Source organism: Candidatus Brocadiia bacterium (assembly GCA_041658285.1).
Classification (GTDB): Bacteria; Planctomycetota; MHYJ01; order JACQXL01; family JACQXL01; genus JBBAAP01.
In genome coordinates, this window is record JBBAAP010000004.1 from 115,344 (window position 1) to 163,815 (window position 48,472).

Annotated in this window: 47 protein-coding genes, 4 tRNA genes and 1 other RNA gene (1 of these 52 running past the window's edge); 26 read left to right on the top strand and 26 right to left on the bottom strand. The window is 46.9% G+C overall.

Features of this window, described 5'->3' with window-relative positions:
- From WC980_06090 to WC980_06115, 6 genes are all read right to left on the bottom strand, one after another.
- Positions 1–20, bottom strand: the 5' end (the start) of a protein-coding gene (locus WC980_06090; GenBank protein ID MFA5794622.1) for a hypothetical protein. The gene continues 385 nt to the left of window position 1, outside the view; only the first 20 of its 405 coding nucleotides appear in the window; it begins with the start codon at positions 18–20; the stop codon falls past the left edge of the window.
- A complete protein-coding gene (locus WC980_06095) occupies positions 17–265 on the bottom strand; it encodes a hypothetical protein (GenBank protein ID MFA5794623.1) in 249 nt (82 codons plus the stop codon). The genes WC980_06090 and WC980_06095 overlap by 4 nt, the downstream gene beginning before the upstream one ends.
- Positions 266–270: 5 nt before the next feature.
- Complete coding sequence (locus WC980_06100; GenBank protein ID MFA5794624.1) at positions 271–906, bottom strand: RNA polymerase sigma factor; 636 nt, start codon at positions 904–906, stop codon at positions 271–273.
- Between the two features lie 62 nt (positions 907–968).
- The gene (locus WC980_06105; protein ID MFA5794625.1) at positions 969–1,154 is read right to left on the bottom strand and encodes a hypothetical protein; all 186 of its coding nucleotides are present in this window, start codon (positions 1,152–1,154) and stop codon (positions 969–971) included.
- Complete coding sequence (gene mobB, locus WC980_06110) at positions 1,151–1,666, bottom strand: molybdopterin-guanine dinucleotide biosynthesis protein B (protein MFA5794626.1); 516 nt, start codon at positions 1,664–1,666, stop codon at positions 1,151–1,153. Before mobB ends, WC980_06105 begins: the two co-directional genes overlap by 4 nt.
- Before the next feature lie 35 nt (positions 1,667–1,701).
- Positions 1,702–1,775 (bottom strand) — tRNA-Arg (locus WC980_06115).
- Positions 1,776–1,918: 143 nt separating this feature from the next.
- Here WC980_06115 and WC980_06120 point away from each other — a divergent pair.
- From WC980_06120 to WC980_06150, 7 genes are all read left to right on the top strand, one after another.
- Positions 1,919–1,995, top strand: a tRNA-His gene (locus WC980_06120).
- 8 nt (positions 1,996–2,003) lie between these two features.
- The gene (locus WC980_06125) at positions 2,004–2,837 is read left to right on the top strand and encodes an MBL fold metallo-hydrolase (protein ID MFA5794627.1); all 834 of its coding nucleotides are present in this window, start codon (positions 2,004–2,006) and stop codon (positions 2,835–2,837) included.
- Positions 2,838–2,863: 26 nt separating this feature from the next.
- The gene (locus WC980_06130; GenBank protein MFA5794628.1) at positions 2,864–3,466 is read left to right on the top strand and encodes a LemA family protein; all 603 of its coding nucleotides are present in this window, start codon (positions 2,864–2,866) and stop codon (positions 3,464–3,466) included.
- A complete protein-coding gene (locus WC980_06135; GenBank protein ID MFA5794629.1) occupies positions 3,463–4,188 on the top strand; it encodes a TPM domain-containing protein in 726 nt (241 codons plus the stop codon). The genes WC980_06130 and WC980_06135 overlap by 4 nt, the downstream gene beginning before the upstream one ends.
- Positions 4,189–4,194: 6 nt before the next feature.
- Positions 4,195–4,815, top strand: a complete 621-nt coding sequence (locus WC980_06140) for a hypothetical protein (GenBank protein MFA5794630.1) — start codon at positions 4,195–4,197, stop codon at positions 4,813–4,815.
- A 93-nt stretch (positions 4,816–4,908) separates the two neighbouring features.
- Positions 4,909–5,349 (top strand): PilZ domain-containing protein, encoded by a 441-nt coding sequence (locus WC980_06145; GenBank protein ID MFA5794631.1) that lies wholly within the window; start codon positions 4,909–4,911, stop codon positions 5,347–5,349.
- 75 nt (positions 5,350–5,424) lie between these two features.
- Positions 5,425–8,796: a tetratricopeptide repeat protein gene (locus WC980_06150; GenBank protein ID MFA5794632.1), complete on the top strand. Its 3,372-nt coding sequence runs from the start codon at positions 5,425–5,427 to the stop codon at positions 8,794–8,796.
- A 39-nt stretch (positions 8,797–8,835) separates the two neighbouring features.
- Here the strand turns inward: WC980_06150 and WC980_06155 are convergent, their stop codons facing one another.
- The 3 genes from WC980_06155 to WC980_06165 all read right to left on the bottom strand — a co-directional run bounded on the left by WC980_06155 (position 8,836) and on the right by WC980_06165 (position 12,099).
- Positions 8,836–9,369 carry a DOMON domain-containing protein gene (locus tag WC980_06155; protein MFA5794633.1) on the bottom strand — a complete coding sequence of 178 codons (534 nt, stop codon included), beginning with the start codon at positions 9,367–9,369 and terminating at the stop codon, positions 8,836–8,838.
- Between the two features lie 11 nt (positions 9,370–9,380).
- The gene (locus tag WC980_06160; protein ID MFA5794634.1) at positions 9,381–11,456 is read right to left on the bottom strand and encodes a tetratricopeptide repeat protein; all 2,076 of its coding nucleotides are present in this window, start codon (positions 11,454–11,456) and stop codon (positions 9,381–9,383) included.
- Between the two features lie 82 nt (positions 11,457–11,538).
- On the bottom strand, positions 11,539–12,099 hold the full coding sequence (locus tag WC980_06165) for a hypothetical protein (GenBank protein ID MFA5794635.1): 561 nt from the start codon (positions 12,097–12,099) through the stop codon (positions 11,539–11,541).
- Between the two features lie 97 nt (positions 12,100–12,196).
- On the opposite strand from WC980_06165, the gene WC980_06170 reads away from it, so the two are divergent.
- The 10 genes from WC980_06170 to WC980_06215 all read left to right on the top strand — a co-directional run bounded on the left by WC980_06170 (position 12,197) and on the right by WC980_06215 (position 22,510).
- Positions 12,197–13,540, top strand: a complete 1,344-nt coding sequence (locus tag WC980_06170; GenBank protein MFA5794636.1) for a hypothetical protein — start codon at positions 12,197–12,199, stop codon at positions 13,538–13,540.
- A gap of 60 nt (positions 13,541–13,600) precedes the next feature.
- On the top strand, positions 13,601–13,819 hold the full coding sequence (locus tag WC980_06175; GenBank protein MFA5794637.1) for a hypothetical protein: 219 nt from the start codon (positions 13,601–13,603) through the stop codon (positions 13,817–13,819).
- 107 nt (positions 13,820–13,926) lie between these two features.
- Positions 13,927–14,721 carry a hypothetical protein gene (locus tag WC980_06180; GenBank protein MFA5794638.1) on the top strand — a complete coding sequence of 265 codons (795 nt, stop codon included), beginning with the start codon at positions 13,927–13,929 and terminating at the stop codon, positions 14,719–14,721.
- A gap of 86 nt (positions 14,722–14,807) precedes the next feature.
- A complete protein-coding gene (locus tag WC980_06185) occupies positions 14,808–15,179 on the top strand; it encodes a hypothetical protein (protein ID MFA5794639.1) in 372 nt (123 codons plus the stop codon).
- A 167-nt stretch (positions 15,180–15,346) separates the two neighbouring features.
- The gene (locus WC980_06190) at positions 15,347–15,916 is read left to right on the top strand and encodes a hypothetical protein (GenBank protein MFA5794640.1); all 570 of its coding nucleotides are present in this window, start codon (positions 15,347–15,349) and stop codon (positions 15,914–15,916) included.
- Positions 15,917–16,043: 127 nt separating this feature from the next.
- On the top strand, positions 16,044–17,993 hold the full coding sequence (locus WC980_06195) for a hypothetical protein (GenBank protein ID MFA5794641.1): 1,950 nt from the start codon (positions 16,044–16,046) through the stop codon (positions 17,991–17,993).
- 930 nt (positions 17,994–18,923) lie between these two features.
- On the top strand, positions 18,924–19,706 hold the full coding sequence (locus WC980_06200; protein ID MFA5794642.1) for a hypothetical protein: 783 nt from the start codon (positions 18,924–18,926) through the stop codon (positions 19,704–19,706).
- Between the two features lie 300 nt (positions 19,707–20,006).
- Entirely contained in the window at positions 20,007–20,396 is a 390-nt protein-coding gene (locus WC980_06205) for a LysR family transcriptional regulator (GenBank protein ID MFA5794643.1), read from the top strand.
- Between the two features lie 98 nt (positions 20,397–20,494).
- Positions 20,495–21,670, top strand: coding sequence for a hypothetical protein (locus WC980_06210; GenBank protein ID MFA5794644.1), 1,176 nt, complete (start codon positions 20,495–20,497; stop codon positions 21,668–21,670).
- 12 nt (positions 21,671–21,682) lie between these two features.
- The gene (locus WC980_06215) at positions 21,683–22,510 is read left to right on the top strand and encodes a substrate-binding domain-containing protein (protein ID MFA5794645.1); all 828 of its coding nucleotides are present in this window, start codon (positions 21,683–21,685) and stop codon (positions 22,508–22,510) included.
- Between the two features lie 23 nt (positions 22,511–22,533).
- On the opposite strand, the gene WC980_06220 is transcribed toward WC980_06215, so the two are convergent.
- The 9 genes from WC980_06220 to WC980_06260 form a co-directional block, all read right to left on the bottom strand.
- Positions 22,534–24,156: a DHA2 family efflux MFS transporter permease subunit gene (locus WC980_06220; protein ID MFA5794646.1), complete on the bottom strand. Its 1,623-nt coding sequence runs from the start codon at positions 24,154–24,156 to the stop codon at positions 22,534–22,536.
- 4 nt (positions 24,157–24,160) lie between these two features.
- Entirely contained in the window at positions 24,161–25,105 is a 945-nt protein-coding gene (locus WC980_06225; GenBank protein MFA5794647.1) for an HlyD family secretion protein, read from the bottom strand.
- Between the two features lie 253 nt (positions 25,106–25,358).
- Positions 25,359–25,430, bottom strand: a tRNA-Cys gene (locus WC980_06230).
- A gap of 255 nt (positions 25,431–25,685) precedes the next feature.
- Entirely contained in the window at positions 25,686–26,771 is a 1,086-nt protein-coding gene (locus WC980_06235; GenBank protein ID MFA5794648.1) for a CofH family radical SAM protein, read from the bottom strand.
- Positions 26,772–26,790: 19 nt separating this feature from the next.
- Positions 26,791–27,588 (bottom strand): PHP domain-containing protein, encoded by a 798-nt coding sequence (locus tag WC980_06240; protein MFA5794649.1) that lies wholly within the window; start codon positions 27,586–27,588, stop codon positions 26,791–26,793.
- A 96-nt stretch (positions 27,589–27,684) separates the two neighbouring features.
- The gene (locus WC980_06245) at positions 27,685–28,590 is read right to left on the bottom strand and encodes a hypothetical protein (protein MFA5794650.1); all 906 of its coding nucleotides are present in this window, start codon (positions 28,588–28,590) and stop codon (positions 27,685–27,687) included.
- Between the two features lie 84 nt (positions 28,591–28,674).
- Positions 28,675–30,630, bottom strand: coding sequence for a DEAD/DEAH box helicase (locus WC980_06250; protein ID MFA5794651.1), 1,956 nt, complete (start codon positions 30,628–30,630; stop codon positions 28,675–28,677).
- A 19-nt stretch (positions 30,631–30,649) separates the two neighbouring features.
- Positions 30,650–31,510, bottom strand: coding sequence for a hypothetical protein (locus WC980_06255; protein MFA5794652.1), 861 nt, complete (start codon positions 31,508–31,510; stop codon positions 30,650–30,652).
- 51 nt (positions 31,511–31,561) lie between these two features.
- Entirely contained in the window at positions 31,562–32,893 is a 1,332-nt protein-coding gene (locus WC980_06260; protein ID MFA5794653.1) for an endonuclease Q family protein, read from the bottom strand.
- A 260-nt stretch (positions 32,894–33,153) separates the two neighbouring features.
- Here WC980_06260 and WC980_06265 point away from each other — a divergent pair, with 260 nt between their 5' ends.
- From WC980_06265 to WC980_06300, 8 genes are all read left to right on the top strand, one after another.
- Entirely contained in the window at positions 33,154–34,224 is a 1,071-nt protein-coding gene (locus WC980_06265; GenBank protein ID MFA5794654.1) for a type IV pilus twitching motility protein PilT, read from the top strand.
- Positions 34,221–34,985 carry a metallophosphoesterase gene (locus tag WC980_06270; protein MFA5794655.1) on the top strand — a complete coding sequence of 255 codons (765 nt, stop codon included), beginning with the start codon at positions 34,221–34,223 and terminating at the stop codon, positions 34,983–34,985. The genes WC980_06265 and WC980_06270 overlap by 4 nt, the downstream gene beginning before the upstream one ends.
- An 8-nt stretch (positions 34,986–34,993) precedes the next feature.
- A complete protein-coding gene (gene raiA, locus WC980_06275; GenBank protein MFA5794656.1) occupies positions 34,994–35,362 on the top strand; it encodes a ribosome-associated translation inhibitor RaiA in 369 nt (122 codons plus the stop codon).
- A gap of 28 nt (positions 35,363–35,390) precedes the next feature.
- On the top strand, positions 35,391–35,861 hold the full coding sequence (locus tag WC980_06280; protein ID MFA5794657.1) for a PTS sugar transporter subunit IIA: 471 nt from the start codon (positions 35,391–35,393) through the stop codon (positions 35,859–35,861).
- A 1-nt stretch (position 35,862) separates the two neighbouring features.
- On the top strand, positions 35,863–36,126 hold the full coding sequence (locus WC980_06285) for an HPr family phosphocarrier protein (GenBank protein ID MFA5794658.1): 264 nt from the start codon (positions 35,863–35,865) through the stop codon (positions 36,124–36,126).
- A gap of 2 nt (positions 36,127–36,128) precedes the next feature.
- Positions 36,129–37,880: a phosphoenolpyruvate--protein phosphotransferase gene (gene ptsP / locus WC980_06290; GenBank protein MFA5794659.1), complete on the top strand. Its 1,752-nt coding sequence runs from the start codon at positions 36,129–36,131 to the stop codon at positions 37,878–37,880.
- A 12-nt stretch (positions 37,881–37,892) separates the two neighbouring features.
- Positions 37,893–39,290, top strand: coding sequence for a hypothetical protein (locus WC980_06295; protein ID MFA5794660.1), 1,398 nt, complete (start codon positions 37,893–37,895; stop codon positions 39,288–39,290).
- 63 nt (positions 39,291–39,353) lie between these two features.
- On the top strand, positions 39,354–39,869 hold the full coding sequence (locus WC980_06300) for a hypothetical protein (GenBank protein MFA5794661.1): 516 nt from the start codon (positions 39,354–39,356) through the stop codon (positions 39,867–39,869).
- 177 nt (positions 39,870–40,046) lie between these two features.
- Here WC980_06300 and WC980_06305 read toward each other — a convergent pair whose 3' ends face one another.
- The 4 genes from WC980_06305 to WC980_06320 form a co-directional block, all read right to left on the bottom strand.
- Positions 40,047–40,466 carry a DUF4139 domain-containing protein gene (locus WC980_06305; GenBank protein ID MFA5794662.1) on the bottom strand — a complete coding sequence of 140 codons (420 nt, stop codon included), beginning with the start codon at positions 40,464–40,466 and terminating at the stop codon, positions 40,047–40,049.
- 6 nt (positions 40,467–40,472) lie between these two features.
- Positions 40,473–40,772 carry a hypothetical protein gene (locus WC980_06310; GenBank protein ID MFA5794663.1) on the bottom strand — a complete coding sequence of 100 codons (300 nt, stop codon included), beginning with the start codon at positions 40,770–40,772 and terminating at the stop codon, positions 40,473–40,475.
- Between the two features lie 172 nt (positions 40,773–40,944).
- Entirely contained in the window at positions 40,945–41,355 is a 411-nt protein-coding gene (locus WC980_06315) for a hypothetical protein (protein MFA5794664.1), read from the bottom strand.
- Positions 41,356–41,514: 159 nt separating this feature from the next.
- Entirely contained in the window at positions 41,515–41,796 is a 282-nt protein-coding gene (locus WC980_06320) for a hypothetical protein (protein MFA5794665.1), read from the bottom strand.
- 192 nt (positions 41,797–41,988) lie between these two features.
- On the opposite strand from WC980_06320, the gene WC980_06325 reads away from it, so the two are divergent.
- Positions 41,989–42,648 (top strand): hypothetical protein, encoded by a 660-nt coding sequence (locus tag WC980_06325; protein ID MFA5794666.1) that lies wholly within the window; start codon positions 41,989–41,991, stop codon positions 42,646–42,648.
- A 41-nt stretch (positions 42,649–42,689) separates the two neighbouring features.
- Here WC980_06325 and ffs read toward each other — a convergent pair.
- The 4 genes from ffs to purL form a co-directional block, all read right to left on the bottom strand.
- Positions 42,690–42,956, bottom strand: an RNA gene (ffs, locus tag WC980_06330) — signal recognition particle sRNA large type.
- On the bottom strand, positions 42,948–45,128 hold the full coding sequence (locus WC980_06335; GenBank protein ID MFA5794667.1) for a cation-translocating P-type ATPase: 2,181 nt from the start codon (positions 45,126–45,128) through the stop codon (positions 42,948–42,950). The genes ffs and WC980_06335 overlap by 9 nt, the downstream gene beginning before the upstream one ends.
- Positions 45,129–45,156: 28 nt before the next feature.
- Positions 45,157–45,243 (bottom strand) — tRNA-Ser (locus WC980_06340).
- 13 nt (positions 45,244–45,256) lie between these two features.
- Positions 45,257–48,163: a phosphoribosylformylglycinamidine synthase subunit PurL gene (gene purL / locus WC980_06345; protein MFA5794668.1), complete on the bottom strand. Its 2,907-nt coding sequence runs from the start codon at positions 48,161–48,163 to the stop codon at positions 45,257–45,259.
- Between the last annotated feature and the right edge of the window lie 309 nt (positions 48,164–48,472).

Genomic DNA, 48,472 nt, shown 5'->3' on the forward strand with positions numbered 1-48,472 from the left:
TCAGATTCTTGATTACTCATAATAGCACGCTCCTTATCGATTCCAGGAACTCGACTAACGGGTCCTGGGAAACAAGATATACCTGCACGAATATAATGAAAGTACTGACTGTAGCCAATCCGGCCGCGGCCAGCCACCAGAAACTTACGGCCGGTTCACTGCGGAAGATAAGCTTCTGCATTACCTGATGTGTTACATCAACGGCCGGAATCGGTTCCTTGCGGGCCAGCGCCGCCAGATTCTCAATGACCTTTAACTCTTTCATAATATTCATCCTCTCGCTGATGTTTTCTCGACAAGTTCCTTAAGCTTATTGCGGGCCCGGTGCGACCTGACCTTGGTCATTATCAGGCTCCAGCCGGTCAGTTCGGCGGCTTCCGCCATCGAACATCCTTCAAAGTATATAAGCGTCAGGACCAGCCTATCCTTGGGCGGCAGCCCGGACAGCAGGCTATGCAATAACTCGCCGGCCTGGCTGGGTTCTTTGACGACATCATTAGACATAATCTCGCCGACCCGGTCTAAAGACACCTCTTTCGATGTCCGGGCCGTTTTATTCCAGTGCCGGTATCCGGTCCTGACGGCAATCTTTATCAGCCAGGGCAGGAAGGGCGACCCTTGCCTGAAACTGCCTAAAGATTTATAGGCTTCGACAAAAACCTCCTGAACCAATATCTCCAGCTGTTGTTTGTCCCGGGTGAACCGCCACATCTTGGCCGTTATTTTATCCTGGTATCGTTTTACCAGCCCGCCAAAGGCATTTCTGTTCCCGCTCATAATGGCCGTGATATCGCTGTTATCCGCCCAGCTTAAGGATTCGTCAGCGGTATAATCAACCTGAGCCAAGGCGGCCAACCATCTGTCAATGTATGTGGACCCGTTTAATTTAAACTCAGCGGTTATCATCAGTCAGCTTTCTTATCTCTATATTGGTGCGGGGCGGTTAAAAGGTTACAGGGAAATATAATTTATCTTGATGTCGGCGTTTTTATCTTTATGTCTACTTCCTCAGGGTTGGCCGGGACATCCTTCAACGACTTGAGCATCCCCAAAACGCTATAACCTATCATTTCCTGGATAAAGCCTTTCATCGGGATAGTTTGCCCGTTTACCTTGACCTGGACAATGACCGGTTGTTTCTCATCGGCTGTCATAAGAACCTCTTTTCTATAAAATCAGTGATTTTCTTGATATCGTCTAATCCGAACACAGGCACTTGGTTTGATGCCATCACGACATCGGTTATCAAGGCGACCAGTCCCCGGGACGGAGAACTGACCGGACGTCTGGATATTGCCTTGCGGACGACCTCCAGCTTAGGCATTTTTTCCCGCTTGAATCCCTCGGTTATTATCAGGTCGATGGATTGGCGGCTCCGGGGCGGGAAGGCCAGTTCCAATGCCGCCTTGAACGACAGCGGTTTGTCCAGTTTCCTGACAATGGCCATCTTGTCCGGTCCCAGTACCACTGCCGTATTGCTGCCGGCCGCCGAATGTCGGTAAGAATCTTTGCCCGGATGGTCTATCTCGAAGCCGTGGTTATAATGCTTGATGGTGGCAATCCGGTATCCGCGCCGGGTCAGCTGGCGGATAACCTTTTCCAGCAGGGTGGTCTTGCCGACTCCGGAACGGCCGACTATTGAGATTATTTGAGGGATTCGTTTCATCTGCCTAATCCGCTAAATCTGCGGTTAATTATAAATACGCCCGGCAGGACTTGAACCTGCAACCTACTGGTTCGAAGCCAGCCACTCTATCCAGTTGAGCTACGGGCGCAGTGAATCATGACTAAAAGAGTATGAATTACAGGCGTTTTGTCAACGGAAATAGTTTGTTTTACGTGTTGGTGGTGATAAACTTCTTGACAGGTTCCACTTAGTTTAGTAATTGGTCATTGGAAATTAGGCATTAAGGAAATGGTGGGTGTAGCTCAATTGGTTAGAGCTTCAGACTGTGGCTCTGAAGGTTGCGGGTTCGAGCCCCGTCACTCACCCCATTTACAATATGCAATTAGGTAACTTCGAACTATATCCCGTCTCGGACGGATTCTTCAAGCTCGATGGCGGCGCCATGTTCGGCGTCGTGCCTAAGGTGCTCTGGGAAAAGCGCATGCCGCCGGACCAGGACAACCGCATCCAGATGGGTCTGTTCTGCCTGCTCATCAAGGCTGCCGGAAAGAATATCCTGGTCAATACCGGCATCGGCACCAAGTACTCGCCGCGCTACCACGAGATATTCCGCATCCAGCATCCGCCGAACTTGATTGACAGCCTGGCCGAGCATAAGGTCAAGCCGGAAGACATAGATTTCGTCATCAATACCCATCTGCATTTTGACCACGCCGGTAATAACACCAAGAAGGTGGGTGATAACGCCTATGAGCCTACTTTTCCCAACGCCAGATACGTCATCCAGAAGGCTGAATGGGAAAAGGCCACTAATCCCAACGAGCGCACCCGGGCCAGCTATATGCAGGAAAACATCCGCCCGCTTATGGATGCCAAACGGCTGGATTTAAAAGACGGCTCCGGCGAGGTAATGCCGGGAGTAATGGTTTATGTCACTGGAGGCCATACCCGCGGGCACCAGATAGTCCTTATTGAATCACAGGGCCAGAAGGCTGTCTACTGGAGCGATTTAATTCCGACTGTGGCGCATATGGACCTGCCTTATATTATGGGCTATGACCTTTTTCCCGAAGAAACACTTAACCATAAGCGGATACTCCTGGAGCAGGCCATAAAAGAGCGCTGGTTATGCTTCTGGGAACACGACCCCAAAATAACCTGCGGCTATATCGAACGGACCGAGAAGGGGTTGATAGTAAAACCTGTTTAACTAAACTTAAAAGAAAGGAACTTATTATGAGCGGAACATCTAAACTTGTGCTTATTTCTCTTGCGGGCTTGGCTGTTGTCTTTATTATCATTGGGGTCGTTGCTTATATTTCAATATACAATGGCATTATTTCCTCTGACGAGAACTGCAACGCTGCCTGGTCTCAGGTTTTAAACCAATACCAGCGCCGGTCAGACTTGATACCTAACCTGGTCGATACGGTCCAAGCCTACGCGGCCCATGAAAAAGAGGTTCTTGTCGGCGTGACTGAGGCTCGCAGTAAGATTACCAGTTTTAAGATAGATGATTCAGTATTAAAAGACCCGTCCAAACTAGAACAATTCCAGAAACTTCAGGGCGAATTATCCGGCGCGCTTTCCCGGCTGATGGTGGTCGTTGAGAAATATCCGGATATCAAAGCCAATCAGAACTTCCTGGCGCTCCAGGCGCAATTGGAAGGCACCGAGAACCGCATTGCTGTCGAACGGATGCGCTTTATCGATTCAGTCAATACCTATAATAAGAAAGTCAGGACATTCCCGGGTAATCTTTTTGGATACCAGACCCGGCCTAACTTTACGGCCGAAGCCGGAGCCGAAAAGGCGCCTAAAGACATCTTTAAGAAATGAAACGGCTTTTAGCCATTTGCATATTTCTCCTGCTGGGCAGTCTTTCCCTTTACGGGCTTGACGTACCGTCGGCCAAGGGCTATGTCAGCGATTACGCCGGGCTGCTTTCGCCTTCGCAAACCCAATCTCTTGATAGCATGTTGCGTACCCATGAGCAACAGACCAGTAATCAAGTCGTCGTTCTTATTGTTAAGTCATTAGAAGGAGAGCCTATAGAACGTTTTGGCATTAAGGTAGCCGAGAAATGGAAGGCCGGACAAAAGGGTAAGGATAATGGCGTGATATTCATCATTGCCAAGGATGACCGCCAGATCCGTATAGAAGTTGGATATGGGCTGGAAGGTGTGCTTACCGATTTAGAATGCGCCTTAATCATTGATAATGTAGTTAAACCCAGGTTTAGGGAAGGTAATTATTATCAGGGCATAGATGAAGCTATAGAGACGATATTTGAATCTATTAAAAGTGAATATGCTCCAGCGGCTAAAACTTCCAGATCCGCTTTATATATTTTTGGATGTTTTATTCTTGCTGTGGTTTGGCTAATTGTGATTTTGAAATTTATTGCTTTTCTGTATAGAAGAGATCCTTGGATAATTTCTGATATTTTATCGGATACCTCAAGCGGTGGAAGTTTTGGCGGTAGTTTTGGCGGTGGAGGAGGTGGATTCAGCGGAGGGGGTGGCAGTTTTGGCGGAGGCGGCGCTTCCGGGAGTTGGTAATTATATATGAAATTATTTATAGATTCGGAAAAAAAGCAGGTAATTCAGGCCATTAAAGAGGCGGAAAATGTTACTTCCTGCGAATTTGTGGTGGCCGAGGTGACTACTTGTGATGATTATAATACCTCTCGTTTTGCCTGGGGTATTTTGTTCCTGTTTATTGCTTATATTGTTTCCTACTACTTCACGCCGCTTGATGGCATTTGGTTAATAGTCTCTCAGTTCGTTGGGTTTACCATTGGTTTCTTTGTCGTTGGTGATATACCGATACTTAAGCGCCTGTTCATTCCGACCATTAAAATGGAGTCGGAAGCACAGCGCCGGGCTTTATATGAGTTCTCACATCAGGGATTGCATAATACGCGTCTGAGGAACGGTATCCTGGTAATGCTGGCCGTATTCGAGCGGCGGGTGGTTATCCTGGCCGATAGCGCCGTTAACGCCAAGGCCAAGCCGGAATATTGGGCCAATATCCGTGACCGGATTATAGTGGGTATAAAAAATAACGCTGCCGGTTCATCGGTAGCTGAAGTTATTAAATCAATGACTCAGGACTTTAAAGCTGATTTTCCATATAGTCCGGACGATAAGAACGAACTTCCGGACGGCATAGTCACGGACAAATAGTCATATCCTAAATAACTCCGGCAAATCCCCGATTTTATTGACAATCCTTTATCAGTCAGTAATATCTCCAAGGGGGGAGGGGAAATCATTCCGATGGTAAACGAGAAACGACGTCACAAGCGATACTGGGTTAAGGGGTTAAAAAGCCGCCTGCGCGAACGTTATTTCCTGGGCCTATTAAGCAAACCCACCGAAGAGGAATATCCTTGTCTGGATATCTCGGAGAGCGGCCTGCAATTCGTCAGCACCAAGGCCTTTAAGCCCGAAGATGAGCTTCTATTGGATATTTTTACCTCGCTGAGCGAGAAAAAACCAGTTCAGGCAAAGATTGCCATAGCCTGGGTCAAGCGTTCCACTCAACTGGGCATCTGCCTGGTCGGCGCCAGATTCGTATCCGTTCCCAGGGCCGGCCGAGCTGAGCTCAAGCATATGATAGAGCGGGGCGGGTTGGACGGGGAGCATATCTCTATGCAAGTCAGGCTCAAGGCTGTCGGCAAGGCGCATCTGGTTGAAAGCCTGAGCACGCGGATGTAAGATCAACCGTCTGCCGCCGCAAATTTACAGCCAAAATTTATTGCATTTTCAGGATTTTTATATATACTGATGCCGATGCCAGAAGAATTCAAGATACCACAATTCAAGGACAGGGAAGATTTCCAAAACTGGTGGCAGAATCCTGACACGGAGCAATATTTCCAGAAGTATCCGGACCAGCTTTCAGGTCTGTTCGTAAATGATTTAGTCAAGCCGTATGTGGGCATAATCCTGGGTATGTCCGACCAAGACGCCAAACCGGCTCAACAACCCAAACAGTTCGGAAAATACCAGTTGGTCAAGAAACTCGGCCAGGGCGGGATGGGGCTTGTTTACCTGGCTGTTGACCAGAACCTCAACCGGCAGGTGGCGCTTAAGGTCATAACTTCTAACGACAAGGAAATGCTCGATCGCTTCCAGCGCGAGGCCAAGGCTGTGGCTATGCTCAAGCATCCCAACATCGTCCAGATTTACGAAGCCGGCCATGTTGACAAACAGCATTATTTCACTATGGATTATATCGAAGGCGTTTCCCTGGACGATATCAGCCAGTCCAAAACGCCGGAGTTATTCCCGCGCTTGGCCCGGATTATTTTCCAGGTGGCGCAGGCGCTTTATTACGCCCATTCCCAGGGCATTATCCACCGCGATATCAAGCCGGCCAATATTCTGGTTGACAAGTCCGGCAAGGCTTACATAACCGATTTCGGTTTGGCCAAACAACTCACCGGCGAGGGCCGCGCCTTGACCATGAGCGGCACGGTGGTCGGCACGCCAGAATACATGTCGCCCGAGCAGGCCCAGGGCAAGAAAGACCAGATGGACCAGCTCAGTGATATATTCTCTCTCGGCTCGACTCTTTACTACTGCATGACCGGGCGGCCGCCGCACCAGAGCCAGGAATTGTTTGAAGTGCTCTCCAAGGTCATCAACGAAGAACCGACCATGCCCAGCCGGATTGTCCAGTCCGTGCCCAAGGAACTGGAAACCATCTGCCTCAAATGCATGGAAAAAGACCGCGCCAAACGCTACCAAAACGCGGCCGAGCTGGCCGGCGACCTGAAGCGCTATCTCGAAGGCGCGCCCATCGTGGCCAAGCGTACCTCATCGGCCAGCCGGCTCTGGCGCCGGATGCGCCAGAACAAGACTGCCTCTATCGGCGTTACCAGTGCCGCCGTCATTACCCTGGCTGCAGTCGGTTGGTGGCTCTATGGCTCGGCCCAGACCGGACGCAAGGTGGTTGAATACAACCAACAGGCCCATCGCCTGTTCGAGGAGCATAAATACGAGGAATCACTGTCTATGTGCGAAAAGGTGCTGGGGCTGTCGCCGGCGGATTTCGAAGCCTACGACCTGAAAGACAAATGCCTGGCCCAGATAAAAACCCGCCAGGCCGAAAGCAAGATGACCAAGGCCCAACTCGAACAGCGTTCCAAAGCCAAGGTCTATTACGACCGGATGATCGGCACGACTGACCTTGAGTCTAGGATAAAACTGGCCGACGAAGCCATCCGGATAGACCCGACCTTTGGCGATGTCTACCAGCTCGTCGGCTATGCCTACAAGGAAAAAGGTGATAACGACAAGGCCTATGAATATTTTAATAAAGCCATTATCGCCACGCCGGGTTTGGCCTACGCCCATTACGAGCGCGGCTGGATTACCAACTACATCTACGGCAAGCCCAATGAATCGATTGACGACTTCACTAAGGTCATCGAATACGACCCCAACAGCCATCTGGGCTGGCTGGCCAAGGGCAATATCGAGAGCGGGCAGAATAAGCACGAACAGGCTCTGGCCAGTTATAACAAGGCGATAGAGCTCAAGCCCGACTATGACCTGGCCTATTACCAGCGCGGCTGGACATATTTTTACCTGGGCGATTTGAAACAGCTCATTAAGGACCACAGCCAGGCCTTTAAGCTTAATAAAAAACTGGCTGTTACTTATCCGCCCCAACTGCCGTTGCTTAAGTCTGCAGAGTACTACACCGAACTCATCCGTCTTAATCCCGATGTGCCTATACTTCACAGCCACCTCGGGTTTGCTTACAGCGTCCAGAATAAGGCAGACCAAGCCATCGCCGCCTTTAACGAGGGTGTTAAGCGTAATGCTATGGATTACGTGGCTTGGGCTATGTTGGCCGACAATTATATGGAAAAAGCCATGCAGATTCTTTATACTGAGCCGGCAAAGCGCAGCCCCAAACAGGAAAGCAGCTGCCGCGAATACATAGATAATGCGATTAGCGCCTGCACCGAAGCTATCAAGCTCAATCCTGAGGCTGTCAAGGCATACATCCATCGGGCCAATGCCCTTGGCGTCAAGGCCAATAACCTTGCCGATAGCCCGGACCAAGTGCGGATTCTTCGGATTCAGGCACTGGACGACCTTAACAAGGCCCTCGCGCTCGAGCCGCGCAATAAAAAGGCGCACGAGTACCGCGGCCAGCTGTGCATGGAAATGGGCCAATATGAGCAGGCCATCGATGATTTTACTGCCGGCATCAGGTTGGGTCTGGGCCAGGAGGTAATCGATGCCTATAATCGCCGCGGCATCGCCCGTCTCAAGGCGAAGGATTATGCCGGAGCCAAGCGCGACTTCGACGAGGCCATCCGGCTGATGCCCAATATGGACGCGGCTTATATGAACCGGAGCATCCTTTTCCTTGAGCAGGGCAAGATGGATGAAGCCATCGCCGACATCAGCTCGGCTATAGTTGCCAACCCAAAGAACCCGGCATACTTTTTCAGACGAGCCGGTTTTTATAAGGACAAACATATGATTGACAAGGCCATCGCCGATTTTACCGAGGCCCTAAAATTGGCGCCGGGTAATATCGCCTATCTCAACCAGCGCGGGGTGGCCTACGGCGAAAATAATATGTTCGAACCGGCCATCGCTGATTTTACCGAGGCCATCCGGATTGAACCGTACGATGCCGGTTACTACGCTAACCGGGCTCATACCTACGTTCTTAAAGGAGATGGTGAAAAGGCCTGGGCCGACATCGTCCAGGCGCTCAAGTTTGATCCCAAATTAGTCAGCGCCTATTACGTCCGGGCCATGATTCACCACAATCGGGCCGATTATAAATCCGCCGTGGCCGACTACACCAGGGTCCTGGAGTTGGACGAAAAGTCATACGCCAGCCGGGTTTACGAAGGGCGGGCCTCGTCCCATTTCTACCTGAAGGACTACGATAAGGCCATCGCCGACTATACCAAGGCCTACGAAAACGGCGCCAGCGCATCGGTGCTGTTGACGCGGGCCGATGCCTATGCCCAGAAGGCCTACCGCGAAAAGAGCCTGCCGGCCCGCAAGGAAATCTTAAAGAAGGCCATTGCCGATGTTGAGGAGTTTATCCGGCTCAGTCCTAAAGAGGACAGGGCTCTTATCTTCCTGAAAAGGGATATGGAAAGATGGAAACAACAGGTTAAGTAACCTGCCGGCAGGGCAGCGCCATTAAAATAACCGACACACCTACGGAATCTTTATCGTCGCTACCGCCTTGTGGGTGTGGAAGGCGCTGAAATCGTCCGAGTTGCCTGAAGCCAGTAGGACTTTATAGCTGTTGCCGGATACCAGCTTCTTATCCTGGGCGTCGGCGGAATCCAGCGGGATGGTGAAGCTTATTTCAGTTACGCCGTTCGCCTCGGTGCCGCTTTTATTGGTGACGTTATCAACCGTGTCTGGGGCGTGCGAACCAAACCCGGTGCCGAAGTCGTCGCGGATGATCGCATTGCCGTCCTTGACATAGCCGATGATGATGTTGGCGTCCTTCATCCCGGCGCCGGGGTCGAACCCGACCGCCACCCATCCGCTGGTCGCGGCGCTGAGCTTGACCGATAAGTTGGTGCCGGCCAGGCTCCATTCCATGGTCACTCCGGCCGCGGTCACCTTATTCTCAGCCTGAACCGGCGGGCTCGTCGGCTGGGTTTGGGCTTTGCGCTCCTCGCAGGCCGTTAATCCAAACACTATGGCGCATAATAATGTGACTGATAATATCTTTTTCATATTCTATCTCCTTATTTCAAAGCCTTGAGGGTAATATTGGAGAATGATGCCTTGAAATTTATGGAGCTCAAGCCAAGAATCGTGTATTGGTGTTGGGGCTGTATTGACCGGCTTAATTGGCCGTTAACAAACAGTTTATATTGTCCATTCTCCCGGGCCATCGATATTTTATAAGAGCCGGAATTACCCAGCATCTTGGCCAGGTCTATGGCGGCGTATTTTTTGCCGTCACTCTCATGGATAAGGCCGAGCACGCCTTGTTCGTTTTCCGATGCCTTGCCTTCGATGGTCACATCAAACGAAAAGGCGAAGTTATTCGGAAGCTCGCTTCCCTGCCAGAAGACCCCACTGGTTATTGTTGGGTTTTCCGGACGAACCACCAGCTTGCCGCCCTCGGCTTTCCAGTATATCTCGTTATTATCGCCGGCCACCTTCCAACCGGTCAAATCCTTGCCGTTAAATAACCGGAGCGCCTCGGAAGTTGATTCCCTGGCCGCGGCCGGCTGGGCTCCGGAACTTCCAGCCAGTTCCTGGATGGTAAAACTGGCGATGTAAAACCTGATATTCTTGGTGCCGATTCCGATGATTGGCTGGTCACCCGGGTTAAGATATCTTGTAGTGGGGGACTTAATGCCGTTGGTAGAACCCTGATAGCTGTTGCCCTGCTTGATCACCTCGATATAATTCCAGCCTTTGTTCAGCCGCCCGTTTGTTGACATGAAAGCCTGAAACGCTCCCTTGCTCGGGTTATAAGCTACGAGCAGTCCAATGGAGCCCTCCTCGTCGAAAAGGAAATCTTCAACGAATAGTTTTATAGAGGCAATATAGCTGTCGAATATCTGTCCGTCGTACTGCATCGTAGCTGGGATATTCTTTTCTTCCGGGTTGAATATCATCTTACCGTCCTTGGCGCTCCACCATTTGCCCGGATATTCGCCACGGCCGAGCCAGTTATCCAGGCTCACTCCGTTAAAAAGCTTGATAACCCGTCCGGCATTGCGGCCGCTTTCCACTGAAGCAACCACCTTCCGGTCCAGTTTGGAATAAAGCTCATCGGCCTTCCTGTTTATCGGGTCGATCACATCTATCTGCTTTAGAATGACGCAGGCAAACCGCTGGTATTTTCTGTTGAAGCAGTCCGTGGCCAAAGCCATCAGGCTGTTGGCATAATCGTTTTTCACTTTGGACATCTGCCGGCTTCGCTCGTCCAGCCGTTCCACGGCCTTATATGCCTTATTGCAAGTGTCGCTTTCCTCCTTGGAAAGATTGTCCTTCTTCTGGATATGCTTCAAACAGAGCCGGTAATTCCGGATGGCCGATGATTTGTCCTTCTGTTTCTCATGGCATTCACCCAGGGCGAACAGGGCCTGGGAAAATTCCCGGCGGTAAGACACCGCCTTATTCAGTTTGTCAATCGCTTCGTCATACTTGTTTTGTTTGATGGCGGTCAGGCCTGACTGGTAGTAGACATCTGATAGTTCCGAATTAGCCTCGTACGGCTCTGCGGAATCAAGATTGCTTTGGCCCTCTCTTGCCTGCCGAAGGCCGTCAGCCGCATCGGTATTATCCGTATCGATTCTTTCTATCAGCGAGAACAACTCCTCGGCCAGGAAGTAATCGGAATCGGCCAAAGACTGATTGCCTAAATCAGCCACCTTGGCGATGAAATCCTTTTTTACGGATGTTATTTTATCCTCGAGCAGCCTGAATTTCTCGGACTTGCGTTTTATCTCCTCTGATAATTTGGCCAGCTCGTCAGAGGTCGACTCGGACTTGCCGATGATGTCCAGGCATTTTTTATGGTTCTCGTAGCCCAGTTCCTCATCCCTGAGCAGTATGTAAGTATCGCCCAGTTTGGCATACGCCTCGGCGAAATCGGGGTTATATTCGACGGCTTTGACCAGTAATTTCCGGGCCTCTTCGTACTGCTTGCTTTTGAGCGAATCCAGGGCGATGTTATAAAGCTCCCGGGCCGCTTCTATCTTCTGCTGTGACGGCTTGGGGTCTTCCGGCTCCGATAGGGCAGGAAATGCCGTCAACAGCAAGAAAATGCTTAATAAGGTCAACGTGCAAATTTTATGTACCATACTGCTTTTAAATAATCTATTGCAGATATTTACCATTAGAGGATTAATTGTCAAGAATAACGATTGCCAATCACGACTAATGTTACCACGGGCGGTGGAATCTAATCCAGCCGACCTTGATGACGTCATTCCGTTCCAGCGCCAGCATGGTGTCGTTATCCAGCCATTTGATGAAATGCCCATGCTCGTCCTCAAAGGTCTTGCGCACATAGATTTGCCGCTCGACCAAAGGAAAGTAGCGATACTTTATCCGGACAAGAATATAGCCGTTGCCTCCGGTGTAAGCACCAACCGGGCGGAAATAGACGCTGGCTGTGGTCACTCCGTCCGGGGAAACTGCCTGCTCAACAAACTGCTCGCCGGCCACTTCGGATGCATAGAATAGGGTAAACGGGAATAATAATAGGTATGGGAATATGAATATAAATATAGGAATACAGACTAAACTGTATAACCAACGTTTCTTTGAACTGAGCTGTTTATTCAGGAGAAGTCTTATTATAAGGTAGACGCTGGAGCCACAGGCCACCAGAAAAAGTATAATATCAAGCTTGGTGCCGGGCAACGACCAATCCGAGCACAGGCCCAGCCAGAGCATCAGGCCCAACACCAGATTAACCCAAACCAGTATTAAGATAGGCATTTACTATATTATCGACCTATTTCAGATATTATCAAATAAATATGCTTCAGCGGTTATTTTGCTTGACAATAATGCAGTTTAAGCTATGTATGTTTCTATGAAAACGCTAAATTCAGGCGTTTATTTTATTACCCGCCGGGTCGTTAAAATCACCCTGATTCTATTAATACCAATTCTGGCTTTCGGCTTTGACTGGGAAACCGGCAGCAGCGAAAATAAAAGTGCGCTTTCCTCGCCGCTCTCAGCGCATTCTTTTGCCATAAAGACCGATGGTACGCTCTGGGCCTGGGGCGATAACCGGTCAGGTCAGTTGGGTGACGGCACAACTATAAGCAAGAATATCCCGACGCAGATCGGTACAAACACCAACTGGCAAACTATTGCGCTCGGTTTTAACTATACGATTGCCATAAAGACCGATGGGACCCTTTGGTCCTGGGGTGGCAATTATTACGGTCAATTAGGCGACGGCACAACTACAGATAAAAATATCCCGACGCAGATTGGTATAGATACCAACTGGCAAACTGTTGCGGCTGGTTTTGGTTATACTATTGCCCTGAAAACCGACGGAACACTCTGGTCCTGGGGCAGGAACGATTTCAGCCAGTTGGGCGACGGGACAGGCGAACAAAATAGGTATGCACCTCCTCAATATGTTTATACTGCACAACCAACTCGAATCGGAATAGATAACAACTGGCAAGCCATTGCCGCAGGTCACAGCCACTCTTTTGCTCTTAAGTCAGACGGGACTCTCTGGGCCTGGGGCGTTAACTGGGATGGTCAATTAGGCGATGGCACAAGTATATGTAAAAATATCCCAACTCAGATTAGCACGGACACTGACTGGCAGGCTATTGCCGCAGGAAACAGCCATTCCATTGCCCTTAAGACCGATGGTACCATCTGGACCTGGGGGTATGATTCATCCGGTCAATTAGGCGATGGAACTTCAGAGCGCTGGGTTTCCGGAAGAAGAAGGGTCGGAGGTGGCTGCTGGGGCGGCGAAAGCTATGAAACATCGTCATCTTCTATTTATGAGAATAATGATAAATATAGTCCTGTAAGAATAGGAGCGGATGTTAATGGGTTTGTAGTAACCGGAACGAATATTTCACGTATTGTCGGCGGTAATGCGAGCACCTTTTCCTTAAAGAGCGATGGAACTCTTTGGGGATGGGGTGGTAACTCGTCCGGTCAATTAGGCGACGGCACAACTATAGATAAAAATATCCCGACCCGGATTGGAACAGACATCAACTGGCAGGCCATTGCCACAGGGAATAGCCACTCTCTTGGTCTCAAGAACGACGGAACTCTCTGGGCCTGGGGCAGGAACTATTACGGCGAGTTGGGCGATGGGACAACTACAGACAGGAGCCTGCCGATACAGATAGGCACGGATACGAACTGGTCCAAGATTTATGCCAGCCCTTAGTCACGCGATTTAACAACATAGGTAAGTGCTAATAAAGTAAGCGAAGAAAAGAAGGCTACTATGAAAAGCACAGAACCGGGATTTTGGGGATATTTCTGGGCATACCTGCTGATATGCGCCGGCACGGTCGTCATCCTGTCTGAAATAGTGGAGTGGGCCTGGTTCGGCACTAATAAGAAACTCTCTTTAGGCGGCGGGTTGATAGCCATCTGGCTGGGCATAATGTTTCTGTCATTAATGAAGAAATCCAAGCAGGAGCCGCCTAAACCGGTGGTATAACCCGTTAGGTTTGTCCAATTCCTATAATTCTTAAATCAAGTAAAATAAATCTGGGCTCAAATGAGTTATATAGTATATCGCAATATTAGAAAGAGTTAGGAGTAAATATGAAAAAGCTGACACTGAAACTGACCACAGCGGTATTGGGATTATCACTGATATCCGGGTTGGCCGGCATAGCCCGGGCTGAGAATGAAAAGAAGGCGGATAAACCGCCTGCCGCCGCTGCCGAGCCCAAAAAGGCGACGATTAATCTCCAAGACCCCGAACAGAAGAAAACGCAGTCCCACGAGGGCGCCGGCAACAAATGCAAGTTCCTGGACTGCCATAACCCCAAATGCTCTCACGACTGGTCGAAATACGAACTGAACCTTACCCCGGAGCAGACGACTCAAATCAAGGCGCTCAAGGAAAGAATCAACAAGACCACGGTTGGGATGAACTGGTGCACCCGTGATGCAGCCCGGCACCGCCTGGCCGAACTGCGCAAGGACAAGAAGGCCGGCAAAACAGCCATCGACCAGGCCAAGGCCGAGCTGAAAAGAATCGTGGACGGCATCGCGGCCGGCCATAAGGAATACCGCGAATCCTTCCTTAATCAGATATTGACGGGCGACCAGCGCCAGAAGTTCCTGGACCGCGAAGCAGCCCTCAAGGAACACCAGAAGATGTGCCAGCCCAAGCACAATCCCAATTGCCAATATTACCGCAAGAAGAACATCAACAACGAGGGCGATTACATCAAATACTGCGAAGATGACGCCCACCTTACCCAGGGGATTTTCGAGTGCCCCGGATATAAGGATGCCAAGCGGGAAGAGCACAAGGCCAAAAGCGGCGTCAACCAGACCGAAAAAGGCGCCAAGGATAAGCCCGCACCCAAGGCTGATACTAAGAAATAACCATATTATACTTGGATGAGACTGGCAAGAGATTGATAATACAATTAGACGCGTATTTTAGCTAGTCCTGAAACTCTATTTTCAATATGGCTGTTTGGCGCAAGAAATATCTTGAACTCTTTCCCGACCTCCCAAAAGACTTCCAGGAGGATGGTATTTATATAGCACTTCATGAACTTGTGAAGAAGGCTAAAATAGCTTATGATGTATCTGATAATGAGACGCTTAGTCGCATCTTTGGTTTTGCCGAATGGTGCCTTAAGCAAAATACCGGGGAGTTGAATAACGCCGCCTGCGTTTCGTTTTATGAACATTTGGGCGAAGCGACTGATAAACTGGTAAAGTTTTCTCCATGGATTTCACCGGAGGCATTAGAATTAGCTTCGGGCATATTGAAATGGGCGTTTAGCGAGGATGATTTTTTAGAACTCAAGCATGCTGTGGAGAAAAAGCGTTGATTTAGGGTATTGTTAAATAAATATAATTACCTACCAGTCCATATACTCCATATCAAATAGTGTGTTAGGCTTGACAGGGGCAAATGGCCCTGCTATAAGAATTAAACATGGACTGGGATGAGACAGTTACAAGTCTCTTCTAGTCACTGTTAAGTAAAGGTGAGATTATGAGTACTGCTGAGAATTTCAGGGAAAGCGCCTTGGAGGCATTCGGATTCCTGGTCAAGGAGTTCGGCTTTAAGTGCACCCAAAAAGGCCCCCAACGGGTCAGGTACGAGTCCAAATCGGTTTTTGCCGTTGTTTCCCAGGACCCGCAGTCGTATAAAATAGAATTCATAATCGGCCGGCTTCCGGATACGGCCGAATCCCTCAACTACACCATAGTCGATATAATCAATTCGGCCGGCGCCGCCAAGGAGGCCGGAAACACCTCGTTCCAGTCGAGCGATGAGAAAACGGCCCGCAGGATGATTCTTGAGCTGGCCGGCCTGGTAAAAAAATACGCCCCGGCGTTCCTGGCCGGCGATGACGCGGCTTTCAAACGCCTGGAAGATATGGCTACCCGGGAAGAGCAAAAGAAGGTGCGGCAGTATGATTTGGCTATGGCCCGCAAGAACGCCGAGTTCGCCTGGCAGAAGCAGAACTTCCAAAAAGTGGTCGAATTCCTTGAGCCCGTAAAATGCGACCTGCTCCCGGCCGAACTCAAGCGGTTGGAATACTGCCAGCGGATGCGTTAGCGGTTCGGGAATAATGCCTGCTTACGGGAGCACCCCAGCGCCGTCCCGCACTTACCTTACCATATACTCTCCGTATCTAATGGGGCATTAGGCTTGACAGGGCTGAATAAATAGTTAGTATGTTGTTATGAGTAAAAAGGCAATTGGGCTTGTTATTGTCGTTATTCTATTAATCGCATCTCTTGGGTACCTGTTATTCGGTTCCATTTTCTTAAGGCAAATCATAAATATGAATATAGCCGAAAAGCATTTGCCTGTCATAAAAAGTGCGCTGGAAACTAACCAATCATTCAGGGATATACGATTAAAAGTTGGCAAGAAATTTTCCGGGTGCATTAGTGTGATAGGCACCGTGCCGTTTCGCCAGGATATCAATGAGTTAAAGGATGTTATACACAACACTCGCCCACCGGTAGCAATTGATTATATTGTCTTTTCTAACGATAATACTGATTGGACCGACCTGTCAGATGGTCTTAAATGTTTAGTTGCGCTAGAGAAAAACTTATTCGCTCTAAACGAGGATATTCAAATAAATGTATTTATCAGGAATAGCACAGATAAAGTGATTACCTTTGGAGGACGCTATTACGGTGATAATGAACCAGCCTTTCGGTCTGGCATTGATCCGATGCTTAAAGATTCGAATAACATTGAGATAAAATCTATTGTTAATTTGAGGTTTATAGATAGCAGTGCGGGAAGAGAAATAAAACCGGGCGAGTCAGATTACTTCTCATTCGATTTAACGGATTGTTACCGGATTGACAGGCTCGGGGATTACTCATTCCACCTGGCATTTACCAAGAAACACTCGGGCTTCGCGGATGGGCAGTCAAATATCATTGAGTTTGAAATTGTAGATAAAACTAGGGTTGTTAAAATTGATTATTTAGGAAATCATGATATGGCATGGGGAACAGACGCCTCGCCCATTATGGCAGAATCAAGCTCGGGTAAAATCTATGCGATATGGCGAGGTATGACCAAAAATCGGGCCAATTCCGCTGATATAATGAGTGTGATTCCTCGCTCGCTTCTTTTAAACCAAAGTAACTCGGGCAAAGATTGGACATCCATTCCCGGAATAAACGTTTGCGATAGCGGGCAATGGTCCGCACCCCAACTCCTTGTTGCCGGGGATGAAGAATGCGACCCCTTTTTCGCTTGGTGCCAAGGCGAAGATTTGAATCTTTTAGTTGAGATGTCGGATGATTTGTGGCACCACTTATTTTACAATTCCGCCAGTAAAACATGGTCGCATTTATCTATCATGAACGATCCGCCTGATTCAGCAGGGCCCCATAGCGATTTTAAAATTCATGACGGCAAGGTTCATGTTTCAGCAGTCACAAATAACAGCATCCGGTACGAATGTTATGATGGGAAGAATTGGGGTAACTCTATTTTATTACAGCTTGGTGTGGTGCTCCCGCGCAGCCGTATGGCCATAACAGAAAAAGGTGACGTCCACATCATCGGAAAAGGTTTTAAAGAAGGTGGTATGACTCACTGGGTGATTTCCGGCGGGAAGATAATCAAAAGCATTATTTGCAGTCCGGAAAAACCAATTTTGGATGACTGCTTTGATATTGTTGTGGATGGACAAGACACGCCATTACTGGTATACCAGGCCGATTTGCCTGAAAATCATCCGGACAGGAATAAACTTCACTTGTCAAAATGGAACGGAACGGAATGGTTACCTCCTGTTTGTTTCGGTTATGGCAAGGAAAGACTGCTAGGGGCTATACGTCTGGCGAAATATGGCAGGAAAGTTATTATGCTCTGGAATCATAATCGCGAGATTACCTATAATGTAGGTCAGAATGAGATGTGTTGGTCAGGACCAATGACCAGCTTTAAGGTTTTATCGAATGATGGCATCTGGTCGTTTCCTCAACCCGTAGGGCAGAAGAAACCCCCGCCAAAAATACCTGTCTGGTTATGGGATGAAGGAGATTTTATTGATAGTCCAGGTGCTGCAATTTATGTGGATACCAAGGGGTTGGTGCATATGGCATGGCAGGAAAATACCGAAATTTATCACGCAATTGTAACTGATTTATCCAGATAATTTTTGGGAGTGCTAGTTTGCAGTTACCTCTGACCTAACCCCCTAATACCTTCCTATCCCTAACCCATTATCTGTTCAGGTCATCTCCCAGACCTTGGTATCTTATCCCTATGCCGGGTAGGGCTCAGAGGGGTGCAGGGTGCTCTTGCCCGGGTATATGGATGGCCGCAATAGGGCTGTAGTCTGGCAGTAGTATCAGTCAGTTAATGCACCAATACCAAGACAAGCAGGGCAGTGGTGACCTGGAATACCTATTATACAGGCATTCCGGCGTGGCATATCTATCTCATATCACCAATATATCATACAGCCTGAGTACATACCTGCCTAAGATACCTTATACTAGGCATATTCTACGGTCATATCGCCATAGAGTGCAGTATTACCAAGCCTAATCTGTTATATGTTTGTAATATGCTATTTTACTGCATATCCCAGGCTATACTATACCCTATAGTAGGGGATACCCTACCCCCTACCACCCTTTGCCATATTGCATACCAGACTATATTATACCCTATAGACACTGATATGATATTGTATAATGGTATGTAATCTATAGTCTAATATCTTATACTATACATCATAGTATCTGGTATATTACTTGATAATACCACATACAGTATATCAGGGTAGTCTATACACTTACTGATATGATATCGTGATATACAGTCCGCTATCAGACTATATACTGGATACTATCCGCTCACATATCTGATAGTATCCGATATCGCATACCATAATATGGGGTATACATAAGTATGGGGGGTATGATTTAGTAACACTATGGATGCGTAAATAACTGTATTTACTTGACTGGATTAGAGGTCTATGATATAGGTTTTTAGTAGAGTATACAAAGAGTAAAAGAATATGGTTAGCCTCCGTGAGCTCTGTGGCTCCGTGGCAAGCTGAAAGGTTGGGTTCTATATGCCTATTAAGAGTAAGGTAGAGATACCGGTAGCCCCCGTAGTTACGCCGCATCCGGATATGAGCCAGAAATGGGAGCAGAACAGCAAGTCCGGCGCCCAGACGGCTAATGCCCGGCGCAAGTGGCGCATCAAGAACGACGGCGATTACGGCCAGCTGGTGGCCACGGTCGCCGCCGATAAGTATAAAGAACGGGTCAAATTTTCTTCGGCCGGCGGCTCGGACCGTGATGAGAATGACATCTACACCATGCACCGCCGGAAATTGCTCAAGTCTTACAATAAATACTCGAAAGGCCTGGATTTCGCCTATGCCGAAGATGGCAAGCGGTTCAAAGAGGCCATCGAAAACAAGAAAGGCAACTGGGAAGAGGCCATCGGCGGGACGCTTCGATTTACCGGCTCTCGTGCCCGGGGCAAGCAGGTGGTTTCGGTGGTGGGCGACTGGCTGACCGGAGAGCAGTATGTGGTCGGGGCATTGCCCGAAGGCGCTCAGATACTGGGTGGGGGTCCGTATGACATCGCGCCATCGCGGCTCAAGGCCACCTTCAGGGCGTCGCTTACCCAATTATTGACCCAGACCGGTATCCTTATTTCAGAGTCTGAACATAACCCGGCGTCGATGCTTAAGCACAACTCGCGCATAAAGGACTTCCTGTCCCGGATGTCCGACCCGGCCCGGGCCGCCAACTGGTCCATAGACCGGTTGCCGGACAAGTCATATTGCGTCTGGTTCCTCAAAGAAGGGCAGTTGCATCTGGGCATACAGGTTTATAGTGAGTAATCGCGAATCTACCTTTGGGCCGTAAAATAACCACGAAGGCACGAAAGGGAAAAAGAGTTTGTGGGGTTTGAGGGTCCATAGGGTTTAACCAACCGGACTCCTCAGACTCCATGGACTCAATGGACTATTTAGACTTGTCCTCCACCGCCACGCCCAGCGCTTCCAATGTCGTTCGGACTTTGTATTTTACAAGTCATTACACTATTTCTTGACGCGTTCTTTTCTATATGTATGTTTGTGCATATTGACCTCGGTTAGAGATATTGCCAACCGGAGTCTGTTTATGAAAGGGAGTTTATTATGACTATTAGTAACAAGATTAAAGTTTCCGTGGAACTCAGGCCTTTCCATAAGGTCTGGCTTCAGAAAGGGGGTGAATACGCCTTCGGCGGCGGTATCGCCGAAATATTAGCGGCTATCCGCAAGACCGGCTCCATCAAGGCCGCGGCTGAGTCTCTGGACGAATCCTATCGCTATGTCTGGGGCAGAATCCAGAAGACCGAGGAAATACTGGGAGTTAAGCTTATCGAAACCACGGTAGGCGGGCAGGGTTCTCAGCGCACCCAGCTGACCGACTTTGCCCAACGAATCCTCGACCCGTTCCTGCGTTTCGAAGCCAATACCCGTAAACAGATTGAACGGGAGTTCAACAGGATGATGAAACTGATTAATACTTATCAGTTAAAATAGAGTAACTTATTTGATAAGTATAGTCGGCTGTGCTCCTGAGGCGCATCCGCTATGGCGGACAACTTCACAGGCAGCCGAACTAGAAAGGTGAGAGTATCATGGCCAGGTTGTTAACAGGCGCCTTTGCGCTAATATGTTTGGCATCAGTAATAATTTCAACGGCCTCAGCCGAGGAAACCACGGTCAAGGTCGACTTCAAGGGATCGAAGCTTTCCGGCGGTTATATCGATTCGGAAAGCGCCGGTACTAATCCGAACGGTTCTTATGTCATGCCCGAGGGCAAGCTCCGGATTAACGGCACCCTGACCCCGGATATCAAGGTCATCACCCGGATGACGCTCAATAACCCCAATGTGCTGGCTATGGATTATTTATATGTGGATTACACCAATTTCCTGTCATCCATCGTCGCGCCATCATTGAAGGGCAGCGCTTTTGACCCCATGCTCCGGGTCGGTTTGTTTAAAGTGGACATCGGCGAGGAAACCTGGGGCAATAACTTGGTAGATGCGGCCACGGGACAGCCTTCGGCCACCAACACCGGCGCTTATGACGAAGGTTTCCAGCTTTCGCAGGTCCTGCCCAAGGACAAGCTGGGCATCCCGGTTAAATGGGCGGTTAGCTTCACTAACGGCAATTCCGGCTCGGGCGTGGATACCACTCCGGCCAAGGCGCTGTGCATCAAGGTGGCGGCTAACCCGATTAACGAGCTCTATGCTTCACTGAGCCATTATAATTCCGGCGACCTGGGCACGGCCGCCGCGGCTATGAGCTTCGCCGGACTTTCAGCCCGGCCGACCAACTCCACCCAATGGACCCGGACCATCACCGAACTTGACCTGCGTTATGATATTCAGCCCGGCAAGGAGAAACGTCTCGAGCCGGGTATGCCGGTCATGTCGGACAGCAAGGCGTTTTTCCGCCTGGCCTATGGTCAGTTCAAGGACGACGGCAAGGATACGGTCACGCCGATAGTATCGGTTACCGACCGCGAGGGCAGTTATTACTTCGTCGAGGGCACCTATAACCCGATACCCAAGGTCTATCTGGCGGCCCGTTACAGCAATGTTGGGTTTGACAAGAGCACCGTCTATGCTACGTTGAACAGTTGCAACTGTAACAGCTATACCCGGACCACCGTCTGCGTCGGATACCGTTTGACAGATAACACTCATATCAAGCTGGATTATACCACCAACGCCGAAGATGTGGCATCCGGCACGGCCGCGTATAAGAATAATCAGTTTGGATTATTAGTAACTACAACATTTTAGAAGGAGCGATAAATGAGATACCTAAAGATATTGGGATTGATATTGGTTTTGGGATTAATTGTTGTGGGCGGTTGTGGCAAGGCCGAAGCGCCTAAGGCGCCGGTTATTCTGGCCACTACAACCAGCTTCCAGGATTCTGGACTGTTGGATGTGCTGGTCCAGAAGTTCAAGAAGCAGACCGGCTATGAGCTCAAGCCCATCTCGGTCGGCTCGGGCGAGGCAGTGGCCATGGGCAAGCGGGGCGAGGCCGACGTGATGGTGGTCCATTCGCCCAAGGACGAAGAGGCATTTATGGCCGAAGGCTTCGGCAAGTCGCGCCAGCCGCTGATGTATAACGATTACGTGCTGGTCGGCCCGGAAACCGACCCGGCCAAGTGCAAGGCGGTTAAGACCGCGGCAGAGGCGTTCATGGCCATTTCCAATACCAATTCGGCCTTTATCTCCCGCGGTGACAAGTCGGGCACGCACAAGAAGGAACAGGCTATCTGGGCTAAAGCAACTATTAAACCGGCCGGCGCCTGGTATGTTGAGGCCGGACAGGGCATGGGCGAGGTGCTCAATATGGCCAACAACAAGGCGGCCTACGCGCTGACCGACCGGGGCACCTATCTGGCGCACCGGGCCAATGCATCCTTGAAGATTATGGTTGAAGGCGACCCGATACTGCTCAATCCCTATTCGGTCATTATTCCCAGCCCGGCCAAGTTTCCCAAGATGAACCTGGTAGGCGGAGAGAAATTCGCCGAGTTCCTGCTGTCGGAATCGACCCAGAAGCTGATTTCCGAGTTCGGCAAGGACAAGTACGGTCAACCGCTGTTCTATATCTATCCGAAGAAATAGGCGAGGATGCCGACAGGGGTAGCTCATTCCTCAATAGCTATGTGGGCGCCGGGCTTTTTGGCCCGTTTCTTGACCCGGATGAGGAACACCGGGATGAGGCTGATTATCATTATCACGCCGGCTATCAGGAAGATGTCGTCAACCGAGGCGACGAAGGCCTGCTTGCCGATGTGCGATATAATCAATCCCTTGCCTCGTGATACGGCCTGCGAGGCGCCGCTGCCGACGTGCTGGGCCAGGCCTTGCAGCGCCCGGGAGACGTTCTGGAAGGTGGGCGAGTACTGGTCGACCGCCTGTCCGTAGATGTTCATATGGAATATCTGGCGCCGGATGAGCATGGTGCTGAAGAATGCCACGCCGAAACTGCCGCCGATCTGGCGGATAACGTTGAACAATCCCGCGGCCTGGGCCATCTTGTTCTCGGGCATGTCCGAAACGGCGATGGCGCTGAGCGATATAAAGAGCAATCCCATGGATAGGCCCCGGAGATAGAGCGGCATCATTATCTGGTAGTTCTCGGAATAGAGCGAGAGCGAGGCGTTGAGATACAGGCTGAAGGCCATTACCAGGATGGCGAAGATGGAAACTATTTTGGGATTATACCTGTCAGCCAGCATGCCGGCCACCGGAGACAGCATTCCCTGCAATATGCCCACCGGCACGAAGACCAGCCCGGCCTGCAGGGCGGTATAGCCGATCATGCTTTGGAGATAGACCGGCAGGAGGAAGGTGCTGCCGAACATGCCCAGCCCGAAGATGAACAGTACGATGGAGGTGACCGTATAGTTGAAGTTCTTAAACAGGCTCAGGTCTATGAGCGGGTCTGTCACGGTCAGTTCAGTATACAGGAATATGGTGAAGCCGATAATAGCGATGGCGGTGCAGGTGATGATGAAATTCGAGGTCCAGCCGCCGGTGTTCCAGGCGGCGTTGCCTTCGGCCAGCGCCAGGAGTAGGGCACACAGAAAAACCGTCATGGAGATGAAGCCGACCAGGTCGAATGATCTTATCTTCGAGGTCTTGAACTCGTGCTGGAAGATCCAGACTCCTAACAGGGCTACCAGGCCGACCGGCACGTTGATGTAGAAAATAGATTGCCAGCTATAGGTATCGGTCAGGTAACCGCCGACGGCCGGGCCGAATGAGACCGATGCGGCCGCGGCGATGCCCCAGAATCCCAGAGCCATACCGCGCTTCTCGGGCGGGAATTCGCGAGTGACGATGGCCATGCCCACCGGCATTAACATACCAGTGCCCATGCCCTGGATGACCCGGAAGAATATCAGGGCGTTGATGTCCCAGGACAGGGCGCACAGCAGCGAGCCCAGGGTGAATGTGAACAGTGCCAGGAAATAGGTGCGCTTGTAGCCGAAATGGTCCGCTATCCAGCCGGATGACGGCATCATCACGGCCATCACCAGCATGTATGAGGTCAACACCCATTCGGCTTTTTCCACCGGGATGCCGAATGATGCCATAATCTTATTCAAAGCCACATTGACAATGGTGGCGTCCAGCACGGCCATAAAGGTGCCGATCATGACCGTGGCCATTACCCACCATTTGTAAGAGGGGTGCTTCCGGTCGATTGAGGCGAACTGCGTGGACAGTCTGTCCCGGATAGACGCTGATGTCGGCATTGCCATATATTTATTTGGTCTTTATGTTGATTGTCACCGAAAGCCCGGGCAGGAGCGTGTTATCCTTGTTGTCAATGGATATCTTGATAGGTACGCGCTGGGTAACTTTGGTGAAGTTGCCAGCGGCGTTGCTGGGCGGAATCATCGCGAACTGTGCGGCCGTGTTGGAACCGAGCTGGATGATTTTGCCCTGGTATTTCTTGCCCGGACGGGAATCGACTGAGATTTCAACGGCGTCGTTGAGCTTTATATGGGACAGTTTGGTTTCCTCGATATTGGCCGTGACCCAGATATTGGCGGGGTCATAGATGGAGAATATCGGCTGTCCGGGCGAGACGACGTTGCCGGCGAGTACCCACTTTTTGGCGACGATGCCGTTTATGGGCGATACGATAGTGGTGCGGCTGAGCTTGGTTTCAAGAACCTCCAGCTGAGCTTTGCTGACCTCGACCTGGGCCTGGGCGATGCTGTGCTGGATTTGAGCCGATTCGTAGGCCTTGCGGTTGTTGTCGAACTTTTCCTGGGAGACGCTGCCGCTCTTGAAGAGTTCCTGGGAGCGCTGGTAGTCGCCCAGGGTCTTTTCCATATTGACCTTGGCCAGGCTGACCGAATACTTGACCTGTTCCAGGGTGGCCAGGGCCTGCTTTTGCTGTGCGCGCAGGTCGGTGTCATCCAGGTAGACCAGCGCCTGTCCGGCCTGGACCAGGCTGCCTTCGTCCACGGCCAGGCGGCTGATGCGCTCGGCAAGAGTGGAGCTGAGCGCCACGTAATTGGCCTCGATATTTGCGTCGTCGGTGGAGAGCGACCCGCGCATAAAGACGTACCAGTACCAGGTCAGGCCGACCAGCCCGATGATTGTCAGTACCGCCAGCAGGGGGAGCATCCGTTTCTTCTTTGCCGGGTCGCCGTTGGAACCGTTGCCGTTGGTGTTATTGGTGTTGGTGTCGTTAGCCATAGCATCACTCCTTCTTTACAAATTAAACTGAACTGACGGACTGGTAAGTCCATTTTATTTTATGGCAGTCTATCATGGTAAAAAGTTGTGTCAATATTTTTGTGGGATATTTATTGAGAAATATAAATGTAAGCACCCCACACTTTATTTAGGTTTTTCGCTGCGCTCGGGATAAGACCCTGTCCCACAGGGAGGCAGTAGCTCTAACGGTCTTTTGCTACTATCGTAGCGAAAGCCCTAACAGGTTCTAATAAGGTGGCGGTGGGAATTGCACCCACGAATCACGGTTTTGCAAACCGTTCCCTTGCTGCTTGGGTACGCCACCGTTTCGCCAGCAATTGGACAGCTAAGATGTTAATAAATTAGAAAATCCTGTCAAATGTTATGTGTTATCGTGCCTAAGACACCTGCCCGTCAACTGGCAGGCGGAACAGGCATTGTGTGGATTTTACCATGCATTAGGGGGGTGCCATAATGTTTACAGTTGCCCTTAACAGGCTCTTTACCCATTCGCTGTGCTCAGGATAAGGATCTGTAACGTTGCATCCTGATTTGCATCAGTTTTGCAACTAACAGCTCCTTACTGTTTGCGCAGGCGCGGGACCTTGCCGGTACGCAAAATGGTCTGCTTGAGCTTGGCCGGCGTTATCTCGGTCTGGTTTCGGCGCTTAAGGCTCCGGGTAGCGCTGATATCGTATTCGGTCTCGCCCAGGTCGTTGGCGCCGGTCTGCAGGCCTTTCAGTGCGTTGTCCATGCCCAGCCGGAACCAGTTGGCCTGAATGGTCTTAACCGTATTCTGGAAGAATATCCGGCTGATGGCGATGAGGCGGACGACCGTTTCTTCGCCGCCAAAATAGTCCTCGCGGTTGCCGCGCTTGAGCAGTTTTTCCAGATACGGCAGTTTGCGGTTATGTTCACCGAACGGCAGGGGAGTGAATTCCAGGAATCCGTTGGTCTCGTGCTGTATTTCGCGGATGATTTCCAGATGTTCGGCGATATGGATTTCGTTTTCCAGGTGGCCGAATAATATGGTGGCAGAGGTGCGGATGCCCAGCCGGTGCGCCGTCTTGATGATATCTATCCAGTCAATAGTCTTGACTTTATCCGGACAGATTTTCTTGCGGAGCTTGTCGTTGAGGATATCGGCGTCCATGCCATGGAGCGAGTCCAGCCCGCTTTCCTTCAACTGCTTGAGCACGTCCGAGACGGTTTGCTTGGAGCGTTTGACCATGAAGAATATCTCCTGTGGCGAGAAAGCCTTGATGGTTACGCCGGGGAAGTTTTTGCGTATTTCTTTGAGCATGGTGCAGTAATACTGGAACTGTAATGAGCCGTTCAATCCGCCGTAGATGCAGACTTCGTGGATGTCCGGGGTCTCTTTTATCTTCTTTAAGATTTCGTCCAGGCCTAAGGTGAAACTGTCCCGGTCCTTTTTCTTGCGGTAGAACGAGCAGTACTTGCAGCTGTAGCGGCAGACGTTGGTGTACGCGATGTGCTTGCTGTGCGCGAAGCTGACCACGTTGCGATGGATGCGTTTGTTGATGTTGTTAGCCACCTCGTGGATTTCCTGGGCGTGGGTAGGATAGCTCTGCATCAGCACCACCGCCTCGATTGGGCTGATTTCCTGTCCCTGGTTGACTGCTTTGAGGATGACTTTCGGGTCCATAATTTTACTCCTATCCTGATTAAAATATATTGACGAAACGCTCGACCACCTCGGGCAGGTAATTGGTCAGGAACGATTCGCCTTCGAATCCGTGCCAGTCCGAGCCGGCCGTGGCCATCAGGCCCAGGCCTTCGGCCGTGTTGCGATAGTGCCGGGCGTTGGCCAGGCTGCGCTTTTGGTTATAAACCTCAATGGCGTCCAGCCCATAACCGACGAATACCGGTACGAACGCCTGGAAGTTCTCGTAGGCCGGATGCGCCCAGGCGGCGATGCCGTTGGAGCCGTGTATCAGCTCGATGGCCCTTTTCACCGAGGTCATCATCGGCGGCACGATAGCCGTATCGTCGTTGAGATATAAATTAAATGCCTCTTTCTGGCTGGCCACATAGCCCTTGTCGACCAATAAGCTGGCCAAATGGTTACGGCCGACGCTTTCCCCTTTGCTGTATTTGAACAACTCCTTGTAAGTCACCGATATCTTAAACTGTTCCAGGTTTTTGATGCTGGTGTTCATCCGGCGGTTGCGTTCCTCCTGTGCTCCTTTGAGGAACGATTCCAGCTCGGGCGCAAAACCATCTCGGAAATAACCCAGGATATGGATTTCCCTGTCCTGGTAGTTCGATGTAATCTCCACGCCCTTGATGATTCTTAAGTTTTCCGGTAAAGGGTAGTCCTTGAGCGCCGCATGCGCCGCGGCCGAATCGTGGTCGGTGATGGCCAGCATATTGTAGCCTTCCCGGGCCGCTCTATCTATCACCTCTGCTGGACTGTATACACCGTCCGAGCAGTTAGTATGTATATGGAAATCTATCTTCATTAAATTCTATGCAGTATAACATCAGTTTCTATTTTGTCAAGGAGAAAATTATGAATTATGACAAGTTTTTATTATCGGCAGGCCGGGGTCGGAAGATTACTCTTTGTTGTGGTTGCGCGCTTCCAGTCGCGAGCCCGGGAATAAATCGGCCAGGACTTTCTTCTCGTCCGGGTTAAGCTCCTTGAATATCTGGTCGGTCCGGGATATTTTCTCGCGACGGGTGATTTCGCGGAAGGTTAGCTTGATATACCGGGCGCCCAGTTCGGATACGGTTGATTCCACCGAATAAAGACGTATCAGCGGGAGCAGGGCGCGCTTGTCGCCGATTTTGAAAATGGTCTCGACCACATCCTCGTGGACCCTTTTGCGGCCGTCGCCTAAGAGTAGCATTAAATCGTCCAAGCCGTCCGCTGCTTTCATATCGCCTAGCAGGTCATGGAGTTTGAGCCGGGTGGATTGGTGGAACCCGATTTTCTTGGCGGTGTTGGGATTGGCCGGGTCGCTGTTGGCCGGCTGTGATATCCGGGCGATTTCGTCGCAGGCCGTTTTGATATGCCGGGCCAGGACCGGCGCGGCGCTGTTGTCGTTCAGGCGGATGAGCGTTTCAGTGATGTTTTCCAGCTGGGCTACGTCAAGTGTGGTTTTGAGTTCCTGCATCTTGACGAGCTCTTCCATCAGCGGTTTAATGGCTGTTTTTCCGATGACTTCCAGGGCGTAGGTCAGCTGGAAGAGCAGGGTATTATTGGTGGTGTTCTTGATCAGGGTATCAACCAGGACTTTGGCCAAGGACGGGCCTAACTTTGTCAGGCGGTCGATGGTTTTCTGGCGGACTTCGTAGTCCTGCGCGAAGATGCTGTCCAGAATGGCTTGGATTTCTGCTTCGGTCAATTGGAGTTGGCCGGGGTTGGTTTCCTCGCATTTTTCCCAGAGCCGGAGATTCCATTGGTCTGATTCGGCAAGCCGTGGTTGTTCTGGCTCGCCGGAACCATCAGGTTGGCCCATAGTTTTTTATCCTCTTTCTTTTTCCTCAGTTAGAACAAATCTTAACAGTGATTCCAAATTTGTAAATAAAAATATATACTTTTGTTATTCGGCCGACTGGCGCAACTGTTTTTCGGCGTCAACTTCATCGCGGCTCATCTTGTTGAAGCAGGAGTAAAATTTATCCATAAGCGGTTGTCCCCATTTATTATGCCGGCCCAGCCGGAGCATCTGGCGGACCAGCTGGATAGCCAATCTGAATGTTCGGATGATGTCGCCGTCCACGACGCTGGTGTGATTGATGATATCGTCGAACGGCGCGCCGGTGGACCAGGCGTAAGTGGCGCTGGCCAGCTTGAAGTCCAGCAAACGAACAGTTGGAAGGATTCCATTCTTGCGCTCTTCGTCCAGCAGGCGGCTGATTATGGGTAGAGCCGGCTTTTGGATGGAGCGGATTATCTGGTAGTTGAATTTCTTGCCCCAGTCACGCCGTTTGGATTCGTAGACCAGCGCCACCAGCAACAGGTTTATCTGGTCGGAGTTGAGCTGGTTGAACACGCCCTGGATAATAAACTCAGTCAGCGACAGTTCAAAGCTGTAGACTTGTTTGGCGATATGTCCTTTTTCAGTCAGCGTTTGGCCGTGGATATAACCCATCCGGTTAAGTAATCCGATTTTTCTGCGGAGCTGGTCGATGACGTTATTATAGCGTTGTTGGTGGAAATGAGAGGCTTTTTTCTGTTTGCCCCGGACCGCTTGATAATTGCTCAGGCTTTTTTGGGCGGCCTGGTAGATATTTTCCTTGAGCGTATGATAGAGATTGAGAATGCAGCTGTATGACAGGTTGAACTGGCTTTTTATTTCCTCGATATTAGCTTCGTCCGTAATTCGCTCTATGATACTGGCTCGGGCGCCGTAGGGCGGCAGTCTGAGGTAAGCGTAGCCGACCGGGTCAATGCCGCGCCGCCCGGCCCGGCCGGCCATTTGATGATAGTCGCGGCTGCGGATGAAGTTGCGCCGGATGCCGTCGAACTTGGTAATCTCGTCGAAAACGACCGACTTGGCCGGCATATTCACTCCGACTGCGAATGTTTCGGTGGCGAACAGGAGTTTTATCAGTCCCGAAGTGAAGAGTTGTTCGACTACCTCCTTCATGGTCGGGAGCATCCCGGCATGGTGATAGGCCACGCCGCAGGAAACCAGCTGGCTGAGCTGGCGGATTTTTTCGGGCTCGAGTTCATATTGGGCGCAGAGCCGGTTGAATAATTCAATAATCCTGACTTGTTCGTCAGTCGTCAGCAATGAACGATGGCTGTACCGTTCAGCTTGTTCTTCGCAGCCTTTACGGTTAAAGATGAAATAAAGGCAGGGCAGTCTATTCTCCTTGACTAGATGGTCTATCAGCGTTTCCTTTCCGCGGCGTGATTTGTCAAAACCTTTTTCCAGTTGTTTGAGGTCTTTGCAGTTAGCCACGCCGAAGTGTTCCATCCAAAGCAGATGTTTTAGAGGCACCGGACGGCAGGGTTCGTGCAGAACTATCAGTGGTGATTTGCGAACTGAACTAATCCAGTGAACGACCTGGTTAATGTTTGGTATGGTAGCGCTTAAGGCTATCAGCTTGATGTGCTGGGGCGCGAAGATGATGCTTTCTTCCCAAACAGTACCGCGTTCGTCGTCGTCAAGGTAATGTATTTCGTCGAATATCACGTGGCTGACTTTATCCAGCCGATGGGGCGAGTCGAAGATGGAGTTGCGGAATATTTCCGTGGTCATAATCACAGCCGGAGAGTCGGGGTTGATGCTCAGGTCGCCGGTAACCAGGCCGATGTGACTACCCCAGCGTTTCTGGAAGTCACGGAATTTCTGGTTGCTCAATGCTTTTATGGGGGCGGTGTAGATGATGTGGGTGCCTTCACGCAGGGCCTTTTCCAGGGCATATTCGGCGATAAGCGTTTTGCCGGATCCGGTCGGAGCCGAGACCAGGACTGAACAACCTTCATCAATCCGGCGGATGGCTTCTTCCTGGAAGGGGTCTAACTTAAGGCCGTTATATTCTATCAATGTCTTTTAAATCAGGCGGCTATTTGGATTGATCTTGCGGTTTCTCTGACTGTTCCTTTTCGGCTTCCTCTTGTTTCTTTTTCTCCTCCTCGGCTTCAACCTTGGCTAATACCCAATCTGGATATTTGTTGATGAATTCTTGTTCGGTTTCAGTTAGCATAACATGAATCCTGGAGAATTTAGTCGATAATTCATTGAATTTATTTTCATTCCATTCCGGTCCGGGCGGGAATTGTTCCAGAAGGTTTTTCCGGTTAGTCTTTTCCTTGATGGCTATGGCCTTGTTCCAGTTTTCATAGACAGCTAGAAATTCCTTTTCTTCCGAAGTTTGGATATTAATTGAAGCGGCCTTTATTTCCTCATAACGCGTTTTGTTCCAAACCTTGCCGGGAGGAAACTTGTCCAGAAGGGCAAGGAGTTTTGATTCGTCCTGGGAGTAGGATTCTGACGATTCAGGCGCGCTGGGTTCACTCGCATATGTTTTATTGACAGCGGTGGCTTTATTCTTCTTGGCCTCGGCCTTTTTAGTGTTTTTTATCTCGGTTTTATCTGTTTCATCCAGTGCATCGAGTTTACGGATTTCCTTGATGTCCTTGCGGGTAAAAGACATCGTTCCCATAAGAGTCGGGCTGTCAAAGGTTATATCCAGCTCTATTTTGTCTTTGATTATATATTTGACTTCGCCGGTAAAAGTGTTTCGATTGTTAAGGATGATAGTAACTCGTTCACCGCGCTTAAGGCCGGCAAAAACGTCTTTTTGATCCTTGGCGGGCGATTTTCTGACCTGCGTGGTAGCGGTAGGGGACACTGATTTTTTATCTTCAGCCGACACGTAGACAGATACGCTTAAAAAGATAATCGCGAAAAGAATAATTCTCATCGTATGATTTTTAGCACCAGCGTTGATAATGTCAACTAAAATCCGATCGCCTCAAAATAGCACCATCTGCTGTGATGGCGGTGGCTGAGGCGAAGGTGAAATTTGGTTATTAGAATTTGGGTGGGGCTCTTTTATAGCACTAATTTTTTCCACCTTATCGGTAAATTTATTTCGGTCGATTGGAATGCTGATTTTACCGTAGACGCCATCATGGCCGGGTATAATTTCAAGTTTGCCGTTCCGGACCAGCCGGATGCCTTCAACAACACCATTTGGTGCAATTCGGCTTATTTCATCCAGTGGCATATCAAGAAGAACGTGGAACTCGTTTTTGCCTTCAGAGACTATTTTTTTGTAAAGATTATCTACCGCGTTTGTGCCGGTCTTCTGCTGAAGGACATCGGCAATGATTTCTTCGAGAGGCACCATGCTTTTATAGGGAATAGCATTTTTTGTCGTAAATCCGAGGGGACGATCAGCCAAAGCGTCAACCCGGTTCATTACTCCGATGGTTAGCGTACGTTTGCATTTTGGGCAGATATTCTTATGTTTTTTGCTTTGTTCGGGTGAGAGCATGATATTGCAATCGCGGTGGCCATCAAAATGATATTTACCTTCTTCCGGGAAGAACTCCACGGTTGACAGAAATCTTTTATAGTCTTTAGTTCGAAGCACCTCGATAATTTCGTCGTATGACATTTTGCAGTTAAAAATATTAGCCTCTCGGCCGATTTTCCGGGGGGAGTGGGCGTCGGAGTTTGATATCAGAGTGATATTATCCAGCTTAGATAACCGCCAGTTCATAGCCGGATCGGATGAAAGACCTGTTTCGATGCAATGAATATTTTTAGCTTCTTCTTCAAAGCATTCCTCTATAGAGTCGAATCCCGAGTTAGCGCCAAAAAGCGAAAACCATGGCGTCCAGGCGTGTGCCGGCACGATAAAGCATTTAGGAGAGATATCCAAAACCAATTTAACCATCTCTTTGACAGGCCGGCCGAATATTGGGCGACCATCAGACGCTATATTACCGATAGTTTTTAGTTTTGAGTTTATTTTATCTACAGTTTGAAAATCCGGGGCAAATATGATTGTATGGATTCGTCGATTAGTTTTTCCGCCCTGCGCGAACATATTACTGATTTCGGCGGTTGGAATGAAACGGATAGGGGAGTTGGATTTTTTGAGCTTGTAGAGCCCGTTTTCATCTTGAGTAAGCCGGACTTTAAGTTGAGCGAAGTAGTTAGGGTGGGTAAAATCACCTGTACCCATCAGGTTGATGCCTTTTACGGTCGCCCAGTGAGCTAGCATTTCCACATTCATATCTTTGCTGGTAGCCCGGCTGTATTCAGAATGGATGTGGAAATCGGCGATAAATTGCATAGCGCCTCTTAAGTATTTTACAGGCTTAACGCAGATGCCTGTGGATGATAAATAAATTTATGTAATTATGTAATCAGTATAGGATATAAAATTGATTTTGTCAACTAAAAATTAATTTTAATAAGAAATATTTATTTCTATCCGATATAAACTAATCAAATATAGATAATTTTATTGACAAATGAGCGAGCAAATCATATTAATATAGTACTTCTTGGCATGATTGAGGCGTTGTAATTACTGCGGAAAGGATATATAATATGGTTTCACTAGAAACTCTGCTCCTGGAAGTCGTAAAACAGGAAGGTTCAGATTTACATATAACAGTAAATTCACCTCCGCGCGTTAGAATCAGCGGTCGGTTAGTAGATACGGAGCATGAAGTACTTACTTCGGAAGATACCAAGAAACTTATTTACAGCATTTTAGATTCAAATCAAATTGCAAAATTCGAAAAGACTCTCGAGATGGATATGTCTTTTGGTATCGAAGGCATCGGCCGATTCAGGGTTAATGTCTTCAGGCAAAGAGGCATGGTCGGAGCGGTAATGAGGCTTATTCCAACAAAAATAAAAACATTTGATGATCTTGGCCTGCCCAGGCAAACATGCGAAAGAATATGTAATACGCTCAAAGGTTTGGTATTAGTAACCGGTGCTACTGGAAGCGGTAAATCAACAACTTTGGCCGCAATGGTTGATTACGTTAATACCATGAACAAAGGTCATATACTGACTATTGAAGACCCGGTTGAATACGTCCATAATCACAAGGGTTGTTTAGTCAACCAGCGCGAGGTAGGTTCAGATACGCTTGACTTTAAGTACGCCTTAAAATCGGCCTTGCGGCAGGACCCAGACGTGGTGTTAATCGGCGAAATGCGAGATATGGAAACGACTGAGGCGGCATTAACGATTTCCGAAACCGGTCATTTGGCATTTGCAACCTTGCATACAAGCGATGCGGTTCAGACAATAAACCGTATTATTGATATTTTTCCGTCACACCAGCAGTCACAGGTAAGGACTCAATTATCGTTTACTCTTCAAGCGGTATTTTCGCAGCAACTACTTCCTAAGTCAAGCGGAAAGGGGCGGGTTCTCGCATCAGAAGTTATGATTGCTAACTCGGCAGTTCGGTCTCTTATAAGGGACAGTAAAACTCATCAGATGTACTCGTGCATACAAACCGGGGGAAAAGAAGGAATGAGTACGATGAATCAATCATTATTTAATCTTTATAAAGCACGTCATGTAACTTTTGAAACAATCCTGGAATACAGTAGTGACCCCGAAGAGTTGAAGAGAATGGTGCAGAAAGGTAGCATGTGATAGCGATAGTTTCTGATATTCACTCCAATATCGAGGCTTTGGAGAACGTTTTAAAGGATATCCAAAGGCAAAACATCACTGAGATTATTTGCTTGGGTGATGTGGTTGGTTATGGACCTAATCCGGAAGAATGCATAGACATCGTTCGTAAGTTTAAATTCACGATTATGGGAAACCATGACGAAGCGTTAAAACTTTCTGCAGTTGGTTTTAGGGGTGAAGCTCAGGATGCAATAACTTGGACACGTAAGCTCTTGAAGCCAGGCTGGTTAAGCGCGCCAGCTCGAAAAGAGCGGTGGGATTTTATATCAGAGTTGCCTTTAACCAAGGTTGACGGCGATATTCTTTTTGTGCATGGTTCTCCGCGTGAACCAACTACGGAATATATTCTAAGTAATGATGCGGATCTTCCGATGGGGGAGAAGTCTGAAAAATTAACACAAATATTTGAGATGTTCCCGAGGTTATGTTTCGTAGGTCACACGCATGACCCCGGAATCATTACACAGGAACAGAAGTTTATTTCACCGCCTGAGGTTAATTATATTTTTAATCTTGATCCCGGAGAAAAGTATATTATTAATAGTGGGTCGGTTGGTCAACCACGAGATGGGGATAACAGATCATGTTATATTACGGTTGACGGTGATAAGATAATCTATCACCGGATTGAGTATGATTATGATTTGACAAAAGACAAAATTTATAAAACTAACGAGCTGGATAAGCGATTGGGCGATAGATTAGTAATAGGTCATTAAATTTTAATATGATACCTCTAAAATTGACAGTACGGCACTCGAAAATAACAGGTGAATTCAAGGAATATGCAACACAAAAACCAGAAAAACTTCATAAATACCTAGATCGTATTGGTCATATGGAGATAATACTAGACCATGCTAAGAATAACTTTATAGTTGAAATAATTGTTTCGACATCAAGAGGAAGAAAGTTAGTTGCTAAATCACTGGACCAGAATTATTTTACGGCTCTTGATGTAACTATAGATAAACTAGAAACACAACTAACTAAATTTAAAGAAAAATTGAAAGATAGTAAGCGGAAGGGTGACGCTATAGATTTTGTAGACGCGCAAGAGTTCGGTTCCGGATTAGAGCAGAATGACTGGTATTAATACGATTTTAGGTAGGAGTGGTGCACACATGAAATTTTCTGAATTAATTTCCAAGTCCGCGATCGTGAAGGAATTAAAAGCCTCCGACAAAAAAGAAGCTATAAAAGAAATTGTTGAAGTGATGAAGAACTCTTACAAGGCAGAAAATCTAAAGGTAAGCAATATTCTTGATAAGCTTATGAAGAGGGAAAGAATAGGTAGTACTGGCATCGGAAGTGGTGTCGCTGTCCCGCATGCAAAAATAGAGGGGTTACAGGCAGTTTTGGGAGCGTTGGGTAGATCATCAGCTGGTATTGATTACGATGCTGTTGACGGAGCCCCAGTACAACTTATATTTGTGTTGCTGACTCCTAAAAATAATGCAGAACTAAATCTTCAAACACTGCAATTGGTGGCTCGGGCTACTAAACAGCCCAATTTTTGTAAGTTTCTAAAAGAAGCTAAAGATGGTAAGGAAATTATTAGTATATTAACAGAGTTTGATGAGGTATTGAAGTAATTTGGAAAAGAATGTTACTATAGTAAATAAGTTAGGTATACACGTCCGCCCGGCAGCACAGATGGCTGAATTAGCAAATAAATTTAAAGCTAATATTATAATAACGAAAAATAATTATGCTGTAAATGCTAAAAGTATTATGGAATTACTTACGTTGGCTGCTGGGCAGGGGACTGTTTTGACGTTAAAGGCTGATGGTGACGATGCAGGGCAGGCATTGGAATCACTAGAAAAACTTATTGGTAATAAATTTAATGAGGACTAAAAATGTACTTTAAAAAGGGTATTCCTGTCTCGCCCGGGATAAGTATAGGGAAAGCTTTCGTCTTGGATAGCGAAGAGTACAGAATTCCTAAGCGGAGTATAACCTCAACAGAAACAAAAACAGAAATTGCCAAGTTTGAAAATGCTATACAAGCATCAACTCAGGAATTAAACAAACTTATTAAGAAACTCGCCAGAAAAATTGGTGGCGACACAGCGCCTATAATCGAATCCCATATAAAAATGATAACGGACGAGCATATAAAATCTAAAATTATTGATGCAATTAAGAATAACTTATATACCGCTGAATATGCAGTCTCGCTTATTTTGAATAAATATGCCAAGACATTATCATTAAATAGTGATAATAATCCATTTATCACCAATCGTGTGATAGATATTTATGATATTGAGAAAAGAATCTTACGAAATCTTTTAGGAAGGAAAAGAGAAGATTTATCTGACTTAACGGAGGCGGTAATAATTGTTGGACGTGATCTTTCACCCAGTCAAACTGCTTTGTTGGATAAGGAGAACGTAAAAGGTTTTGCCACAGATGGTGGAGGAAAAACATCTCATACGGCTATTATTGCTAGAGCAATGGGTATCCCGGCCGTAGTTGGATTGCAAACTCTTTCACTTGAAATTACTGGGAGTGATGAAGTTATTATTGATGGTAATAACGGCATAGTTATCGTTAATCCTGATAAGGAGACCACTAAAAAATATACGGTTCTGGGTAAAAATTTTGTATCTCTTGAAAATAAATTAGCCATAGAAGTAAGGGAGTACCCAGCCGAAACAAAAGACGGACGTCGAATATCGATATATGCAAATATTGAATTAGCCGAAGAGGTGAATACAGCATTGCAATACGGAGCAGAAGGAATTGGACTCTTTAGAACAGAATTCTTATACCCAGGGCCCGAATACCTGCCAACTGAAAAAGATCATTTTAACGCCTACAAAAAAGTAGCTATCCAGATGGGGAAACAAGAGGTTGTTGTCCGAACTTTGGATGCGGGTGGAGACAAGGTCAACCCGATTTACAAGTCAAATCCAGAAAAAAATCCATTTTTGGGGTTTCGGGCAATACGCCTTTGTCTTAATTTACCCGAAATGTTTAAAGCTCAATTACAAGCTATTTTAAGGGCGTCTGAATACGGCAACATAAGCATTATGTTCCCGATGATTGCTTCTCGTGAAGAAATAAACCAGGCAAGACAACTTATCGAGGAAGTAAAAAAGGAGTTGGATGCAAAAAAAATACCTTTTAATAATAATATTAGAATAGGAGCAATGATTGAAATACCATCGGCCGCCATTGCTATTGATACGATAATGGAAGACGTGGATTTTGTAAGCATTGGCACAAATGATCTTATTCAATATACCATGGCGGTTGATAGGGGAAATGAAAAAATTGCATATCTTTACCAGCCATCAAATATTAGCATTCTGCGCCTTATAAAAAATATTATTGATGAAGGCGAACGCCAGGATAAGTCAGTAGCTATGTGCGGGGAAATGGCCGGGGATAGGCTTTATACTATTCTTCTAATAGGTATGGGGCTTAAAATTTTTAGCATGACACCGGTAGTTATACCGGAAATAAAGAAAATAATTCGTTCTATTACTTACAGTGAAGCAAAAAAAGTCGTAGAGAAGGTTTTTACTTTAGAATCCCCCAAAAAAACTACTGAATACCTTCGGGATTACGGACGGCGTATTATTCCGCAATTATTTGAGTAGAGAGGCATTATTATGCGTAAAATATCTAGCATCTTATTTTTGGCGTTCATTATTTTAATATGCTCATCTTCGTTATCCTATTCCTTAACTATTAAACTTAGGAATGGTGATTATCTAACGGGGGATGTTTCTAAATCGGATGAAGATGGTTTTGAGTTTAAGAGATGGGACAATGAAGGTGTTATTTCAATCAGATGGTATCACTTACCTGCGTTTGAGATAAATCGCATGAAGAGTATGTTACAAATAAAAGTTATGCAAAATGTTGCTAGGGTTACAGGCGAAAAAATATTTACGTCATCGAATGCTATTTATGAGGGGGTAATTGTGGCGGAGGATGATGAAAATGTTTATGTAAAAAATACTGGGGGAACCAGAAAGATAAATAAAAAAGATATTCGTAAGAGAGATCAGGTTCAAATAGATCTTTTTAAGGTCTACACATACAATGAGTGCTACGATAAAATGCTGTCTGAAATTAAAATAGAAAAAGCTGCTGATCAATTTAAACTAGCGGAGTATTGTCAGGACACTTTAAAAATGTATGATAAAGCAAAAGAGCACTTTTTGAAAGCGGGAGAACTTGATATTGCTTTTCGCAGTAAAGTGACTAAAAAAATAATAGAAATAGATATGCTGGTTATTCAAGATGCAATTTTTCAAGTGGAAAAGTTGCTGGAGAAGCCGCCCCAAAAAAATATTGACCAGGCGAAAGAAATTCTATTAAACATCTCGAAACAATTTGAAAATAGCGAAAATCAAGATATGCTAAAAAGTATCGAATCCATAAAAAATAAAATAAGCGGGGCGGAGAAACTAATCTCTGATAAAAATCTTCAGGATGCTGCGAAGAAAATAAGTCGCCAGTACTATACTAATTTGAAAAATGAATTAAGAAAGGTTAGTGAGGGTAAATTATCCTATGGTGATGCTACCTACTGGGTGAGTACTAATTCCCCAAAGAATATTCTCTCCAAACTGTCAAAGGATAATAAAATCACAGAGGAGGAAACCTCCAAAATAATAGCAAATATGTCTAAGTTAGAAGGTTCGTCACACACCGCCAACTACGGCGAAGGGTCATGGATAGTTGCTTCTGCGCCTAAAGCTCCGTCAACAAATGATATAGAAAAATTTACTGAATATCAGGACCGAATGAAACGAATTAACGATGCGAAATCCAGGGCAGCCAACAATAACGAGTTAATAACTGCTGATACTTGGTGGAATAAAGCTGTTCCAGCTCAACGAGAATCATGGCTAGAAGCATTTTATGCTGAAAGATTGTTGACTGTTCTGGATAAGAAAGAGAAGCCTTGCTCGAACTGCGTTGGAGAAGGTATTATAAAATCAAAGTTATGCAATAGGTGCTGGGGAACTCTGGTTGAAATAACGATTATTTATAAATAACCTTGACATTATATTATAATTAGATAGCTTCTATTGTATAAATGATTTGAAAGGAGTTTGCATATGAATAAATCTCTATGCGTATTTGTTTTAGGCATGCTTATTTTGTTAGTTACTTCAGCCTGCGAGGATGCTCGTATTCCGCAACTACAGCAGGAGCTAAAAAACGTAAAGGAAGAGTTGAGTAAGACCAAGGAAGAGCTAAAAATTACACACGATGAGTTCCAGCAGACTAAAGCCAATTTAGAAAATACTGCTGGCGAACTTGTAAAAGTAAACCAGCAAGCGCAGGAAAAAGAGAAAACTGCACGCACCGAGATAGAGGCGTTGAAACTGGAGCTTAATAAAAGCTTTGAAAATATGACCCGGGATGGTATAGTCATCCCGTCTTATTTGGTCAATAAAATAGCCACGATATATATAAAAACTCCTAAAGGAACAGCGGAAGAAGTTGGAATTGTTATTGGGCTTATCAAGGAGATAATCCAAAAGGAAAAAATTGTTGTTAGTATTAAGCCAGATGATCACCTATTGGAAATCCCATATAACAATATTACTGGATACAGGCTTACAAAATAGCATAAAAATTCATGTAGACTAATAGTTAGAGCCTCTGTAGGTATTTTTTTACCTGGTTAAATGTCCGATAATATATCTTATGTATCATATACGGTATGGTAAAGTGGGCGAATAGTTGCTTAATTTCACTGTCTATTCTTAAAAATAGACAAATCGTTCGTTAGCATGAGTTTTACGTTATTTCTTGCTGCGTTGCTGCATTCCGGCTTTTCTGTTTTTATCATTACCAATGCCTGTATCTATAGATGCGTTGCCAAAAACAGCTGAGCGGTCTTTAGGCATATATACACTAAACGTAAAAGCCACCTCTTTTATCTCTTTTGGCTTGAGGTCGAACTTCCATTTCATCTTGCCGTCTTTGGTTTTTCCCGCAGGCTCATCAGAGCACTTATCCAGTTCCACCGAGATGTTCTTAACCTGGCTTACTGGAATTTGGTCAATAAGCGTAATAAGAGCGTTTTCTTTCTTGTAGTTCTCCAGTTTGATGATAAATGAATAAATCTCGCGCTTGGTGCTTCCCAGGAAACCAGGACCTTTCTCTTCTTTGTCTTCGAGCTTGCGGGTAACGCGGATGTTTTCATCTACGCTTAAAGTCAGCTCGAATTATTCTTCCGGCAGAACGCCGGTGGTGTAGGAATTGCATATGAAATCAGCGCCCATAAATACGCTTAGGTTACCTCGGAGTATCGGGATGCTCATCTTATTGACACCCACAGCCTTGAGATAAACATAAGGGCTTATTTTAGGGGTAGCTATGTACTCAAAAGTTATGGGAAATTTGTTTTGCCAGAGCTCGGTCCGATGCGGCGCGCCATCTGATATAATATCCACCCTTTTTGGGGTTTTAAAAACCACGGTTCCGAATGTCCCGGCTGTGTCTACCGGCAGGTATTGATTTGCCATACGGCTGTCAATTGAAGCTTTATCAGCAATACCAAACACCTGTTGCCCCTCTAATTCTTGAGGAGTTTGAGGAAGATCGTTTTGCACGATTGAATTTAAAGCTGATCTATTATAATCCTTTAGATTTGGTACATTATATTGCCCTGCTCAGTTAACATAAACCGGCGGTAATTCAGGCAACCAACCCTGGAGCGCAGGCTGTAGCATATAATTTCCATCTCTTTTGATTCCGGAATAACTCGAATATCATAACTGGGCTGCCGTTAACCCCATGAATTATATAACTGAACGCCAAGTCGTAGACACCCTCTTTTAAGACCTCTATATTTACCTTGACGGCTTTTTTCGTTGGCATTGATGACCGAGACCCACGAATACGTCCGAGATCACCTTCCAGCAATGATATTTTTTTGTTTAATTCGCGAAGCTTCAAATCTTCGGCTATAATCGCTTCGTTATTAGCACGAAGCTTGCTTATATAATATTTAAGCATTTCGTCATAATCTTTTACGCCTAATCGCGATAATTCAGGTGTTTTTGCATCCCTATCCCTGGGCCAGTTCCGGAGCCTTAAGAAATGCATCCTTTGCGGTATTAAGATATGTCCGTTCTAATTGCAGTAGGCCGATTCCTTCGTCTATAACCATTTTGTTATCGGTCAACAATTGAAGTTGTTCCTGTAAATTACGAATCTTATCCTCAGGCGGTTTTTCTAGCTGGTAAACCTTAATATCGATGCCGATTATTTTAAGATTAACGGCATCGCTAGAAGTAACTCGGACTGATTCATCCTGAATATAAGCCGGGAGTTCATTGATAGATACCTCGCAGATACCTTTAGCCGCTTTGTCATCGTAACTACTCTAGTAACCATAGCGCGGTCAGGGTACACCATAACGCTGTCTATCTTTGAACCAAGCTCAATAGTTTTTGAAGATTCGGCAATAGATATGATATCAACACCCGTTAAAAAATATAACACCCCCACCGTTAATAAAGCAACCTTAAGACATACCTTTATCATATATAGCCTCCTTTTTATAATTCTATCTATATTTTCAGTTTAATACTTTTGTGCAAACGGAGCAGGAATTTTAGCGGTATTTTCTACAAAATATTACCAAATTAAAACGATAAATTCTTGACAATGGCTTACAATCTGATATGAATAACGCAAAATAAAGATTTATAATTCGCTCTTATAGAGGAGAAATTTATGAAGATTACCAGGACAATTTCTCTGGTTAGCGCACTTATTATTGTTTTAACGCTCGGTAGTTCGCTTTCTTATGCGGCCGAAGATTTTGGTGATACATCGTCTGGTTCGTTTCTTAAAAAGTATACTTTGTCTGAGTTTTTTGAACTAGGCGTAGAAACCGCATTCATAATGCCGAGTAGCGCCCGGACGAGCAATATGGGCAATGTTTACGTCTCGCTTTCTCATACCATTCAGGAATATAGTACTTTTAGGATGAGAGCCGGTTATCTAAGCGGTGATTTCACGGTAAACAATCAAAGGACAGGACGTTTTTACTTTACCACGCTTGATGCAAGCTGGATAGTAAGTCTTAAGCCAGGTAATATAAGGCCATATTACGGAGGCACACTGGCCTACCATTTCTTTGAAGATTTTAGACCAATGCGCTTGGTTTACCGCGATTACGAAGCAGAAAATTCTTTTGGATGGGGCCTTTTAGGCGGTGTGAAATATATCGTAGCTCCGATGGGTGTGTCATTAAGCGCGGATGCCGCTTATAATTGGACAAAAACATTTAGGTTTTATAACAGTAAATTAGGGTTGGTCAACACGCCTAAGGTGTACCGCATTGATTTTAGTGGTCTATATTTTTCGGTTAATGCTGCATTACATTTCTAATTCAGTTGTTATTGCTATTTTTAGTTCTAAAAATAATAAGGCCGCGCACCTTTCTTCGATTCTCTCTCCAATAATACTCTTTAACAGTTAGCTCCAGCCAGGTATCCTACGGCACATAGATAAAACAGGGACCGTTGCTTCCTTCCGGATCTGGCGGGGTTATACTGTTTCACCTATTGCATAGGCCCCGACCTTCAACGCCACTTATCAAAAAGGCATCAAAGGAAACGAGCCTCTCTAAAAGGAGTTCCACCCTGCTATAGCGGGTTGCAGGTTACAGGGCACCGCTACCTCCCCGTCTAGCGCGACCATTTTAAAATCCTTAATGAATTAAATATCACCAGAAGCGAGCTAAACTGATGAGCAACCGCCCCATATGTTATCCCGCTCTGATGATGAACATACAAACTAGTTAGTGATATTATAACAATATTGTAAATTATTGCAAATATAAAGTTCTGTTTTATAACTTCTCTAACCCTTCGACTTAGCTTTATAGCTAATGATATCCTGCTCAAGTCGTCGCTCATAAGGCTTACATCAGCGGACTCAATTGCTACGGCTGAGCCAATCGCGCCCATGGCAATGCCAACATCAGCTGCGGCCAAAGCCGGGGCATCATTAACCCCGTCTCCGACCATCCCGACACTGCTCTTTTGTTGTTTTAATTCCCTAACCTTATTAACCTTATCTTCGGGGAGCATATTGGCGTAGTATTCGTCTATCCCGACATCCCGGCTGATGGAACGAGCGACTTTCTCATTATCGCCGGTAATCATAACTATTTTATTGATTCCAAGGTTTTTCAGTTCACTCATACTCCGGGCAGCAATTGGCCGAGGCGTATCCTTAACCCCAATCAACCCGACTATCTTGATAGAGTCGTTTATCCGGTGAGCAACCGCTAGAATAGTTTGCCCTGAATTTGCCATTTCATCCATCAGTCTTGAAGTATTGGCGTCTATATCAATATTATTTCGCTTCAACCACGTATTGTTACCGACCCATATGGTATCATCCTTCGCGATAACCTTAACTCCCAAACCTCTGGCTGATTCGAACCTGTCTACAGCCTGGATATCAGCATTCAACTCCTTTGCTTTGGCTAAAATAGTTTTGGCCAGCGGATGTTCGGAATTGTTTTCGGCCGTCGCGGCTAAGCTAATAAGCTCTTTTTCATTTACACCGTTAAAAACCAATATTTGGCTAACAGTCAATCGACCGGTAGTCAAGGTCCCGGTTTTATCTATGAGCATGGTGTCTATTATACCAAGCGCTTCAAGGAATTGCCCGCCCTTTACGAGGATGCCCTGTTTTGCCGCGTTACTCAGCCCGCATACAACAGCGGTCGGCGTGGCTAGAACCAATGCGCAGGGGCAGGACGCAATCAATACCGTTATGGCCGCATAATAATTCAACGCGGCGCCATTAGTTTTAAAATTATTCAGGTTGGTAATAAAAAAGACAATAACTGTTATAACCAGAATCAACGGGAAAAAGTAGCGGGCGTATTTGTCTGCCAACCGCTGTACAGGCGCTTTTTGCGATTCAGCCTCTTCGATAAGCCTTTTTATTAATCCCAGTCGGGTATGTTCCCCAACCGCAGTTATGCGCATCTCAAACGCGCCGTTCTCATTTATGGTGCCACCGTAGACATTGTCCCCGGTCTTTTTATCCAGGCATAAAGATTCTCCAGTTAAAGTGGCTTCGTTGATGCTGCCCTCGCCCTTAACTATTACACCGTCCACGGGAATACGGTCGCCCGGCTTGATTATTACGATATCATCTATTACCAAATCTTCCGTTTTCACGAATACGTCATTATCCGAACGCCTAATCAAAGCTGTTTGTGGTGTTAAATGAACTAATTCAGCGATAGTCCGCCTGGTCCGGTTTAAGGCACTTTGTTCGAGCGCCTCGCCCACCAGCATAATTAGTATAACCATAGCGGCTTCTTTATAAGAACCCACCAAAATAGCTGCAATGCTGGCAATGGCGATGAGAGAAAATACCGTTATATCTCGGAAAACACTAGACCTCAGCGCTCCTTTGAAAACGGGATACCCCCCTACCGAAATTGCTACAAGCGACAGTATATCAGACAGAGCTAAGTCCCGGCCGAATATATGGGCCAAAGGCAGAGTATAGTAAGTGACTATGTCAATAATCCAGGCACTGATAATAAGAAGACCCGTAAAGAAAACCCGTATCCAAAAAATCCGCTCATTCCAATAAACTCTTGAAATATCCAAAAGCGTTTCCTGTACTTGATAGCCCGTTTTGCTGATAGCCTTTTTAATTGTTTCGGGCGTGATTTGCTTGGGGATATAAATTATAACCGCTTCATTTTTAATGAAATTAACGGTAACGCCTGTTATTCCCTGTAAGCGGGATACATATTTTTCAATACCCAAAGCGCAGGATGGGCAATGCATACCGCCAATACGAATAATTAATTTTTCTTGAAGTTGCGATGACATATATACTCTTGGGATCTGAATTAGAAAACGGAGAGGGTGGGATTCGAACCCACGATGAGGTTTCCCCCATTCGCGCTCTCCAAGCGCGCCTGTTCAACCGCTCCAGCACCTCTCCTTATACGCGCACCCTATAATGACAGTGGGGACTGCCATGCATTTTTCATCATGATTAACGGCTCGTTAATAATTTCCTTGCCGTTTACTCCTGATATTTTCAATTTCTTGTCTTTTATGGTTTTGCCGATAAGGCCAAACGGGCAATCAGCCATAAGCCGCTCGAAATTCTGCTGATTTTTAGGATTAATTTCGACGATAAAGCGGCTGTTTGATTCTGAGAATAAAATAATATCGTCACGGGTAATGCTATCGTCTTTAGCCAAAGGCACCTTAGTCAATGAAATCTGGATGCCGATATCACCGGCAAAAGCGGCCTCTGCCGCGGCCACAGCCAATCCGCCCTCGGAAAGGTCGTGGCAGCTTCTGACGTAACCCTGTTTTATAGTTTCGTGTAAGGCAAGCATTATTTTCCTTCCGATCAAGGCGTCAACGCGCGGCACGGTATTCCCGATATGCCCAAGGGCCGCATAGTAATGCGAGCCGCCCAATTCATTTTTGGTCCGTCCTATCAAATAAACAAGATTGTCGACCTCTTTAAAGTCCATAGTAACCAATTTTCTGACATCTTCCACAACCGATATGGCGGAAATCAGAAGCGAAGACGGTATGGAGATAGATTTAGTTTTACTGGCCCGGTATTCATTATTAAGCGAATCCTTGCCGGATATAAAAGGAGTCTCATACTGGTAAGCGATATCATGGCAGGCTTTTGAGGCTTTTACCAATCCGCCTAGTTGTTCCGGGTTATTGGTATTACCCCAGCAGAAATTATCCAGCAGCGCGGTATGGCGGATATCACCGCCAACCGCAACGATATTTCTTAAAGCCTCATCGATGGCCGAAGCGGCCATATGATATGGGTCAATATCTCCATATTTGGGATTCATGCCATTGGATACAATCACACCCCGGTAAGAGTCAAATACCGGCTTAGCCGCATATGCATCGCCCGGGCCATCGTTTTTTACGCCAGTCATTGACTTTATGGCACTGGCGCCCTGGACCTCATGGTCATATTGCCTGATGATCGATTCCTTGCTGCAGACATTCCACATTCCAAGTATAGTTTTTAGCATTTTTCCCAGATTCTTATTATTAGTCGAAAGCTTGGGTTCTGATAATTTCTTATGATGCCATTCAGCTTTTCGATAAAACTTGGGCAGTCCGTTATGGAGGAAATCCATATCTATATTGGCGACTTCATTTCCGCCATACTTGAGAATTAATTTCTTATCCGAAGTGAATTCCCCGATAAAAGTAGCATCCACGTCTTCATTATGGAATAGCTCTATTATCTCATCTTTATACCTGCGCGGCACTGATAAGACCATTCTTTCCTGCGCTTCAGAAATCCATATTTCCGTCGGCGACAGGCCTTCGTATTTAAGGGGTATTTTCCCCAGGTCGACTATGGCCCCGCCCGGCCTTTCAGCCATTTCGCCTATTGCCGAAGACAGCCCTCCCCCGCCGCAATCAGTTATGGCCGAATAAAGCCCCCTATCGCGCGCTTGTAAAATAGTATCGAGGAGTTTTTTCTCGGTAATGGCATTTCCTATCTGGACTGCCCCGCTGGAAATCATTTCTGATTTTTCGGTAAGTTCAATAGAGGCAAAAGTCACGCCATGGATGCCATCCCGGCCGGTTCGTCCGCCGGCGACTAGAATCAAATCTCCCGGTTCGGAATGCTTGAAGCATTTATTACGGGGCATAATACCAACCGTGCCGCAATAAACCAGCGGATTACCGATATAGCGCTGATCAAAATATAAAGCTCCATTTACGGTGGGAATACCCATACGGTTTCCATAATCGCGCACTCCGCCGACGACGCCCTTAAGGAGTCTTCTGGGATGCAATACCCCGCGCGGAACCTTTGCCATGGGTAAATCAGGCGCCGCAAAACAGAATATGTCGGTATTAAAAATAGGCCGGGCGCCCAATCCTACGCCCATGCAATCGCGGATAACCCCGCCGATACCCGTGCCGGAACCGCCGTAAGGCTCTATGGCTGATGGGTGGTTATGGGTCTCGACCTTGAAGCAAACCGCGTTATTCGCATCGAATTCAATTATGCCGGCATTATCCTTAAACACTGAAATACACCACGGCTTGTTAAGATCATTGGTCGCTTTCATGACCGTGTTTTTAAGTAAATTATTGATTTGTTCCTTGTTTGATCGTCCCTTTTCATCAACCTCATTAAATTCTATCATACCCATTAATGTCTTATGCTTGCAATGCTCAGACCAGGTCTGGGCAATGGTTTCTAATTCAGCCCCGGTGGGATTACGGCCGAGCGTTTGATAATGGTCTTGAATTGTTTCCATTTCCTTATCATCCAGTGAGAGATGCAAATCGTGGCTCATTCTGACCAATGCTTCAGGATTCAGCGTCATGATTGGCCGGATGTCCGGCTGAAATTGGTATGGGCTAATGCTGGGAATGGCTGAGATTTTATGATGCCCGAAAAATATATTCTCAATAACCTCGTTGGCCATTACCTTCCGGGATAGCGTTGCGAGATCAGGTTTGGAAAGCTTGCCCAGCAGGTGATATTTACGGCCGGTCTTAACGGCCCGGACATTGTAACCCAGGTCTTTTATGGCCTGGAGCGCGCTGGCTTCAACAGGGTCCATTACTCCGGGCTTCAAAAAGACAGTTATTATGGCCGAGTTCTTACTGTCAAAGTATTCAAATTGGCCGTCTATTTTATATTGATATATAATAGGATCTGCCAGTACTTTCTTACAAATGGTATCAACCTCAGCTTTGGCCAGTTCCGCGTCGACTACATAAACCTGAACAAAACGGGCATTCTTAACGGATTTAATCCCAAAATCACTGACATTATGCCGTATGCTTTCACTAAGCGGGTCTGCGATACCTGGTTTGGTTGCTACTTCAATATGGTATATCATAAAATGCCAAAAGCGTATTAATAATAAAACAGGTTGATACTAAACTATACATCGGCGAGTGTCAATAAAATATAGCAATATAGACACCTGATAGTTTTAATATGCTCGATAATTTGCTTGACAAATTCAAGATAAATAGTAATCTGCCTTTTTAACAAGTATTATTTTTTCGTGGTAATTCCGTGTTCAACGTCAGCGCATTTGAGACAAAGGAATGAAGGGGAATAAGTTGCAGATATCAAGGAGTTTTGGGGGGAGAAAACTCCTTGAAAAATCGACTCGACTCCGATAATATCTTTTACGGAAGGA

What these genes read in the sequence shown, in the direction of transcription:
- WC980_06095 (MFA5794623.1), bottom strand. Translation starts at nt 265, where the DNA reads ATGAAAGAGTTAAAGGTCATTGAGAATCTGGCGGCGCTGGCCCGCAAG.
- WC980_06100 (MFA5794624.1), bottom strand. Translation starts at nt 906, where the DNA reads ATGATAACCGCTGAGTTTAAATTAAACGGGTCCACATACATTGACAGA.
- WC980_06105 (MFA5794625.1), bottom strand. Translation starts at nt 1,154, where the DNA reads ATGACAGCCGATGAGAAACAACCGGTCATTGTCCAGGTCAAGGTAAAC.
- mobB (MFA5794626.1), bottom strand. Translation starts at nt 1,666, where the DNA reads ATGAAACGAATCCCTCAAATAATCTCAATAGTCGGCCGTTCCGGAGTC.
- WC980_06125 (MFA5794627.1), top strand. Translation starts at nt 2,004, where the DNA reads ATGCAATTAGGTAACTTCGAACTATATCCCGTCTCGGACGGATTCTTC.
- WC980_06130 (MFA5794628.1), top strand. Translation starts at nt 2,864, where the DNA reads ATGAGCGGAACATCTAAACTTGTGCTTATTTCTCTTGCGGGCTTGGCT.
- WC980_06135 (MFA5794629.1), top strand. Translation starts at nt 3,463, where the DNA reads ATGAAACGGCTTTTAGCCATTTGCATATTTCTCCTGCTGGGCAGTCTT.
- WC980_06140 (MFA5794630.1), top strand. Translation starts at nt 4,195, where the DNA reads ATGAAATTATTTATAGATTCGGAAAAAAAGCAGGTAATTCAGGCCATT.
- WC980_06145 (MFA5794631.1), top strand. Translation starts at nt 4,909, where the DNA reads ATGGTAAACGAGAAACGACGTCACAAGCGATACTGGGTTAAGGGGTTA.
- WC980_06150 (MFA5794632.1), top strand. Translation starts at nt 5,425, where the DNA reads ATGCCAGAAGAATTCAAGATACCACAATTCAAGGACAGGGAAGATTTC.
- WC980_06155 (MFA5794633.1), bottom strand. Translation starts at nt 9,369, where the DNA reads ATGAAAAAGATATTATCAGTCACATTATTATGCGCCATAGTGTTTGGA.
- WC980_06160 (MFA5794634.1), bottom strand. Translation starts at nt 11,456, where the DNA reads ATGGTACATAAAATTTGCACGTTGACCTTATTAAGCATTTTCTTGCTG.
- WC980_06165 (MFA5794635.1), bottom strand. Translation starts at nt 12,099, where the DNA reads ATGCCTATCTTAATACTGGTTTGGGTTAATCTGGTGTTGGGCCTGATG.
- WC980_06170 (MFA5794636.1), top strand. Translation starts at nt 12,197, where the DNA reads ATGAAAACGCTAAATTCAGGCGTTTATTTTATTACCCGCCGGGTCGTT.
- WC980_06175 (MFA5794637.1), top strand. Translation starts at nt 13,601, where the DNA reads ATGAAAAGCACAGAACCGGGATTTTGGGGATATTTCTGGGCATACCTG.
- WC980_06180 (MFA5794638.1), top strand. Translation starts at nt 13,927, where the DNA reads ATGAAAAAGCTGACACTGAAACTGACCACAGCGGTATTGGGATTATCA.
- WC980_06185 (MFA5794639.1), top strand. Translation starts at nt 14,808, where the DNA reads ATGGCTGTTTGGCGCAAGAAATATCTTGAACTCTTTCCCGACCTCCCA.
- WC980_06190 (MFA5794640.1), top strand. Translation starts at nt 15,347, where the DNA reads ATGAGTACTGCTGAGAATTTCAGGGAAAGCGCCTTGGAGGCATTCGGA.
- WC980_06195 (MFA5794641.1), top strand. Translation starts at nt 16,044, where the DNA reads ATGAGTAAAAAGGCAATTGGGCTTGTTATTGTCGTTATTCTATTAATC.
- WC980_06200 (MFA5794642.1), top strand. Translation starts at nt 18,924, where the DNA reads ATGCCTATTAAGAGTAAGGTAGAGATACCGGTAGCCCCCGTAGTTACG.
- WC980_06205 (MFA5794643.1), top strand. Translation starts at nt 20,007, where the DNA reads ATGACTATTAGTAACAAGATTAAAGTTTCCGTGGAACTCAGGCCTTTC.
- WC980_06210 (MFA5794644.1), top strand. Translation starts at nt 20,495, where the DNA reads ATGGCCAGGTTGTTAACAGGCGCCTTTGCGCTAATATGTTTGGCATCA.
- WC980_06215 (MFA5794645.1), top strand. Translation starts at nt 21,683, where the DNA reads ATGAGATACCTAAAGATATTGGGATTGATATTGGTTTTGGGATTAATT.
- WC980_06220 (MFA5794646.1), bottom strand. Translation starts at nt 24,156, where the DNA reads ATGGCAATGCCGACATCAGCGTCTATCCGGGACAGACTGTCCACGCAG.
- WC980_06225 (MFA5794647.1), bottom strand. Translation starts at nt 25,105, where the DNA reads ATGGCTAACGACACCAACACCAATAACACCAACGGCAACGGTTCCAAC.
- WC980_06235 (MFA5794648.1), bottom strand. Translation starts at nt 26,771, where the DNA reads ATGGACCCGAAAGTCATCCTCAAAGCAGTCAACCAGGGACAGGAAATC.
- WC980_06240 (MFA5794649.1), bottom strand. Translation starts at nt 27,588, where the DNA reads ATGAAGATAGATTTCCATATACATACTAACTGCTCGGACGGTGTATAC.
- WC980_06245 (MFA5794650.1), bottom strand. Translation starts at nt 28,590, where the DNA reads ATGGGCCAACCTGATGGTTCCGGCGAGCCAGAACAACCACGGCTTGCC.
- WC980_06255 (MFA5794652.1), bottom strand. Translation starts at nt 31,510, where the DNA reads ATGAGAATTATTCTTTTCGCGATTATCTTTTTAAGCGTATCTGTCTAC.
- WC980_06260 (MFA5794653.1), bottom strand. Translation starts at nt 32,893, where the DNA reads ATGCAATTTATCGCCGATTTCCACATCCATTCTGAATACAGCCGGGCT.
- WC980_06265 (MFA5794654.1), top strand. Translation starts at nt 33,154, where the DNA reads ATGGTTTCACTAGAAACTCTGCTCCTGGAAGTCGTAAAACAGGAAGGT.
- raiA (MFA5794656.1), top strand. Translation starts at nt 34,994, where the DNA reads ATGATACCTCTAAAATTGACAGTACGGCACTCGAAAATAACAGGTGAA.
- WC980_06280 (MFA5794657.1), top strand. Translation starts at nt 35,391, where the DNA reads ATGAAATTTTCTGAATTAATTTCCAAGTCCGCGATCGTGAAGGAATTA.
- ptsP (MFA5794659.1), top strand. Translation starts at nt 36,129, where the DNA reads ATGTACTTTAAAAAGGGTATTCCTGTCTCGCCCGGGATAAGTATAGGG.
- WC980_06295 (MFA5794660.1), top strand. Translation starts at nt 37,893, where the DNA reads ATGCGTAAAATATCTAGCATCTTATTTTTGGCGTTCATTATTTTAATA.
- WC980_06300 (MFA5794661.1), top strand. Translation starts at nt 39,354, where the DNA reads ATGAATAAATCTCTATGCGTATTTGTTTTAGGCATGCTTATTTTGTTA.
- WC980_06310 (MFA5794663.1), bottom strand. Translation starts at nt 40,772, where the DNA reads ATGGCAAATCAATACCTGCCGGTAGACACAGCCGGGACATTCGGAACC.
- WC980_06315 (MFA5794664.1), bottom strand. Translation starts at nt 41,355, where the DNA reads ATGCATTTCTTAAGGCTCCGGAACTGGCCCAGGGATAGGGATGCAAAA.
- WC980_06320 (MFA5794665.1), bottom strand. Translation starts at nt 41,796, where the DNA reads ATGATAAAGGTATGTCTTAAGGTTGCTTTATTAACGGTGGGGGTGTTA.
- WC980_06325 (MFA5794666.1), top strand. Translation starts at nt 41,989, where the DNA reads ATGAAGATTACCAGGACAATTTCTCTGGTTAGCGCACTTATTATTGTT.
- WC980_06335 (MFA5794667.1), bottom strand. Translation starts at nt 45,128, where the DNA reads ATGTCATCGCAACTTCAAGAAAAATTAATTATTCGTATTGGCGGTATG.
- purL (MFA5794668.1), bottom strand. Translation starts at nt 48,163, where the DNA reads ATGATATACCATATTGAAGTAGCAACCAAACCAGGTATCGCAGACCCG.